The following is a 54,323-nucleotide window of genomic DNA, read 5'->3' as shown; positions in this document are numbered from 1 at the left end:
CGTCCCGACGACGACCGGCAGGTCGACCACATTGACGGCATGGACGAGTTCCTGTCCGATGCCGGGCAGGCCGAAGAGCGTCTCGGTGAGCACCGCGCCGCCCACCGCCGAGCCGACGTTGTTGGCGTTGAGCGCGATGACCGGCGCGAGCGCCCCGCGCAGCGCGTGCCGGCCGATGACCGACCGTTCGCCGACGCCGTACGCACGGAAGGTACGGATGTGGTCGTCGGCGAGCGTCTCCAGCATCGACGCCCTGGTCAGCCGGGCGAACGCGGCGGCCTCGATGAGGGCGAGCGAGAGCCAGGGCAGCAAGAGGTTCCAGGCCCACTGTTCGGGGTCGTCGGTGAGGCCGACGTACTGCGGGAAGGGCAGCAGTTGCAGCTGGCCGCAGACGACGATCATCAGCACGAGGCCGATCACGAAGACGGGCGTGGCCACGCCCGCGAGCGTGATGCCGGTCAGCACCCGCTCGGTGAACCGGCCGCGCCGCCAGGCGGAGAGGACGCCGGTGCCGACGCCGAGGACAAGCCAAAGCACCATCGCGCCGAACACCAGGGACAGGCTGACCGGCAGCTTCGCCAGGATCAGCTGGGTGACCTGGGTGTCCCCCTGGTACGACAGGCCGAGGCAGGGCGCCGAGCAGTGCTCCACCGACGTGCCCGTCGAGTAGTCCTGGCCGACGAGGATGCCCTGCAGGAAGTGCCAGTAGCGCACATACAGCGGGTCGTCGAGCCTCAACTGCTGGGCGACCTGGTGCACTTGTTCCGGCGAGCAGCGTGAGCCGCAGGTGATCTGGGCGACGTTGCCTGGTGTGGCGTAGAAGACTACGTAGATGATCACCGAGATGGCGAACAAGGTGATGACGGTGCCGACGGCGCGGCGCAGGACGAAACCTCCGAAGCCGTTCATGCCTTGGCCTCCTTGTCGGTACTCGCGCCCTTGGCGCTCGCGTCCGCCCTGGCCTCCCGCTTGCGGCCCGTGCCGACGCGCAGGCGTGAGGCCGCGCGCGGGTCGAGGGCCGTGCGGACGCCGTCGCCCAGGACGGTCAGCGCCAGTACGGTCACGAAGAGCGCGCCAGCGGGCAGCAGCAGGTACTGCGGGGCCGCCTGGTACCAGACATCGGCGGCAGTGAGCATCTGTCCCCAGGAGGGTGTCGGCGGCTTCACTCCGACGCCGAGGAAGGACAGCGCGGCCTCGGCGCTGATGTTCATCGGGACGAGGAGCGCGGCGTAGGTGATGACGGGTGCGGCGAGGCCGGGCAGCAGTTCGCGGCGGGCGGTCCGCCAGGTGCCCCAGCCGCTGAGCCTGGCGGCCGCGACGTAGTCGAGCTCCTTGAGGGTCAGCGTCTGGGCGCGGACGATCTTCGCGATGGTGCCCCAGGCGATCAGACCGATGACCAGCGCGACCAGCAGCGGTCGCGGAAAGCTGCTCGGCACGATCGCGAGCAGCGCCAACGACATGATCATCAACGGCATCGCAACGATGATGTCGGTGATCCGGCTCAACAGTTGATCAACCCATCGGCTTCCGAGCGCCGCCGCGACGCCCACGACGACACCGATGAGGACCTGTACGACGGTCGCCGCCAGCGCGACACCCAGGGAGACCCGGGCGCCGTACACGAGACGTGCGAACAGATCGCGTCCGGTCTGCGGTTCGACGCCGAGCCAGTGGTCGCCGCCAATGCCCCCGAAGGAGCCGATCGGCACGCCCCCGCGCGCGGAGTCGACGAGCGACGGGTGGTAGGTGAACGGGTCCTGGCCCTCGATCGCCGTGAGCAGTGGCGCGGCGAGCGCGACCAGGACCAGCAGCGCGACGACGGCCGCCGCGACGAGGGCGGCGCGCTGCGCCCGCAGCCGCCGCCAGAACTGACGAGCCCCCGAGGGCCCCGGGACGGCGGTGTCCGTCCCGGGGCCCTGGGAGGCGACAAGTGCCTCGCTCATCGCTTTACTTGACCGCGACCTGCGAGATGTCCAGAACACCGGTCCAGTCACTGATCACGATGTTCTTGACGTCCTTGCCGTACAGCCGCTTGTAGACGGGGTGGAACAGCGGCACGGTCAACGCCTGCTCGCCGATCTTCTTGTCCAGCGCACCCCACCGCTTGGCGGCAGCGTCAAGATCGGTCAACTTGTTGATCGCGTCAATCTCGTCATTGACCGAATCATCATTGAGCAGACCCGTGTTGAAGTTCGCTCCATCCTTGACGATCTGTCGACCATCGAAGATCGGAGCCAGGAAGGGACCGCCGGAGGGCCAGTCGGCACCCCAGTGGGCGAGGAAGAAGCCCGGCTCGGTCTTCACGGTGTGGATCTTGTCGGAGTAGTCGTTGTCCTCAAGACCCTGCAGCTTGACGGTGATGCCGGCCTTCTTGAGCGCGTCCTGGATGGCGGTCGCGATCTCGGGGCTGGTCTCGAAGTCCTTGGCGTTGGAATGGGTCAGCGTGACCGTGAGGCCATTGGGGTAACCGGCCTCCTTCAGCAGTTCCTTGGCCTTGGCTGCATTGCCGGTCTCGCCCGCCGGGAAGAGGTCGTACGGCTCGTAGCCGAAGGACTTCTGGTTCGGCAGGAAGGTGGTCGCGGCCTCGGCGAGCGCGGAACCGCCCGCGGCGTTGATCACGGACGACCGGTCGATGGCGTACGAGATCGCCTGCCGCACCTTGACGTTGTTGAACGGCTTGACCGTCGGGTTGAACGCTATGTAGTTGGTGTAGCCGAAGTGCCCTGTGCCGACACGCGATGCCAGCTCCTTGTCGCCGCTCACCTTGGCGAGTTCGGCCGGACCGAGGTTGGTGTCCGTGGTGACGGCGGCCGCGTCCGCCCCCTGGGACGAGGACAGCCGCTGGTTGATCACGGACGAGTCGAGCCCGGACCGTACGTCGATCTTGTCCGGGTACGCCTTGCGCTCGGCGTCCGTCGAGGCGGACCAGTACTTGTTGCGCTCCAGGACGAGGTGCTCACCGTCGTTCTCGTTGGTGACGACCTTGTACGGGCCGGACGAGATCGGGTGCTCCTCGTACTTCGTGCCGGTGTCCCCCGAACGAGTGAACTACCCCTGCGGACCAGGGCCTTGAGCGGCTTGCGGACTGCTACGGTGCAGGTCCCAGTGCGTGAGCCCGTGAAGGCACAAGTCCGGCGTGTGCCGGTGGACCCGGTTTCCATGCGGGCGGCGATCGCTCTCGGTGCGGGGTGCAGTCAGCCACCTCCGCCGTCCCGACGGACGGCTGGACGCGTACGGCGTATCACAGCCAGTGATGCTCGTAGCGCAAGCTCGCCGCCTACGTCGGCGGGCAGTTGACGGTGTACGTCCACACAGTGGCGTCTCAGCCCGGCCCGCCGGTCACGCGGCGAGGCCGGGCGCCGCGTGGGCACCGTCCTCGCGGTTGCGCGTGGTGAGCGTACGGAAGACCAGGGAGGGCACGTTGCCGCCGCCGGAGGTGTACAGCCGGGCCGGGTCGAAGTCCTGCTGCGGGTTGGAGTTCAGGACCGTCAGGGTGCCGCCCTTGTGCGGCGTGGAGTCGCCACTGGAGCCCTTGGCATCGTTGTCCTCAGGGCCGCAGGCGGCGGCGCCCGCTGCCAGAACCAGGCCTACGGATGCCGCGGCCACACGGCGCGCTATGAGGGACGGTTGACGCATCGGAATGACGACCTCTCGATTGCTTCTCGAATGGCGAGACGGATGGACGAGGAGTGAGACGAAAATGAACAGACGTCTGCCCCTGCGTCGGGTCGTCGAAAAAGCCGTGACCTTGTCATGGGATCTGTCACGGGAGTGGTGAAGGTCGCGACGCGTACGCCAGGGGCGAGCGTCAGCGACAGTGGATGTCGGCCACGCAGAGCGCGGTCACGCCGATGAGCGCCAGCTCGATGGCGGCGCGCTCGGCAGCTTGACTAGACCACATGCCCAAAAATATGAACGAACTCTCTGCGCATGTCAACGTGACCCGAGCGACACCCGTCAACTCCCGGGATACGGCCAGGGGTTGGCCCTGCAGTGGATTCCGCCGTAGTCGAGGAACTTGGTCTGCTGCTGCATGACCGGGGCGAGTTCGCCGTCCTTGTCGCAGGTCACATGGTGGTAGCCGAGGCGGTGGCCGACCTCGTGATTGATCAGCATCTGCCGGTAGGCATGGATTTTGTCCCCGTAGGTCGCCGACCCCTGTGCCCACCGATAGGCATTGATCATCACGCGCTCGGTGGCGGCCGAGTCGCACGACACGTTGTCCTCGGTGGTGTCCAGGCCGGACTTGGCGCACCAGTCGGCGGTGGTGCCGGGGCTGGCGAGCGTGATCACGAAGTCGGCCTTGCCGGAGTAGATCCGCTCGAAGGTGCGGGCGCCGTTGTGGGCCCAGCTCCGCTTGTCGTTCAGCGTCGTCTGCACGGCCTGCGCGAAGAGGGCGCCGTCGAGACCGAGCCCCTCCTCCACGTCCACGCGATAGGTGTACTTCTGCCCCGAGCCCGGCGCCTTGTCGACGCCGGTGACCGCGTCGAACTTCCCCGAACCGTCGAGCGTGGCGCTGAGGGCGTACGTCTTGTCCATCTTCTGCTCGTACGTCAGCGTCGCCACGCTGGGAGACGCGGAGGGCGTCGCTGACGCGCCGGCGTCCTGGGCGGGGCGAGCCTGGCCGGTGGCCGACTGCGACCGCGCGGTGTCGGTGCCGGTGTCACGCCCGTCGGCGACCTGCCCGGCCACGACGACGGCCAGCACGGTGGTGACGGCGGCGGCCGCGATCCCGGTGAACGCCCGCCCCTTGGTGCCCTTGGCGATCGCGGGCTCACCCGTAGGGGGCGCGTCTTCGTCGTCGGGGGCGTCGACCCGGGTATCGATACCGGTACTGGAGCTTGAAGTGGTGCCGGTGTCCCAGTCGGTGACGGAGGCGTACGGGTCCGAGGCGGCGCCGCCACGGGGCGCGAAAACGTCGTAGTCCTCACCCTCGTCCGCACCGAAGGCGTCGACGTAGTCCCTCCGCGGACCGGCCGGGGGCGCCTGCCGCTGGCCGGGAATGCTCACACCCGGCCGCGTCGCCGTACCCGCCGTTCCCTGAGCTGCCCCGGCCGCCACTCCGTACCCCACTCCGGCCCGTCCGCCGAACTCCCCCCAGCCGCCCCCGGATTCACGCTGCTCGGGGTGACCACTAGGGGCCATGGGGGTGCCGTGCGCCGGGGTGCCATCCGGAAATCGCGGCACACCGTGCGCAGGAGTGCCATCGGCAAACCTCGGGACACCATGCGCGGGCGTCCCGTCATGAAACCTCGGAACGCCGTGCGCAGGCGTCCCGTCGGAAAGACGCGGCACGCCGCGTGCCGGAGTTCCGTCAGTCGGGCGGGGCCCGCCTTGGACAGGAGGCCCTCCCTGGAAGCGCGGCATTCCGTGCGCCGGTGTGCCATCCGCCATGCGCGGCATCCCGTGCGAAGGGGTGCCGTCCGCCATCCGAGGCACTCCGTACGCCGGAGACCCGCCCTGCATGCCCGATCCGCCTCGCCTGCCCGGGCCCCCCGGGCCCCCCGGACCGGCCTGCGGAGGCTGCGTCTGCTGCCCCTGTGGCGGAACGTTTCCTGTACGAGGACCCTGAGGCCCGGGAGAGCCCTGCGGCTCCTGAGGACCGCGCGAGCCCCGAGGGTCCCGGGAATCCCGAGCTCCCTGCGTCCCCCGAGCCCCCCGCCCTGCCTCTATGTCCGCGGTGTCGCCCTTGGCGGGCCCACGGCGGCTGTGACGTCCCACGTCGCCCCTCAGCCCCCCGTGACCTTGCCTGTGGCCGTATCCGCGCCCGTGCCGGAAGCAGGAGCTCCTGTCCCGCCTCCACCCAGCCTCGGCTCACCCGCCGCAACCGTCAACTCCCCGTTGTCCACGAGCAGTTCACGAAAGGCCGTGGCCACCGTCTCCGGGTACTCCATCATCGCCACGTGCCCGGCGTCCGGAAGGGACAGCAGGCGGGAGTCGCGGAAGGTGCGGGCGGCCTTCTGGGCCATGCGGTAGCCGACGAGCTGGTCCCGGCCGCCGTAGATGAGGAGCGTCGGCGCGAGGACCCGCTCGGCCTGGCGCCACAGCGCGTGCTGGCCGCCCAGCGTGTACGCGTTCACGAGCCCGCGCGCGGAGCGGGTCATCACGTCCCAGAAGTACGGCAGTTGCAGCCGACGGTCCAACTCCTCCACCGCGTTGTGGAACGCCTCGGGCGTGACCCGCCGGGGATCCCCGTAACAGAGCGCCAGGACCCCGCGGACCCGCTGCTCGGCCGTCCACTCCCTGGTGACCCGGGTGAAGAGGGCCGCCGCTCCGGGCACCCCCAACAGGGCCGTCGGCAGGGCGGTGCGCTGCACGCGGACCTCCGGCAGCGCCGGCGAGACGAGCGTGAGCGTCCGTACGAGATCGGGCCGCACCGCGGCCACGCGCGTGGAGACGGCGCCGCCCAGTGAGTTGCCGAAGAGGTGCACGGGACCGCGCGCGGCGGCGTCGAGGTAGCGGATGACCGCACGCGCGTGCCCCGTGACGGAGTAGTTGCCGTCGTCCGGGGGCGGGGAGTCGCCGAAGCCAGGCAGATCGAGCGCTTCGCAGTCGACGGTCCCTTCGAGCTGCCGCATCAGCGCCGACCAGTTCTGCGAGGAACCGCCGAGTCCATGGACGTACAACGCGGGCGCAAGTCCTTCACGCACCGGCGGTCTCGACCGCACCGTCAGCGTGATTCCCGGGAGCCCGACCGACCTGAGCCGCTCGCCCTCGGCGACCCTGACGGGCGCCACCTTTGGGAGCACACTGGCGGCAGACACAGACGGCAGCTCGGTCGAAGACATGCGGCAATGTTACGAGACGATCACGCAGTGGTTCATGTGTTCGCCACCACAATGCCCCGGCGAGCCCCTCCGGACCCCGCCTGACATCCGGACGCACATCGCATAGCGCCCGAATCGGGTGTCTCCTAGGCTCGTAGAGAGGGCACCCGTATGTGACCCCTGCCTTCTTCAGGGACGTTCGTAGGAAGGGAGCCCACCATGACCGTCGACCCCAGCGATCCCGAGACATTCGAGGAGTTCGAGGAGGGCGGTACCGCGGAGATCGGTGTGGAGGCTCCGGAGGGGGACGCCGCCGAGCAGTACGCCGACCTCGCGCCGGACCGCGACGACCCGCTGACCGGGGTGAATCCGGACCGCGCCAACGAGGCCGACCTCATCGAACAGGCCCGTGTCGTCTCCCAGGACGAGGACGACTATCGCTGACATTCGGCGGGAGCGGAGTGCGGCAATGCCCGGTCTGAACCCGCTGGAATACTTCTGTGTGGTTTTCGTCGGCGTCCGGTCCGTGAAATTCTGCGCTCGCACCGCGCACACCACGGTTACCGAAAAGTACGATGGCGGCGCGGCGCATACCGCATGTGGACGACATTGGGAGGCGGCGTGACAGCCATCGAGCAGACAGAGGCGGCGCGCCCGCGGGGCACACGCCTGCCGCGCCGTGCCCGACGGAACCAGCTGCTGGGCGCCGCCCAGGAAGTATTCGTGGCGCAGGGCTATCACGCGGCGGCGATGGACGACATCGCGGAGCGCGCCGGCGTCAGCAAGCCGGTGCTCTACCAGCACTTCCCCGGCAAGCTCGACCTCTACCTGGCGCTGCTTGACCAGCACTGCGAGGCATTGATCCAGTCCGTACGGGTCGCGCTGGCGTCAACGTCGGACAACAAGCAGCGCGTCCGGGCGACGATGGACGCGTACTTCGCGTATGTCGAGGACGACGGCGGCGCCTTCCGCCTGGTCTTCGAGTCCGACCTGACGAACGAACCGGCCGTGCGCGAGCGCGTCGACAAGGTCACCAACGAGTGCGCCGAGGCGATCTGCGACGTCATCGCCGAGGACACCGGCCTGTCGCGGGCCGAGTCCATGCTGCTGGCCTCCGGTCTGGGCGGTCTCGCCCAGGTGGTGGCCCGCTCCTGGCTGCACAGCGACCGCAGTGTCCCGCGCGACCAGGCGGTGCAGTTGCTGGCCTCGCTGGCCTGGCGCGGCATCGCCGGTTTCCCGCTGCACGGCACCGACCACCACTGACACGCGCGCGTGCCCCGCGTTTGTTCCCGCCTGCTGTTCGCTCCTGGCGTTTCCGGGCGCAGCGTGTACGTCCCTTCACCGGGCTAATGTGTGCGGGGTACGGCGCGGAAGGTCGCGCACTTCACTGACCGTCGGAGGGACATAGCCGTGGAGGTCAAGATCGGCGTGCTGCACACGCCCCGCGAGATCGTTCTGGAGAGCGGTCAGAGCGCCGAGGAGGTCGAGAGGGCGGTGGCCGACGCGCTGGCCGGGAAGTCGCAGCTGCTGAGCCTCGTGGACGAGCACGGCCGCAAGGTCCTCGTTCCGGCCGAGCGTCTCGCGTACGTCGAGCTCGGCGAGCCGGCCCCGCGCAAGGTGGGCTTCGGCGCGCTGTAGTAACACGCAGCAGTCACAGGCAACGTGAGGGGCCCGGCGGTTGGATCCGCCGGGCCCCTCACGCTTTTTCTCGTTCACAGGTGGAACACACAACAAGCACAGAGGAGGATTGCATTCCGCAGGTCACGGGTATGACCGGCTACGACCAATGGTGCTCAGGCCGGCCGTGTGGGAGGGACCCCATCATGTTCTTGGAAGCGCTCGGCTCCGCTGTGCTCGGCCTCGTCCTGTCATGGGCGGCGGCGCGCCGCTTCTCCGACCGCCTGCCCACCCGCGCCCTGGTCCTGCCGACCGGCATCGCCGGCGCCCTGTTCGGCGCCTTCATCACACACACGGCACTGGACGCCGGCAACGTACTGGTGATCCTGATCGGCGCGGCAGTGGTCTCGGCGGCTTCCCTGTCCCTGCTGCTCCGCCCGACCGGGAGATTCCGCCGCCACTCAGCACCGGCGTAAGTAGACCCACCCAGGGGCGCGGGGAACTGCGCGACCGGCCCCCACCGGGCCGCAGCCGCGCAACACCCCCCCCCCACGGAGCGCTACGCAGCCAACCCCAACGCAGCCATCCGCTTCGTGTGCGCCTCAGTGATCCGCGAGAACATCCGCCCGACCTCGGCCAGATCGAACCCGTCCGCCACACCACCCACAAGCATCGTCGACAGCGCGTCCCGGTCGGCAACCACCCGCTGGGACTGCGACAGGGCCTCCCCCATCAACCGCCGCGCCCACAACGCGAGCCGCCCGCCCACGCGAGGATCCGCGTCGATCGCCGCCCGCACCTTCTCGATGGCGAATCCGGCATGCCCGGTGTCGTCGAGGACGCCGAGCACGAGCGAGCGCGTGTCCCCGTCGAGGCGGGCCGCGACCTCCCGGTAGAAGTCACTGGCGATCGAGTCGCCGACGTACGCCTTGACGAGCCCCTCCAGCCAGTCCGAGGGCGCCGTCTGCCGGTGGAAACCGTCGAGCGCGGCGACGAACGGCTCCATCGCCTGCGTCGGCTCCTCGCCGATCTCCGTGAGCCGGTCGCGCAGCCGCTCGAAGTGGTGGAACTCGGCCGACGCCATCTTCGCGAGCTCCGCCTTGTCCGCCAGCGTCGGCGCCAGCTTGGCGTCCTCCGCGAGCCGCTCGAACGCGGCCAGCTCCCCGTAGGCGAGCGCGCCGAGCAGATCGACGACCGCGGCGCGGTACTGCGGTTCGGCGGAGGCCTTCGCCCAGTCCTGGGCGGCGACCCCGGTGTGTGCTGTGTTTTCGACGGGTTCGACGGGTTCGGCGGCGGCGCCGGAGGTCTCCGAGGCGTTGTCAGGCTTGTCAGAGGTCGTCATGAAGCGCACAATAGCCCGCTCCCCGCACGACGGAAGTCCCTGGTCAAAGAGTGTGACGACGACTACGTGACCAAATCGGCCATCGCATGTGCGAGTTTCCGGGGTATGGTGGTAATGCGCTCGCTGAGGTCTTTGACGTAACTCGGCGGGCCGCACGAATGAGGATGCCCGGTCGGTGGCCCGATCGGCTCCGCCCCGACCGCCCTCCTGGGCCGTACGGCACTGTGCGTACGGCGATCGGAGGGACCCTCAGCGGTTCGAGCGCTAGAGCGTCGGCAGTGGTCCCGTGTCTTACGGCTTGCCCCCACGGCTGGCTCGTACGGCAGCCGACGTCCCCGGCACGGTCATGAGACGACCCCCGCGCTCGCCTCGCGCCGCGTACACAGAAGAGGCAGCACCCTGACTACTTTCAGAGATCTCGGGATCCTTCCCGAGACCGCCGAGGCCCTTGAGGCCGTCGGCATCATCAGCCCTTTCCCCATCCAGGAGATGACGCTCCCGGTCGCTCTCTCGGGCACCGACGTCATCGGCCAGGCCAAGACCGGCACCGGTAAGACGCTCGGCTTCGGCCTCCCGCTCGTCGAGCGCGTGACCGTCCCCGCCGACGTCGAGGCCGGCCGCGCCAAGCCCGAGGACCTCACCGACGCCCCGCAGGCCCTCGTCGTCGTCCCGACGCGCGAGCTGTGCACCCAGGTCACCAACGACCTGCTGACCGCGGGCAAGGTGCGCAACGTGCGCGTCCTCGCCATCTACGGCGGCCGGGCCTACGAGCCTCAGGTCGAGGCCCTCAAGAAGGGCGTCGACGTCATCGTCGGCACCCCGGGCCGGCTCCTGGACCTCGCGGGCCAGAAGAAGCTCAACCTCAAGCACATCAAGGCACTTGTCCTCGACGAGGCCGACGAGATGCTCGACCTGGGCTTCCTGCCCGACGTCGAGAAGATCATGAACATGCTGCCGGCCCGCCGTCAGACGATGCTGTTCTCGGCGACCATGCCGGGCGCGGTCATCGGCCTCGCGCGCCGCTACATGTCGCAGCCCACGCACATCCGCGCCACCTCGCCGGACGACGAGGGCGCGACGGTCGCGAACACCGCGCAGTTCGTCTACCGCGCGCACAACATGGACAAGCCCGAGCTCGTCGCGCGCATACTGCAGGCCGACGGCCGGGGACTGGCCATGGTCTTCTGCCGTACGAAGCGCACCGCCGCCGACCTCGCCGACCAGCTCCAGCAGCGCGGCTTCGCCTCCGGCGCGGTCCACGGCGACCTCGGCCAGGGCGCCCGCGAGCAGGCGCTGCGCGCCTTCCGTAACGGCAAGGTGGACGTCCTCGTCTGCACCGACGTCGCCGCGCGCGGCATCGACGTCGAGGGTGTCACCCACGTCGTCAACTACCAGTCCCCCGAGGACGAGAAGACGTACCTGCACCGCATCGGCCGTACGGGCCGCGCGGGCGCCAAGGGCATCGCGATCACCCTCGTCGACTGGGACGACATCCCGCGCTGGCAGCTCATCAACAAGGCGCTGGACCTCAAGTTCAACGACCCGCCGGAGACGTACTCCACGTCCCCGCACTTCTTCGAGGAACTGAACATCCCCGCGGGCACCAAGGGTGTCCTGCCGCGATCGGAGCGCACCCGCGCCGGGCTCGCGGCGGAGGAAGTGGAAGACCTCGGCGAGACCGGCGGCCGTGGCGGTCCGCGCGGTCGTGGTGGTCGCGGTGACCGGGTCGAGGCCCGCCCCGCCGTCGACCGCGAGCGTCCGGCCCGTACGCCGCGCAGCCGTCGCCGCACCCGCAACGGCACGCCGTTGAACGGGACGCCGGAGACGGCCGGAGCGGTCGCGCCCAGCGAGGGCGTCGCGTCCGAGGACGCCGCCTCTCCCCGCACCCCGCGTCGGCGTCGCCGTACCCGCGCCGGTTCGGGCTCGGAGGCGGTCACGGCCGCGACGTCGGTCGAGCCGACCGCCGCGGAGGCCGCTGTGGCCACCGCGGAGGGCGCCGCAACCGAGGTCGACGAGGCCCCGGCCAGGTCGCGCCGTCGCCGGACGCGCAAGCCCGCCGAGGCTGCCGTCGCGCCGGTCGAGAGTGTCGTGAGCACGGAGAGCACGCAGACCGTTTCGGCCCCCGAGGCCGACACGGCCGAGCCCGTCACCAAGCCGCGCCGCCGTACCCGTAAGGCCGCGGAAGCCGTGGTCGACAAGGTCGAGGCCGCGCCGGAGACGGTGGTCGAGGCCGTGGTGACCAAGCCGCGCCGCGCCACCCGCAAGGCCGCCGAGGCCGTGGTCGACACGGTCGAGGCCACCGAGGCCACGCCGCGTCGCCGTACCCGCAAGACCGCCGAGCCCGCGGAAGCGGCAGTGGTGGTCGAGGTTCCGGCCCAGGAGGCGCAGGCCAAGCCGCGCCGCACCCGCAAGGCCACGGCTGCCGCCGAGGCGGCTGTCGACACGGCCGAGGGCATCGAGGCCACGCCGCGTCGCCGTACGCGCAAGGCCGTCGAGGTCGTCGCGGAGGCGCCGGTCGAGGCCGCCGAGCCGAAGCCGCGCCGCACGCGTAAGGCAGCGGTTGCCGTCGAGTCGGCGGAAGCCGTCGAGGCCAAGCCCCGCCGCACCCGCAAGGCCGCCGCATCCGCCGAGGTGGCCACCACCGGGATCCCGGCGCAGGCCGCCGGGGAGCCGGAGGCCAAGCCCCGCCGTCGTACCCGCAAGACCGCCGAGGCCCCGGTGGCCGCGTCGGAGACTGCGGAGTCGGCCGAGGCGAAGCCGAGGGTGCGCCGCGCCCGGAAGGCCGCGGCCACCGTGGAGTCCACGGAGAGCTGACGCCCCGCCCGTAGCAACGCCGACGGCCCGGCCCACCTCACGTGGGCCGGGCCGTCGGCGTTCTTCCGGCCGTGTCCACCCTGCTCCCGCCCGTTCACCGACCTCTCGCCATACGCGCCCTCCCGGCCCGATAACCTCAGCGCATGAGCAGGCCTGCCAGCTTCCTTCCGCCCCCCGGCGCCCGCGCGTACCCCTTGCGTACCGCGCGCGGTGACTTCGCCGTAGTCGATTCGCCGGTGGCCGCCGGTGTCGAACCGAGGGGCATCGCGCTGCTGGTGCCCGGGTTCACGGGGAGCAAGGAGGACTACAACCCGATGCACGAGCCGCTCGCGGCACGCGGGTACCGGACCGTCGCCGTGGACGGGCGGGGACAGTTCGAGTCCGACGGCCCCGTGGACGACGAATCGGCTTACGCCCAGCAGGAGTTGGCTCAGGACGTGCTCGCGCAGGCCGAGGCGCTCGACGCTCCCCTGCACCTGGTCGGACACTCGCTCGGCGGGCAGATCTCGCGGGCCGCCGTCCTCACGGACCACTCCCCGTTCGTGTCGCTCACCCTCATCGCGTCGGGCCCCGCGCAGATCTCCGTCTCCCAGGCGCAGCGCGTCAAGCTGCTGCGGGACGCGCTCGCCGTGATGACCATGGACGAGGTGTGGGACGCCATCCAGGCCATGGGCCCGCCCGAGGAGGTCGGCGGCCCCGCCCGCGGCCCCGGCAGCCAGGAGGAGCTGCGCCGCCGCTGGCTGACCACCAAGCCCGCCCAACTCCTCGCCACGGGCCGCCAGTTGTCCACCGAGCCGGACCGCGTCGACGAACTCGCCGCCCTCCCGCTGCCGTTCCACGTCCTGTCGGGGTCCCGCGACGACACCTGGCCGGTGACACTCCTCGACGACATGGCCGTACGACTGAACGCGCGCCGCACGGTCGTGGAGGGAGCCGAACACTCCCCCAACACGGACAACCCCTTGCCGACGGCCCGAGCGGTGGCCGACTTCTGGGACGCCACGAGCAACAACGCAAGCGGCAAAAAGGCCTAGCCAAGAGGCCTAGTACTGCGCTTGCAAGTGCTCCCAGAACCCGTCCCGCAGCGCGCGCCGCAGGTCCGCCTGGCCGCGCAGCGAGTACTGGAGCAACCCCTCCGCCTCCACCAGCAGATCCTGGTCGACGGAACCGGGGAGATAGGGATGTCCGGGCAGCAGGTCCACCAGGGCTTCCCGCCCCCGCGCCGCCAGCCACTTCGCCGCGACCTGGGCGCCCACGAAGCGCACGTCCTCGCGGGTGGGCCGGTTCGCGGTGGACTCGTAGGCGGGCGCCGTGCGCCGGGCGACGTAGGGCTTGAAGAAGTCGAGGTCGAAGGTGCGCTGGCTGTCGACCTCCCAGAGCAGGGGTTCGGCCTGGTTGCGGCCTTCGGGGGCCTCGATGCCCCACAGGTGCACGCGCGCCCCGTATCCCTGTGCCGCCTCCACCGCCGACACCAGGTCCTCGTCGCCGCCGATGAGGGCCGCGTCGCTGATGGCGCGGTGCCGGGCGAGTGACTCGAGGTCGGAGCGGATCAGTGAATCGACGCCCTTTTGCTGGTTGTTGGCGTTGAGGTTGCCGAGGCGGACCTTCACGTCCGGGAGTTCGGCGATCGACTGCTGCTCGGCGGTGTGGATGCGGCGCCGGGCACCGTCGTACCAGTAGACCCGCAGCAGCCGGCTGTCCGCGAAGATGGTGCGCGCCTTGTCGATGAGCGCCTCGATGAGCCCTTCGGCGTCGACGTCGAAGGCCCGCCGGTCCTCGGTGCCGGCGACGAGCCGTCCCGCGGCCGCGTACAGATAACCCGCGTCGACGAAGATCGCATGGGTCGAGGGCGTCTTCGCCACCTCGGCGAGCATGCGCTGGAGCAGCTCGTTCGTGCGGTCGATGCGGGCGCCTAGCGCCGCGTGGTCGTCGTTCATCGCCTCCATTGTCCCGGCGGTCACGCTGCGAACACAACCGGTCCCGCTCGGTCTTCACACAGCCTCTTACCGGTTAGTAATTAGCCGTTCGAAAAATTTCTTTAGCGTAGGGAATGTTTGTAACACGCAACCCGTTGAATACGAGTGGAACAGGGGGCACCGAAGCCTCGTGGGCCATCCCACCCAGTAGTTCTCCTCAGGAGGATGACCAGACGAAGGGAGAAGCCATGCGCTTCGAGATTCTGCGACTCGACGATGTCGACGGCACGCCCGTGGACAGCACCGTCGTGGACGCCGCCTCCGTCAACCGGATCGTTCAGCAAGCAGCGGCCATAGGCCAGCGGCTCTGGATCCGTCCGGCCGACAACTCGGCCTCATAACGGATCCCGACTAGGTTCTCGGGGCCCCGTACGGCAACCATGCCGTACGGGGCCCTGTGCGTTGTCCGGAGGCCCGCGCCTCAGCTCGCCTGGACCACCTGAGTGACCCCGTTGATGATCTGCTGCACGGCGATCGCCGACAGCATCATCCCCGCGAGCCGGGTGACCAGGACGACCCCGCCGTCCTTGATGACCCGGATGATCAGCAGCGAGTACCGCATCACCAGCCACAGCACGACATGGATGGCGAGGATCGCCACCCACACCGACACCTGCATGGCGACGCCGTCGGCCTTCTGCACGGCGAGGATGACGGACACGATCGCACCGGGCCCGGCCAGCAGCGGCATGCCCAGCGGTACGAGCGCGACGTTGACGTCCTTGGTCTGCTTCGGCTCGTCCGTCTTGCCGGTGAGCAGGTCGAGCGCGATCAGCAGGAGCAGCAGCCCGCCCGCGATCATCAGGGCGGGCACGGAGACGTGCAGGTAGTTCAGGATCTGATGCCCGAGCAGCCCGAAGACGGTGATCACACCGCCCGCCACACAGACGGCCTGGAAGGCCATCCGCTTCTGCACCTTCGCCGGACGACCGGCGGTCAGCGCGAGGAAGATCGGGGTGATCCCAGGGGGATCCATGATGACAAAAAGGGTCAGAAACAGAGAGCCGAAGACGGCGACGTCGAACATGATGCCTTGCAGAGAGAATAGGGAGAGAGGGGCGTGAGGGAGTCAGACCTCAGGCTCCGCCGGCCCCCGGCACCGGAAACGCCCCGGTCGCCCGCCGCGTGATCTCCCCGTACACCTCGGGGTCCGTCGTGTACTCGCCCAGCAGGACGGTCTTCCGGCTGCCGTGGTAGTCGCTGGAGCCGGTCGTCAGCAGACCCAGCTCCTTCCCGAGCCCCCGCAGCCGCTCACGCGCGTCCGGGTCGTGGTCCATGTGGTCGACCTCGATGCCGTCGAGGCCCGCCGCGGCCATCTCCGCGATCGCGGACTCGGGCACGGTCCGCCCCCGCTTGCTGGCGGCCGGGTGCGCGAAGACGGCGGCGCCGCCCGCGCCCTTGATCAGCCGGATCGCCTCGAAGGGGTCGGTCTCGTGCTTCTCCACGAAGGCCCGCCCACCGTCGGCCAGCCACTCCTGCGTGAACGCATCATTCACGGTCGGTACGACACCAAGCTCGACGAGCGCCGAAGCGACATGCGGCCGCCCCACGGACCCGTCCCCGGCGATGCGCTTGACCAGCTCCCACGTCACCGGCACGCCCAGCTCGTTCAGCTTGGCGATCATCCCCTTGGCCCGCGGCACCCGGTCGTCCCGCACCAACTCCCGCTCGGCGAACAACGCCGGCTCCTCGGGATCGAACAGATAGGCCAACATGTGCATGCTCACCCCGTCGATACGACAGGACAGCTCGGCCCCGGTGACCAACGTGAGCCCCTCAGGCAGCGCGCCAATCGCCTCGGCATACCCACGGGTCGTGTCGTGATCGGTGAGCGCCACAACGTCCAGCCCGGCCGCGGCAGCATTACGCACCAACTCGGCCGGCGTGTCCGTACCGTCGGAAGCGGTGGAGTGAGTGTGCAGGTCGATGCGCACGCGCGGGCTCCAGAGAAGACGGGGGACGGGGACACTCAAGGGTAACGGCCCCGATCACCCCTTACGAACGCCCCCTGAACCCACCTAAGGGGCGCGGGGCTGTATCAATATGCGGCTCCGCCGCGTGGGCGCGATCAGCCCCCACCGACCCGCACCCGACCACCGCCCCCAGACACCCCAGGCCCCTACGGCTCAAGCAGTCGCGGCGACAAGGCGCCACACGGCACCAGATCCACCTCGGCCCCCGCATCCCGCAAATCCGTAAGCACCAGCTCGTCATACATCAGCAACCCACTCTGCTCAGGCCAGACAACAGCCCAAAGCCACAACCCCCGCGCCTCCCCCGCGAACACGGCCCGGTCATCAGGCGAGTCGGCGACATGCCACAACGGCGTAGGCCGCCCCGCGGCAAGCACCTTCGCCTGAGGCGGCTTCTCCACATTCATGTACGGCCCAGGATCCGGCCCATCGACCCCGGCATACCGCGCACCAAGCCCGACCCCGAGCTCCTCGGCAACAAGGATCAGCTCCCCTATCCCGCCCAACGGCCCGGGGCCCGAGCACGCCACAGCGGTCGCGCGACCGCCACTGCGATCGTCACCCGCGCAGACCACGCCCGTGAACAGCCAGCCGACCGGCAGGGGCCACGGCATCCACACCGGCACCTGCGTGCGATGCACGACGACGCCGAGGGCCTCGACGCTGGGCGGGATCACAGGCTGCAGCGGGTGCACCGTGCCGTGGACATCGCACTGCCAGGAATCGGCGAAGAGTCCGGGAGCCCTGACCCGGCCACCGCACTTCGGGCAACTGGGTTCGCCCCTCATAGGGCCCCACGGTCCTACCCCATCTCCCCCACGTCAAGGACGATCACCCGTCCGGAGTGAGCCCCTCACCAGGCGAAACTAGATGTAGCTTGCATTAATTAACATGGCTAACTTATTATATGCATAAGCCAACCATCCCCATGCTGAGATTGGACGAAGACATGGACACCTTCGACGCGGGAGCGGGCAGCCTCCTGCGGCAGCCGAAGGCCGTGTGGGCCACCGCCGGCGCCTCGGTCGTCGCCTTCATGGGCATCGGACTCGTCGACCCCATCCTGCCGTCGATCGCCAAGGGCCTGGACGCCACGACCGGCCAGGTCTCCCTGCTCTTCACCTCGTACTTCCTGATCACGGCCGTCGCGATGCTGGTCACCGGCTTCGTCTCCAGCCGTATCGGCGGCCGCAAGACCCTGCTGCTCGGCCTTGCGCTCGTCGTGGTCTTCGCGGGCCTGGCCGGCACCTCGGACTCGGTCGCAGAACTCGTCGGCTTCCGGGCCGGCTGGGGCCTGGGCAACGCGCTCTTCGTCTCGACGGCCCTCGCGGTCATCGTCGGCGCGGCGGCCGGCGGCAGCGCGGCCGCGATCCTGCTGTACGAGTCCGCCCTCGGCCTGGGCATGGCGTGCGGCCCCCTGCTGGGCGCACTGCTCGGTGACGCCAGCTGGCGCTACCCCTTCTTCGGTACCGCGTTCCTGATGGCGATCGGCTTCCTCTGCATCACGGTGTTCCTGAAGGAGCAACCGAAGCCGGCCCGGAAGACCTCACTTCTGGACCCGATCAAGGCGCTCGGCCACGGCGGCCTGGCCTCGGCAGCCGTCTCGTCCTTCTTCTACAACTACACGTTCTTCACCGTGCTGGCCTTCACCCCGTTCGTGCTCGACATGACCCCGTACAAGTCGGGTGCCGTGTTCTTCGCCTGGGGTGTGCTGCTCGCCGTCTTCTCGGTGCTGGTGGCCCCGCGTCTCCAGGCGCGGTTCGGCTCGCTGAAGGTGCTGGGCGGCTCGCTGGTGCTGCTCGCCGTCGACGTGCTCGTCCTCGGTTACGGCAGCCACACCACGGCGATCGTCTGCACGATCCTCTCCGGCGCCTTCATCGGCGTGAACAACACCGTCTACACCGAGCTGGCCCTAGGGGTCTCGGACGCGCCGCGTCCGGTGGCGAGCGCGGGCTACAACTTCGTGCGCTGGTTCGCGGCGGCGGCCGCGCCCTTCTTCGCGCCGAGGATCGAGGAGTGGAGCGACATCCACATCCCGTTCGTGGTGGCGGCGGTCACCGCCGTCGTCGGCGCCGCGGTGGTCGTCGTACGGCGGAAGGCGCTCACGCACGACGCTGAGGAGTTGGCACCGAGGCACGCCACGGAAGACAGTGTCACCGTGTTCGCCAACTGACCGATTCCGGCCAGCGGTTGGTGAGATCGGTCACTCCGTCAGGTCACTCAAGCGGAACGGACCTGCGGGACGGATCCCGCAGGTCCGTTCCGTTGGTCAGCCAGCGCTCCTGGAGGGCCTGGGCTCCGTGCACCCGCTTCCAGGCGGCCTCGTTCGGGGTCATGGGGAGCAGCGGCAGGAAACGTACGGGGTCGAGCGGCTCGTCCAGCTCCAGGTCCTCGACCAGGCCGCCCGGCTCGGCGACCAGGACCGAGGTGAACGCGGCGCCGGGCCACAGGGGTTCGCCGACGTCGAGGGAGGCGCCGGGGGCCACGACCACGCCTTCGACCTGCGGAGACGCGGCGAGGACGGCGAGCGGGCGGAGCACCTTGTCGGTGTCGGCGAGGCCGCCGCGGACCGAGAGGACCAGCTCCGCGCGGGGTCCCTTGACGGGGTCGGCGAGGACGGCCGTGGGGTCGCTCATCGGCTGGGCGGACATGCCCAGCGTGGCGTAGCGGACGATGTCGCCCTCGGAAAAACGGAGCACCTCGACGCGGTCCGTGCCCAGGAAAGTGACCGCCGCGCGGGCGTCCGGTTCGCCCAGCGCGGAGCGCAACCGGGCCTCGACCAGAGGAAGAACATCAGCCATGTCGCGAGCATAGAACTCGTCAGTACCGGGCAAAGCAGCGCCTTGACACTTCGGTCGGCTGTTAGTCTTGCCCGGTGGTTCGGGGCAGCACGCATCGGCGTCGCTGACAAACCCCGACGCCGAATGGGACTCCCTTACGAGGGACCGGCCGGAGGAGGTGGGGCTGCAATGGATCGAAGTCGACCGTGCAGTAGCACCCGCTCTTCCCGCCGCTGATGTCGCTGCCCTGCTGCTAGCCGGCCGCCACCTCTCGCATGTACTTCACCGCGGAAGAGCCTCCGTCTTCGTTTTGCCTGATCTGTCTGTCCCACAGCAGTAGCTGAATCAGTAGCGAAGCTCGCCACCGCGATGGTGCGGTGCTCCCCGCTTTGTGGACGTGCCAAACATCCGTAGTCAGGACGTCCCCATTCCGGGTAGTTCCACCCGTTGTTGGAGCCTTTCGCTGCCTGCCGCGAAGGAGCCTGCCATGTCGATGATCCGCGACCTGCGTGCCGCCGTCCGCCCGTCCCGTCCCTCCCTCCGCAAGGACGGCGGCGCCTACGACACCACCCGCGACCCCTCGACCCCCTCCGCCGTCGTCGACTGCGCCATCTACCGCGACGGCGCCCGGGTCGAGACCCCGAAGCCGCTGACCCCGCACGAGGCGATGCGCCAGGTGCGGCGCGACGGGGGCTTCGTGTGGATCGGCCTGCACGAGCCGACCGAGGCCGAATTCTCCGGTATCGCGGGCGAGTTCGGGCTGCACCCGCTGGCCGTCGAGGACGCCGTCCAGGCCCACCAGCGGCCCAAGCTGGAGCGCTACGACGACTCGCTCTTCACCGTGTTCAAGACCATCCACTACGTCGAGCACGACGAACTCACCGCCAACAGCGAGGTCGTCGAGACCGGCGAGGTCATGTGCTTCACCGGACGGGACTTCTTCATCACCGTCCGGCACGGCGGCCAGGGTTCGCTGCGGGCGCTGCGCCACCGCCTCCAGGACGACCCCGAGCTGCTCGCCACGGGCCCCTCGGCGGTGCTGCACGCCATCGCCGACCACGTCGTCGACGGCTATGTCGCGGTCGCCGACGCCGTGCAGGACGACATCGACGAGGTCGAGACCGAGGTGTTCTCGCCGGGTCGCAAGGGCGGGGCCTCGCGGGGCGTCGACTCGGCGCGGATCTACCAGCTCAAGCGCGAGGTGCTGGAGTTCAAGCGCGCGGTCTCCCCGCTGCTGCGTCCCATGCAGCTGCTGAGCGAGCGCCCGATGCGGCTGGTCGACCCCGACATCCAGAAGTACTTCCGGGACGTCGCCGACCATCTCGCCCGCGTCCAGGAGCAGGTCATCGGCTTCGACGAGCTCCTCAACTCCATCCTCCAGGCCAACCTCGCCCAGGCGTCCGTCGCGCAGAACGAGGACATGCGGAAGATCACCTCGTGGGCCGCGATCATCGCCGTACCGACGATGGTCTGTGGCGTGTACGGCATGAACTTCGACTACATGCCGGAGCTGCGCTGGAAGTTCGGCTACCCGCTGGTCGTCGGCGTCACGGTGGCCCTCTGCCTCGGCATCCACCGCACGCTGAAGCGCAACGGCTGGCTGTGAGCGGCCTCGTTAGTCTTCTCCCATGACTAGCGAGCTGCTCGACCAGGCCCTCGTCGAGGAGGCCACGAAGAAGTCCGACCTCATCTGGGTCAGGGGTCCCGGCTTTCCGGCCCGCGCCCTCTGGCATGTCTGGCACGAGGGCGCGGCCTGTCTGATCGGCGACGGGCCCGGCGAGCAGCCGCTGCCGGGGCTGACCGACGGCGCCGAGGCCGAGGTCACGGTCCGCAGCAAGGACAAGGGCGGTCGGCTGGTCTCCTGGACGGCGAAGGTCGTGGAGCTCACGCCGGGCTCCGAGCCCTGGCAGGCCACAGTCGCCGAGCTCAAGGGCAAGCGCCTCAACGCCCCCGACGGCGAGGCCATGCCGGAGCGCTGGGCCCACGAGTGCCGGGTGCTGCGCTTGGAACCGACGGGGACGACGGCCCCCCTGCCCGACAGCGCCCTGGCCGAGGCACCGCTGCCGACCCCGGCGACGACCCGCGAGCCGATCCCGGCGGGCCTGCCGCGGCTGCTGGCGAGGAAGAAGCGCAAGCGGGCCTGACGGGGGTACTGCTACGACGTCGGCAGCTGCTTGCCGTAGTCCACCGTGTCGCTCTTCTCCGGCTCTTTCAGGGCGATGTCCTTGTCCCAGCCCGAGAAGGTCAGCGTGCCCGCGCCGGCCGCGCGTTCCAGGCGGAGCGGGTACGGCTTGCCCTTCAGGGAGACGTCCAGGGTGCCGCCGGAGCCCTCGTCGCCGGTGATGCGGATGGTGGGGGTGCCGGCCTGGTCGTGGTAGCCGTCGGTCGCGAGCGTGCCGTGCAGGGTCAGGAGGCCCGAGAGGAGGACGTCCTTGTCGGTGAAGCCGCTGAAGCGCTTGTACGAGGGGTCGCCCTGCGGCACCTTCACGTACTTGCCGTCGAGCTTGCCGGCGGCCGCCGCGTCCCCGTCGCCGCCGACCGCGTGGGTCCAGAAGTCCGAGTCGGCCTTCAGATACAGCTCCTCGCCGATCCGCAGCAGCCCGAAGGTCGCCTCCTTGGAGGTGACCGAGCCGGTGCCGCCGTCGGACGTGAGGCGCATGTCGAGCTTGTAGGTGGCCCCGTTGGTGACCACGGTTCCGGCCAGGCGCACCGTGTCGGCGGACTCGGCCGCCGTGCGGGTCCTCGACTGGATCTTCGCCGCCGGCAGCTTGCCGACCCCGTTCGTGCCCTCGTCCGGGTCCGAACTGCATCCCGTCAGCCCCGTTCCCGTCACGACCAGTGCGCACATCGCGCTCACCAGTGCGGTCCGGCGGGTACGGCCCTGGGGAATCGCAGTCACAGGTGGGGCTGCCTTTCTGACGGTGTGCGGCGCGGCGTACGGCAGCGTACCGGGGCCGTCGGGCAAGAGCGGAGCCCGCTCGTCCGGACCGCTCACCAGGGCGTATCCGATCGGGACGGGCTAGCCTGAAGCCCACCCAGGAGGACAAACCGGCGCATACACGGGCTACCAGCGCTAGAACGCGAAGGAGGCGCGGCCATGGCGGCGGGCACCACCCGGATCTTCGTCTCGCACCTCTCCGACGTCCCCGTCTTCGATCCGAACGGCGACCAGGTGGGCCGCGTGCGCGATGTGGTCGTCATCCTGCGCGTCGGCCGGCGGCCCCCGCGCGTGCTCGGGCTGGTCGTCGAACTCTCCACCCGGCGCCGCATCTTCCTGCCCATGACCCGGATCACCGGCATCGAGTCCGGCCAGGTCATCACCACGGGCGTGCTCAACGTCCGCCGCTTCGAACAGCGCCCCACCGAACGCCTCGTCTTCGGCGAGCTACTGGACCGGCGCGTCACGCTGGAGGAGACCGGCGAGGAGGTCACCGTCCTCGACCTGTCGGTGCAGCAGCTGCCGGCCCGCCGCGACTGGGAGGTCGGCCGCGTCTTCGTCCGCAAGGGCCGCAAGAGCAGCGCCTTCAGACGGGCCAAGGGCGAGACGCTGACCGTGGAGTGGTCCGCCGTCACCGGGTTCTCCCTGGAGGAGCACGGACAGGGCGCGGAGAGCCTCCTGGCCACCTTCGAGCAGCTGCGCCCCGCCGACCTCGCCAACGTCCTGCACCACCTCTCCCCCAAACGCCGCGCGGAGGTGGCCGCGGCCCTCGACGACGACCGCCTCGCCGACGTACTCGAAGAGCTGCCGGAGGACGACCAGATCGAGATCCTCGGCAAGCTGCAGGAGGAGCGCGCCGCGGACGTCCTGGAGGCCATGGACCCGGACGACGCGGCCGACCTGCTCTCCGAGCTCCCGGAGGACGACAAGGAGCGGCTGCTGAACCTGATGGAGCCCGCCGACGCCGCCGACATGCGCCGGCTGATGGCGTACGAGGAGCACACGGCCGGCGGTCTGATGACCACCGAGCCGATCGTGCTGCGCCCCGACGCCACCGTCGCCGACGCGCTCGCCCGCGTCCGCAACCCCGACCTCTCCCCCGCCCTCGCCGCCCAGGTCTACGTCTGCCGCCCGCCCGACGAGACGCCGACCGGCAAGTACCTCGGCACGGTCCACTTCCAGCGCCTGCTGCGCGACCCGCCGTACACCCTGGTCAGCTCGATCCTCGACGACGACCTGCAACCCCTCGAACCGGAGGCGGCCCTGCCGCTGGTCGCCGGGTTCTTCGCGACGTACGACATGGTCGCGGCGCCCGTCGTCGACGAGGCGGGGTCGCTCCTTGGCGCGGTGACCGTGGACGACGTACTGGACCACATGCTGCCCGAGGACTGGCGGGAGACGGAGTTCCATCTGGAGGAAGACGAAGACGAAGGGGCGGCGCCCCATGGCACCTGAGCGCGAACCCGGCGCCTCCGCCCGCGAGCGGACCCCGGCGGGCGCCACGGCCGCCACCCGCCCTCGCACCCTCCGTCTCGACCAGCCCCGCCCGCCCCGGCGTCGGCTCCTGCCCGAGTGGGACCCGGAGGCGTTCGGGCAGTTGTCGGAGCGCATCGCGCGGTTCCTGGGCACCGGGCGGTTCATCGTCTGGATGACGGTCGTCGTCATCGTGTGGGTGGGCTGGAACGTCTTCGCGCCCCGGGGCCTGCAGTTCGACGAGTTCCCGTTCATCTTCCTGACCCTGATGCTGTCCCTCCAGGCCTCCTACGCCGCCCCGCTGATCCTCCTCGCGCAGAACCGGCAGGACGACCGCGACCGGGTCAACCTCGAACAGGACCGCAAGTCGAACGAGCGGTCGATCGCCGACACCGAGTACCTCACCCGCGAGATCGCCGCCCTGCGCATGGGCCTCGGGGAGGTCGCCACCCGCGACTGGATCCGCTCCGAACTCCAGGACATGATCAAGGAACCGGACGAGCGGCACGACGGCCGCGTCGTATTCCCGGCAGAACGCCCGCGCCGGCGTGATGTAGACGACCGCTGACGGGGCTTTCCGGTGGCCCTGTGCGGCGCCGTACCATCGACCCTATGGCTACGGAAGACGCGGTGCGTGAAGCACTGTCGACGGTGAACGACCCCGAGATCAACCGACCCATCACCGAACTGGGGATGGTCAAGTCGGTGGAGATCGGTGCGGACGGAGCGGTCGCGGTCACCGTGTACCTGACGGTCTCCGGCTGCCCGATGCGCGAGACGATCACGCAGCGCGTGACGGAGGCGGTCTCGCGCGTCGAGGGCGTCACCGGCGTCGATGTGACCCTGGACGTGATGAGCGACGAGCAGCGCAAGGAACTCGCGACCGCCCTGCGCGGTGGCCAGACCGAGCGCGAGGTCCCCTTCGCCAAGCCCGGCTCCCTCACGCGCGTGTACGCGGTCGCGTCCGGCAAGGGCGGCGTCGGCAAGTCGTCGGTGACGGTGAACCTGGCGGCGGCGATGGCCGCGGACGGCCTCAAGGTGGGCGTCGTCGACGCAGACATCTACGGCCACTCCGTGCCCCGCATGCTGGGCGCCGACGGACGTCCCACCCAGGTCGAGAACATGATCATGCCGCCGTCCGCGCACGGCGTGAAGGTCATCTCCATCGGCATGTTCACCCCCGGCAACGCCCCGGTCGTCTGGCGCGGCCCGATGCTCCACCGCGCCCTGCAGCAGTTCCTGGCGGACGTCTACTGGGGCGACCTGGACGTCCTCCTCCTCGACCTCCCGCCCGGCACCGGCGACATCGCCATCTCGGTGGCCCAGCTGGTCCCGAACGCCGAGATCCTGGTCGTCACGACCCCGCAGCAGGCGGCGGCCGAGGTGGCCGAGCGCGCGGGCTCCATCGCCGTACAGACCCACCAGAAGATCGTCGGCGTCGTCGAGAACATGTCCGGCCTCCCCTGCCCCCACTGCGGCGAGATGGTCGACGTCTTCGGCACCGGCGGCGGCCAGTCGGTCGCGGACGGCCTGACCCGCACGACAGGCGCGTCGGTCCCGGTCCTGGGCTCGATCCCGATCGACGTCCGCCTACGAGAGGGCGGCGACGAGGGCAAGCCGGTGGTCCTGACGGACCCGGATTCTCCGGCGGGCGCGGCGCTGCGAGCGATCGCGGGGAAGCTCGGGGGGCGGCAAAGGGGCCTTTCGGGACTGTCGCTGGGGATCACCCCGAAAAACAAGTTCTAGTGCAGCTCACCTAGGGGCGCGGGGAACTGCGCGACCAGCCACAAACGGCCGCCAGTTCCCCACCCACCGCAACGCACCACTACGCGTACGCGGCAACGTCCTTGATCACAGCGAACCCCAGCCCATAAGCACTCATGCCTCGCCCGTAAGCCCCCACGTGCACACCCTCCGGCGTGGACCCGGCAAGCACCCACCCGAACTCGGACTCGCGGTAGTGGAAGGACGTAGGCACGCCATCCACGGGAAGCGACAGCGCGGACCAGTCGGCCCCCTCAAGGTCATCGGCCAGCACCCACGCGGTCTCCGTCTGCTGATCCAGCCAGTCGTCCCGCAGCGAGTGATCCATCTGCCCCGGCCAGGTGAAGGACAACAGCCCCACCCCGGCAAGCCAGGCCGCCGAGGAAACGGACGTGGCTTCCAACAGCCCTGTCCCGTCCGCACTACGCCGGACAGGATTCTCGGCAACGGTCACGACGACCGCGAACCGCTCCCGATCCGCAGAGGACTCGTTACGTACGGACGGCTCGTCGCCGTGCCCGATCGAACCGTGCTCGACGGCGCCGTCGGCCGCCATACCCACCTGCATCAACCAGCGCGGACCCGTGAACGCCTCGTCGAGGCCGTACCACGGGAAGGGCGCCAGCAGGTAGCCATCGACCGTGCGCCGGGCGGAGGGGACCTGTTGTCCGCCCTCCGCGGCCGGCGCCTGCGCGCCTACCCGACTTGTCGTCTCCATGTGCCCGGACGCCTCCTTGCTCTCGTCGGACCGGAGCAGCCCGCCCCCCCCTTCGGGCGGCGTTACTTCTCGGAGCTCGGTCCGCACAACAACTCGGCAGCATATCCACACCGCCGAGAGCAGCCGGGAAACCACCCGGCGAGTGAGACGCGGGAGACGCGTGAGGGAGAGGCCTTGAGGCCGTACGGCTCAGGTGGCGTCCGCGTCGTACGGCGGGCGCTCGTCGGGAGTCTCGGGCTTCTTCGTCATGTCGATGCGACCGTCGGAGGAGGACGAAGAGGAAGCGGCACCGGAGGAAGACGAGGAGGAGGTGTCGGTGTCGCGGCTGTGGACCGCGTCCGTGACCTCGGCCATCTCCTTCTTCAGGTCGAAGCCGTTGCGGATCTCCTTGATCCCCAGCTCGTCGTTGTCCAGCTGCTTGCGGATGAACGTCTTGGGGTTGAGATCCTCGAACTCGAAGTCCTTGAACTCCGGTCCCAGTTCCTCGCGGATGTCCGCCTTGGCGCTCTCCGAGAACTCACGGATCTTACGGACGGTACGCATCACGTCCTGGATGACCTTCGGGAGCTTGTCCGGACCGAAAACGAGCACGGCGAGGACAACGAGCGTGATCAGCTCGAGTGGTCCTATGTCATTGAACACCTGAAGCTCCTTGCGATTCCGGGCCGGATCCAAGGTACCCGGCGATCCTGCCCGACCGGTACTGCCCTGTGACCCCCGAGTGCGTGTACGCGACCGGCTTTCCGGGTTGTTTGCCTTGTGGGGCGGGGTGCGGCGCCCGATCTGTGAGGTTTCTGTCAATCTCCGGTCAGTCTCCGTCGGAGGAGCCCAGGACCAGCGCGATCGTCATTTCCCTGCCGTCACGCTCCACGGTCAGCTCCAGTCGGTCGCCGGGCCGGTGGGCGCGGGTCTTGACGATGAGTTCCTCGCCGGAGTGGATGCGCTGCCCGTCGACCTCGGTGATGACGTCGCCCGCCTTGATGCCGGCCCGGTCCCCGGGGCCGCCCGCGTTGACCGAGGCCCCGCCGTCGCTGCCCTCCGTGTCGACGCGGGCGCCGTCGCCCGTGTACGCCATGTCGAGGGTGACGCCGATGACCGGGTGGGTCGCGTGGCCGGTGTTGATCAGCTCCTCGGCGACGCGCTTGGCCTGGTTGATCGGTATGGCGAAGCCGAGCCCTATGGAACCGGCCTGGGCGCCCTCCGTCTCGGAGCCGCTGTCGGCGGAGCGGATGGCGGAGTTGATGCCGATGACGCGGGCCTGCGAGTCGAGGAGGGGTCCGCCGGAGTTGCCGGGGTTGATGGGCGCGTCGGTCTGCAGGGCGTCGACGTAGGACACGTCGCTCCCGTCGCTCTCGCCGCCGGCCGTGATGGGCCGTTCCTTGGCGCTGATGATGCCGGAGGTCACGGTGTTGGCGAGGTCGAAGGGGGCGCCGATGGCGACGACCGGGTCGCCCACCCGCACGTTGTCGGAGTTGCCGAGGGCCATGGGCTTGAGCCCGCTGACATCGGAGACCCGGACGACGGCGAGGTCGTACCCGCTGTCGCGTCCGACGACCTCCGCCTTCGCGGTCTCGCCGCCGCTGAACGTCACCGATATCTCGCCGTCGGTTCCGGCGGGCTCCACGACGTGGTTGTTGGTGAGGATGTGGCCGCGCGTGTCGAGCACGAATCCGGTGCCGGTGCCGGACTCCTCGGTCCCGGTCACATGCAGGGTGACGACACTGGGCAGCGCCCGCGCGGCGATCCCGGCCACACTGTCCGGAGCCCGCCCGGCGGCCTCCTCCCCGGCCTGCGGCAGCTCTACGTCCCCCACACCCCCATTGCGCTCCAGATACGCCCCTACGGCCCCTCCGACGCCCCCTGACACCAAGGCGAGCAGTACGGCCGCACCGACGAGAGCCTTCCTGACCCGCCGACGCCGCTGCTCCTGGCTCGGGACAGCGGCCCCGTTCTGCTGGAGGGGGGCGGCGGGGAGGGGGGCGGGGGCCCAGGGGTCGTAGTTCTGCCAGGGGGTGGTCGGGGGCGGGGTTTCCGCGAAGGAGGGGGTGGGCGGGGCGGGGGCCCAGGGGCCGGGTCCGCTGTGGGGCGGGGCGCTGTACGGGTCGGGTTCGGGCAGGGGCTTGGGACGCTCGACGTCGGATGTGGCCGCCTGGGCGGGGCCTTCCTGCGGCTTGGGCGCGGGCGCGGCCAGCTCGAAGTCGCCGTCGTGAGGCGGCTGTTCCGGTGCTGATGCCCGTATCGGTTCCGGTATCGGATGCTCGGCCGGCTGGGCGGCGCCGGTGACCGGCGCGTCACCGGGTTCCTCACCGGCCACGTCCTCCGGGCGTCTCAGCTCGAAGTCGCCGTTGTCATCGGTGTCCCCGGCCGGGCTCGTCGCCCCGCCCGTCATCGCCTCGTCCGGCATCGGCGAAGCCCCCTCCGCTGCCCCTCGTTCATGCTCTCCCCCGGTCCCGCGGCACAGCCCCTTGGCGGTGGCCACGGCTTGTCGGGCCACGGCTCCGTGTCCGGAAGTCCGTCACGGGCGCGGCCCACCCTGGAATTCAACCAGGTTCATGGGCCGTCGCGCAGTGACCGGGGTCAGGGGAGGTGGTGGGAGGTGGCGGTGGGGGAGGAAGTCGCGTCGGGGACGGTTGCGGCGAGCAGGCCCGGGGACATGAGGTCCGCGTCCGTGGACAGCGCGGTGAGCGTGATCGGCGCGGTCGTGGTGAGCGGGCGTATGAGCGGGGACATCACGGCGGCACCGGCGACCACGGGTGTCGTCAGCGTGTGCATGGCGATGGCCTGCTGGGCCTGGTCGGCGGCCGGGGACGGCACCCCCGGCAGCAGCGGCGCGGACACCTCGGTCGGCGCCACCGGGGTCTCGCCCGTCGACTGGCCCTGTGCGAGCAGCGGCCCGACGGAGCGGCGGCGCTGGGTGTCGGGGGCCATGGCCCCGGTGCCCTGGGTGCGCATCGGCGTCGCGTTGCTGCCCGCCCCGGTGCCGCGCGCCTCCGCGGTGTCGCCCGGGGCGCCGGTGGTGACGCCGCCCAGTGCGATCGCGGCCAGCGAGACCGCGCCGGCGGCGACGAAGGCGAACCGCATGCCGCGCGACGCCGACCGGTCGGCGTCGTGACGGCTCACGTCATGGATACGGAAGCCGCGCCCAGGGGCTGGTCCGGAGGGCAGCGCGGAGCCGTGCGGGCGCACGGGGGCATAGTCGAACTCGAAGGCCTCGTCCGGCTTCATGCCGAAGACTCCGCCGGTGGTTCCGAACTTGCCGGAGAGTCCCCCGGCAAATCCTCCCCCGCCCAGGGGCGAACCACCGTCGTCGGTGTCGTCACCTCCCCCGGGCAGCCCCTGGAGTCGAGCCAGGAAACTCTCGGAGGGGGCCGGCGGGGCCACCTCGGCGAAGACACTCTTCAGTCGGCGCTGTGCGTCGGCCTCGGCCTTGCACCTCGCGCAGGTGACGAGGTGAGCGAGGACGCGGTCGCGCGACTCATGACCGAGTTCTCCGTCCACCAGGGCGGAGAGGCGGTCTCCCAGATGCTGCTCGGCCAAGCATCGCTCGGCGGGGTTGGGTCGGGTTCCACTCACGCGGTCGCGCCCCCTCCCCCCAGTGCGGCCACGCGCGGCACGAAGGAGCGGCGGTCGGCGCGCGCCTCCGGCGAGCGGTGCGCGAGGGCCTTGCGGAGCTGCGAGCGGCCGCGGTGGATCCGGGAGCGGACCGTGCCGAGCTTGACTCCGAGGGTCGCGGCGATCTCCTCGTACGACAGTCCTTCGATGTCGCACAGGACGACCGCGGCGCGGAACTCGGGCGCGAGGGTGTCGAGGGCCTGCTGGACGTCCGCGTCGAAGTGCGCGTCGTTGAAGACCTGCTGCGGGGACGGCTCGCGGCTCGGCAGGCGCTCGGCCGCGTCCTCCCCCAGCGCGTCGAAACGGATGCGCTGCTTGCGGCGGACCATGTCCAGGAAGAGGTTGGTGGTGATGCGGTGCAGCCAGCCCTCGAAGGTGCCGGGCGTGTAGGTCGACAACGAGCGGAAGACGCGGACGAAGACTTCCTGGGTGAGGTCCTCGGCGTCGTGCTGGTTGCCCGTCAGTCGGTAGGCGAGCCGGTAGACGCGGCCGCTGTGCGTGCTGACGATGTCCTCCCACGTGGGCGGAGTCCACGCCTGCCCGTCCGCGTCGGTGGAAAAGGTCGCGGTCTGGGCGTAGTCAGCGGCGTGGCTGTGGTCAGCAGCGGTGTCGTTCACGGATTTCGGCCTGCCCGCCGATCCGAGAAAGCGCCTCAGCGCTCCTCCCCGATCCGCAGGCGCAGCCGCACCTCCCCTGTCGGCTCTGGTGGTGTCCAGTGGAGCCCCTACCATAGCCACCTCGCCCGTTAGCTCCGGATAAGCGGTTTTACGAGAATTTGATCTGGGCTGATGCGGCTCATACGGCTGCGTCAGCACTTGCTCGTCATCGTGATCCATCTGTGTCCCCCCGCGTCGTCTCGCACCCCTATAAACGCCCGGTCCCATCAGCAGGTTCCCGCCAGCAACGGATACAGTCACGCCCAGGCACACACGGGGACAGGAGAGGGTCATTACCGGCAACCGGCAGACGAGCTGGGCGTTCGCCGACGCCTTTGTCGCCGAGGACGACGCGATGCGCTGGGCCCGTGACCGGGCCCGCGAGGCAGGGCTGCGCTCGGTGTCGCCCGGCACGGGCGCCGCGCTGCGGTTGCTCGCCGCCTCCGTGGACGCGAAGGCGGTCGCGGAGATCGGGACCGGGACCGGCGTCTCCGGCATCCATCTGCTGCGCGGAATGCGGGCGGACGGTGTCCTGACCACGGTCGACCCCGAGCCGGAGCACCAGCAGTTCGCCCGCCAGGCCTTCCGCGCCTCCGGCTTCGCCAGCAACCGGGCCCGTTTCATCCCGGGCCGCGCCCTGGACGTACTGCCCCGGCTCGCGGACGCCGGCTACGACCTCGTCTTCTGCGACGGCGACCGCCTGGAGTTCCTGGACTACCTCGCTGAATCGTTGCGCCTGTTGCGCCCCGGGGGCGTGGTGGTCTTCGAGGGCGTCTTCGCGAACGGCCGGACGGTGGACTCGGGTCCGCAGCCCACGGAGGTCCTGCGGCTGCGCGAGCTGCTGCGCGCGGTGCGCGAGAGCCAGGAACTGGTGCCGTCACTGTTGCCTGTGGGTGACGGGCTGCTCTGCGCGGTCAAGCGATAGCCGCGATACACCCCCGGAAAAAGCACCACCCCGGCATCATGGCGATGCCGGGGCAGCTGAAAGGGTATGGGCGCTTCCGCGTCAGCCGACGACCTTCTTGAGAGCGTCGCCGAGCGCGTCGGCCTCGTCAGGGGTCAGCTCGACGACGAGCCGACCGCCGCCTTCGAGCGGAACGCGCATGACGATGCCCCGCCCCTCCTTGGTCACCTCGAGCGGGCCATCACCCGTTCGCGGCTTCATGGCCGCCATGCTCGTTCCCCTTCCTGAAACCAGCTCACCTCGCCGACGGCCCCTTGGAGGGCACGCGCGACCCCCGTGGGACACGCGTCACCGGCATCGAACACATTGCTTCCAAGCCATTATCCCGCATCTCACGACCCGATGACCAACATCAGTCGGCATCGCTTGGGCAACGCGCGCGAGCAAAACCACCCAATTCGGCGATGTGACTGCGATACTGCGCCGCCGCGCCGACTTCCGCCGACCGGAAACGGACAAGAATTCTTTGACGCAGGTCACACGTCCGGTCCGGTGCGTGGACGGCGATCTCCGCCATGCTGTCCTTCGGAGACAGAACGTACTGACCAGTACGTCCGAGCCGCGACACCGGAGGGGATCCACCATGGCCGACACCGTGCTCTACGAGGTGAGCGACGGACTCGCGACGATCACGCTGAACCGCCCCGAGGCGATGAACGCGCTGAATGTCGCGACGAAGGTCGTTCTCCGAGAGGCGGTCGAGTCCGCGGCGGCCGACGACGCCGTACGGGCCCTGCTGCTGACCGCCGCCGGGGAGCGGGCGTTCTGTGTGGGGCAGGACCTCAAGGAGCACATCGGGCTGCTGGCCAAGGGCTCGGAGCACGTCATGAGCACGGTCAAGGAGCACTACAACCCCATCGTGCGAGCGCTGACGGGCATGGCCAAGCCCGTGGTGGCCGGGGTGAACGGCGTCGCGGCCGGTGCGGGTCTCGGTTTCGCGCTCGCCGCCGACTACCGGGTCGTCGCGGACACCGCGGCCTTCAACACGTCCTTCGCCGGGGTGGCGCTGACCGCCGACTCCGGGGTCTCCTGGACGCTGCCTCGGGTCGTGGGCCCCGGTCGGGCCGCCGACCTGCTCCTCTTCCCGCGGAGCATCACAGCCCAGGACGCGTACGAACTCGGCATCGCCAACCGGGTCGTGCCGTCGGCCGAGCTGCACGTGGAGGCTGAGAAGGTGGCCCGTGCGCTGGCCGCGGGGCCGACGGTGGCCTACGCCGCGCTCAAGGAAGCCGTCGCCTATGGGTTGACCCACTCCCTGGACGAGACCCTCGACAAGGAGGACGAGCTTCAGGCTCGGGCGGGGGCCTCGGAGGATCACGCGATCGCGGTGCAGGCGTTCGTCAACAAGGAGAAGCCCAAGTATTTGGGGCGGTGAGCGCCGTCGGGGACTGCGGGTCCGACGTGGCGGGTCGCGCCCACGCGGCGGAGCCGCAAATCGATACAGTCCCGCGCCCCTAACCGGCGTTTCTCGACGCGCATGTTTTCAAGTGGTCGTTCACCAGGCCACATGCCTGCATCAGCGCGTACGCCGTTGTCGGGCCCACGAAGCGCAAGCCCCGCTTCTTCAGAGCCTTCGACAAGGCCGTTGACTCCTCCGTTACCGCCGGGACGTCCCCCAGTGTCTTCGGGGCCGGGCCCGGGGTCGGGGCGTGGGACCAGATCAGGGTGTCCAGGTCGCCCGGCGTCCAGTCGGCCAGTACGCGCGCGTTGGCCAGCGTCGCGTCGATCTTGGCTCGATTGCGGATGATGCCGGCGTCGAGGAGCAGGCGTTCGCGGTCCGTGTCCGTGAAGGCCGCGACCTTGGTGATCTCGAAGTCGGCGAAGGCGGCGCGGAAGCCGGGGCGGCGGCGCAGGATCGTGATCCAGGACAGGCCCGACTGGAAGGCCTCCAGGGAGAGCCGCTCGAAGAGGGCGTCGTCGCCGTGGACCGGACGGCCCCACTCCTCGTCGTGGTACGTCACGTAGTCCGCCGTGGACAGGGCCCAGGGGCAGCGCAGGGCCCCGTCGGGTCCCGCCAGCGCCGTGCCCTCGTCGCTCACGTCTGGTCCCCGTCCACCGGCTTGTCCATGGAGACGCGGGCGGCCTGGGCGCCGGCCAGCGCGGACTCCAGGTCGGCGATGCGGGCATCGCGCTCGGCGAGCTCGGCGCCGAGGCGGCCCAGTGCGTCGTCCACGTCGCCCATGCGGTAGCCGCGGGCGGCGAGCGGGAAGCGGAGCGTCTCCACGTCCGTGCGGGTGACCGGACGGTCGATCGGCAGCGGGTCGGAGAGCCGCTCGGGCGCCACCTCCGGCAGGGGCGCGCCGTCACCGCCGCCCACCACGGCGAGGGTCACCGCGGCGACCACGACGGCGAGTGCGACGACCAGGAACAAGAACATAACCATCGCTGAGGTCCCCACGGGCTCGGTGGTGTCGGGATTCGGGTGTGCCGAATCCGAATGTGTCAGGGTCCGATCGTGCCATGCGACGCTGACAGTTAAGGTCGCAGGCGGCCGAATACCGGTACGTACTAGGAGAGGTCACAGGGGATGCTCAGGCTGGGCAGGCGGGAATTCGCACCGCACGAGCCGGTGATCATGGCGATCGTGAACCGGACCCCGGACTCCTTCTACGACCAGGGGGCCACGTTCCGCGACGAACCAGCCCTCGCGCGCGTGGAGCAGGCCGTGGCGGAGGGTGCCGCCATCATCGACATCGGCGGGGTCAAGGCCGGGCCGGGCGAAGAGGTGACGGCTGCGGAGGAGGCTCGGCGGACCGTCGGCTTCGTGGCGGAGGTGCGGCGTCGGTTTCCCGACGTGATCATCAGTGTGGACACCTGGCGGCATGACGTCGGTGAGGCCGTGTGCGAGGCCGGGGCGGACCTGCTGAACGACGCGTGGGGCGGTGTCGATCCGCGGCTCGCGGAGGTTGCCGGGCGGTATGGGGTGGGGCTGGTGTGTACGCATGCCGGGGGTGCGGAGCCGCGTACTCGGCCGCATCGGGTGGCGTACGACGATGTCATGGCCGACATTCTTCGGGTGACCGTGGGGCTTGCCGAGCGGGCGGTCTCACTGGGGGTGCCTCGGGAGTCGATCATGATCGATCCTGGGCATGACTTCGGGAAGTCGACTCGGCACAGTCTGGAGGCGACTCGGCGGCTGGGCGAGATGGTGGCCACGGGGTGGTCTGTGCTGGTGTCGTTGTCCAACAAGGACTTTGTGGGGGAGACGTTGGACAAGCCCGTGAAGGAGCGGGTGGTGGGGACGTTGGCTACGACGGCGGTTTCCGCGTGGTTGGGGGCGCAGGTGTATCGGGTGCACGAGGTGGCTGAGACGCGGCAGGTGTTGGACATGGTGGCGTCCATTGCCGGGCATCGTCCTCCCGCTGTCGCCCGGCGGGGGCTGGCGTAGGGCCTTCCTCGCCCCCGCCGCCCCTACCCGTCCCATCCCTGGGGCTCCGCCCCAGACCCCGCTCCTCAAACGCCGGAGGGGCTGAATTTTTGCGGACCAGGGCTGGATTTAAGGGCCTGATTTACCGCCCCGCCTCCTTCGACACCAACGCCACCGCCTCGTCCACGTCATCCGTCACGTGGAACAGCAGCAGGTCCTTCTCCGATGCCTTGCCCTGGGCGATCAGAGTGTTCTTCAGCCAGTCGATCAGGCCGCCCCAGTAGTCGCTGCCGAAGAGGACGATCGGGAAGCGGGTGACCTTCTGGGTCTGGACCAGGGTGAGGGCCTCGAAGAGTTCATCGAGGGTGCCGAGGCCGCCTGGGAGGACCACGAATCCTTGCGCGTACTTCACAAACATCATTTTTCTGACGAAGAAGTAGCGGAAGTTCAGGCCGATGTCGACGTAGGGGTTGAGGCCCTGTTCGAAGGGGAGCTCGATGCCCAGGCCGACCGAGACGCCCTTCGCCTCGCACGCGCCCTTGTTGGCCGCCTCCATCGCGCCGGGGCCGCCGCCCGTGATCACGGCCCAGCCGGCCTCGACCAGGGCACGGCCCAGCCGCACGCCTGCCTCGTAGTCCGGGGAGTCCGCCTTGGTCCGGGCCGAGCCGAACACGCTGATCGCGGGCGGGAGTTCGGCGAGGGTGCCGAAGCCTTCGATGAACTCCGACTGGATGCGCAGGACGCGCCAGGGGTCGGTGTGGACCCAGTCCGAGGGGCCGCCCGCGTCGAGCAGACGCTGGTCGGTCGTGCTCGCCGTCACCTGGCCGCGCCTGCGGAGGACCGGTCCCAGGCGCTGCTCCTCCGGTGGCTGCTTCTTGCCCTCGGGGTTGCCTGTAGCCATGTGCGCTCCCTCCGCTTGCGGGTCTTGCGGGTTTTGCTGGTCTTTCCACCTCAGCGTAGATCTACGCGGGTTACGGACGAGGGACGCGCGCGTGTCCGCTACGCGGTCAGCCAGTTCCGCAGTCGCTCCTCGCCGGCAAGGATCTTCGCCGTTTCGACCCGTTCGTCCCGCTTGTGCGCCAAGTGCGGATTGCCGGGGCCGTAGTTGACCGCCGGGACGCCCAGCGCGCTGAAGCGGGAGACGTCCGTCCAGCCGTACTTGGGCATCGGGGTGCCGCCGACCACCTCGATGAAGGCCACGGCGGCCGGGTGGGAGAGGCCGGGCAGGGCTCCGGGGCTGTGGTCGTCGATCACGAACTCCTCCACGCCGCAGTCCTCGAAGACCTCGCGCACGTGGGCGATGGCATCCGCCTCCGTACGGTCGGGCGCGTAGCGGAAGTTGACCGTCACTACGCACTCGTCGGGGATCACGTTCCCGGCGACTCCGCCCTCGATGCGGACCGCGTTCAGGCCCTCGCGGTACTCCAGGCCGTCGATGACCGGATAGCGCGGCTCGTAGGCCGCGAGCTTCGCCAAGATCGGGGACGCGGCGTGGATCGCGTTCGAGCCCATCCAGCTGCGCGCGGAGTGGGACCGCTCGCCCTTCGTCTTCAGCAGGACGCGCAGGGTGCCCTGGCAGCCGCCCTCGACCTGGCCGTCGGAGGGTTCGAGGAGGACCGCGAAGTCGCCCTCCAGCCACTCCGGGTGGACCTCGGACACGTGCTTGAGGCCGTTCAGTTCGGCGGCGACCTCTTCGTTGTCGTAGAAGACGAAGGTCAGGTCGCGGTTGGGGGCGGGCACCATCGCCGCGATGCGGAGCTGGACCGCTACGCCGGACTTCATGTCGCAGGTGCCGCAGCCCCACAGGACGCCGTCCTCGTCGAGGCGCGAGGGGACGTTGCCGGCGATCGGGACCGTGTCGATGTGGCCGGCCAGGATGACGCGCTCGGAGCGCCCGAGGTTCGTACGCGCGACGACGTTGTTGCCGTACCGGTCGACCGTCAGGTGCGGCAGGGCGCGCAGGGCGGTCTCGATGGCGTCGGCGAGGGGCTTCTCACTGCCGCTCTCCGAGGCGAAGTCGACGAGCCAGGCGGTGACCTCGGCCGCGTCCAGCGCGAGGTCGAGCGGTGTTTCGGTCATGCCGTCGACCCTAACGCGCCCGCCGTTCGTGGACTGTCCACACCCTGTGCGGGGCCACAGAACCTCGCAGTAACTTGTACGGATGCATGCGTCGTCCACCTCCCCCAAGCGCCGCGGTTGCTTCTTCCGTTTCGCCGCCGGCTTCGTGGTCCTGCTCGCGCTCGCGGGCTACCTCGTGGTGCAGTACGTCAGCGGCGGCGCGGGCGCTCCGGGCTGCGAGGTCGTCTCGGCCGACGGGGACGGGACGACGTACGAGTTCACTCCCGAGCAGGCCGTGAACGCGGCGACGATCGCGGCCGTCGGCACCGGGCGCGGGCTGCCCGAGCGGGCCGTGACGATCGCGCTGGCGACCGCCATCCAGGAGTCGGGGCTGCGCAACATCCAGCACGGCGACCGGGATTCGCTGGGCCTGTTCCAGCAGCGTTCCTCGCAGGGCTGGGGCACCACGGATGAGATCCTCGATCCGACCTACGCGGCGGGCAAGTTCTACGAGCATCTCGTCAAGGTGTCCGGCTACACGAAGCTCCCGCTGACCGTCGCCGCCCAGAAGGTGCAGCGCAGCGGCTATCCGCAGGCGTACGCCAAGCACGAGCCGGACGCCACGCTGCTCGCCGCCGCCCTCACCGGACGCGCCGCGGCCACGCTGACCTGCCAGGGCCGCCCGGACGCCACAGTCGCTGCCACCGCCACCGGTCCGGCCGCGGTGCGCTCCGCGCTGGTACGGGACTTCGGGCGCGACGCGATCGAGGAAACCGCCGCCGAGGTGGGCGCCAAGGCCACGCCGACGCCCACCCCGAGCGTGACGGCGAAGGCCGGCGGGCGGACCGTGACGGTGCCCGTACCCGCCGACGACAAGAGCACCGGCACCAAGCGCACCGCCCGCGAGCGCGGCTGGCAACTCGCGCACTGGGCGGTGGCCAACGCCTCCGCGCTGCATATAGAGCGCGTCTCCTACGCCGGCCGGGAGTGGACCGCCGGGAGCAGCGACAGCCAGTGGCGGACGACCGGCGAGAAGGCCGCGGGGGCCGTCCGCATGGTGACCGGTCAGTGACCGGTCAGAAGTACGGGGGGTCACCCTTAGGGGTTACGCAGGCCAGCCGCGAGCGACGGTGTGCGCAGGTTTTCGTGCGCTCACCCTCGTAGGGGCTGAATCCCTTGCGATCACAGGGGCCGTAAGGATTCGGCAGACTTTCGCACCGGGCGCTTTTTGCCCGTTTTTATCCGCAACCGATAATGCGACGCATTACCAACTCTTTACGTTGGGCGTCCGCAACCTTCGTGGGCTTCGAGCGGTAGTCACGGCGTCCGAGACAACGTTCCCTCCCGTCAAAGGAGCATCATGTCCCTCCCCCTGACCCGCCGGATCGCCCGTGCAGCACTGCTCGTCGCAGCGGGAGCGGCAGCCGGGGTCGGTGCGGCCGGCTCCGCCAGCGCGGCCCCCGAAGTGCCCGCCACCCCGAACCTCGGCGGGCTGACCGCCCTGGACGGCGCGAGTGTCGGCAACACCGTCGACGGCGCGGCACAGAACGTCACCGGGCTCGCCGGTGAGACCGGCGGCAAGGCTGTCCAGAAGGCGGTCCCCGCCGCGGGCAAGACCGGCGGCAAGGCCGTGAAGAAGGCGACCCCCGCGGCCCAGAAGACCGCGGGCGAGGCGGCCGGTTCCGCCGGGGACGTCCTCGGTGACACGGCGTCCACGGCGACGAAGGGCGACCTGCCGACGGACTCCCTCACCAAGGGCAACACCCTTCCGACGGAGTCCCTGCCGCTGAAGGGCCTGCCGATCGGCAGCTGACCACCGGCCAGAGGTGATGGCGGCGGGGTCCGGGGAGAGCTCCCCCGGACCCCGCCGTTTTGGCTTGCGCGCGGCCGTTTTGGCTTGCGCGCGCTACGCCAGGCGTTCCACTGCCGCCCGCACCCGCTCGTCCGTCGCCGTCAGAGCCACGCGTACGAACTTCTCGCCCGCCTCGCCGTAGAAGTCGCCCGGTGCCACCAGGATGCCCTTCCCGGCCAGGTGGGCCACGGTGTCCCAGCAGGACTCGTCCCGCGTGGCCCAGAGGTAGAGGCTGGCCTCGCTGTGCTCGATGCGGAAGCCGTGGGCCAGCAGCGCCTCGCGCAGGACCGTGCGGCGGGCCGCGTAGCGCTCGCGCTGGACGCGGACGTGCTCCTCGTCGCCGAGGGCCGCCACCACCGCCGCCTGCGTCGGCGCCGACGTCATCATGCCGCCGTGCTTGCGGATCTCCAGGAGGGGGCCCAGAACGGCCGGGTCGCCGGCCAGGAAGGCGGCGCGGTAGCCCGCGAGGTTGGAGCGCTTGGAGAGGGAGTGGACCGAGACGATGCCCTCGTACGAGCCGCCGTTCACGTCCGGGTGCATGACCGAGACCGGGTCGGCCTCCCAGCCCAGCTCGATGTAGCACTCGTCGGAGAACAGCAGCACGCCGTGCTCCCGGGCCCAGGCCACGATCCGGGTCAGCTCGTCCTTGCCCAGCACCCTGCCCGTCGGGTTCGAGGGCGAGTTGAGCCAGAGGAGCTTCAGGTTGGTCGGGTCCAGGTCGGTCGGATCGTCGTAGACCTCGTAGTCCGCGCGCGCGAGACGGGCGCCGACCTCGTACGTCGGGTACGCAAGGCGCGGGTAGGCGACCCGGTCGCCGGGGCCGAGGCCCAGCTGGGTGGGGAGCCAGGCGACCAGTTCCTTGGAGCCGACGATCGGCAGGACGTGCTTGTGGGTCACCCCGCGGGCGCCGAGGCGGCGCTCCACCCAGCCGGTGAGCGCGTCGCGCAGTTCGGGCGTCCCCCAGACCGTCGGATAGCCCGGGGAGTCGGCCGCGGCGACCAGCGCTTTCTGGATCAGCTCGGGGACCGGGTCGACCGGGGTGCCGACCGACAAGTCGACAATGCCGTCCTGGTGGGCGGCCGCCGTCTTCTTGTACGGCTCCAGCTTGTCCCAGGGGAAGGCGGGCAGGCGGTCGGAGACTGCGGACACGGGATCTGGCTCACTTTCTCGTACGTGCGTACGCGCCGCTCTTACGGCAAACGCCTCGGCCCCGTACGGCGATCGAAGATGATCAGGCCGTACGGGACCGAGGCGGCGCGGATGCTGCGGGCCGGCCGCTCTCAGCCGTTCTGCGGCGGCAGGGCGGCGATGAACGGGTGGTCCCGCTCGATCAGGCCGAGCTTGCTGGCGCCGCCCGGGGAGCCGAGCTCGTCGAAGAACTCGACGTTCGCCTTGTAGTAGTCCTTCCACTCCTCCGGAGTGTCGTCTTCGTAGAAGATCGCCTCGACCGGGCACACCGGCTCACAGGCTCCGCAGTCGACGCATTCGTCCGGGTGGATGTACAAGGACCGGGAGCCCTCGTAGATGCAGTCGACCGGGCACTCCTCGATGCACGCCTTGTCCTTGACGTCGACACAAGGCTGCGCGATGACGTAGGTCACGCTGTCGTTCCTCCTCGATAGGGCGCTGGCGGGCCTTTGCAGGCTCCGCCGCCTGGCGCGCGGGAGCGCGGCTCGTCGATGCCCACACCTAGTATCTCCGTTCCGGGGCGTGATCCATACAGGAGGGGTGCACAGACCTGTGGAAATCTCTGCGGCTGGACGTCTTGAGGTCCGTATCACCGCTGCTGACGTGGGCAAACGTGTCTCCGTACGGCGCCTGAGCGACCCGTCGGTGACGGAGGAGAAATTCACCGACACGGTGGGTGTTCTCACATCATGGGACGACGGTGTGCTGGTGATCACTCGGAGGGACGGCGAGTCCGTCCGCATTCCGGAATCCCTGCTGGTCGCGGGCAAGGTCGTGCCCGCCGCACCGGCCCGTCGGCGGGGACCCGCCGCCTCCTACGAGGAGCTGGCGCGTGTCGCCTCGCGCGCGTGGCGGCCGGTTGAGAGCGAGCGGCTCGGTGAGTGGGAGCTGCGGGCCGCGTCCGGCTTCACGCGACGGGCCAACTCCGTGCTGCCGCTCGGCGACCCCGGGCTGCCCCTCGACGAGGCCCTCGACTTCGTACGGCGGTGGTACGGCGAACGCGGCCTGCCCGCCTACGTCCAGACCGCTACCGGCGCCGAGGGCACGCAGGAGCTGCTGTGCGCGGAGCTGGAACGGCGCGGGTGGACTCGGGAGGTGACGGCCGAGCTGTGGATCGGAGGGCTTGCGCCGGTCGCCGACCGGGCCGAGGGGGCCGGGGTCGTGTTGGCGCGGGAGGCCGACGAGGCGTGGCTGGCGCGGTATCAGCGCAAGGGGGTGAGCGAGGTGGCGCTGAAGGTTCTCGGGAGCGGGCCGTCGGTGTGGTTCGCGACGGTGCCTGGCGCGGAGGCGGGGGCGGCGCCCGCCGCCATCGGGCGGTGTGTCGTCGACGGGCGGTGGGCCGGGTTCGCCGCCGTCGAGGTCGACCCCGGGCAGCGTCGGCGGGGGCTGGCCACCGAGGTGATGGCCGCGCTCGCCCGGCAGGCCCTCGACGAGGGGGCGTCGGCTGCGTGGCTGCAGGTCGAGGCGGACAATGTGGGGGCGCGGGCGCTGTACGCCGGGATGGGCTTCGGCGCGCATCACGCGTACCACCACTACCGCGGACCCGAAATGACCGACCCCAGCAGGTACCGATCGCCGTGAGAGGGCACGAGCCAGCTATGCGTCCCCCCTATCCCCCAGGTCCGGAGCGTTCCGCCGAGCTACGGCAGCGGTTCGCCGAAGAGGCGCGGTCCGAACGGCCCGACCTGTCCATGCTGTGCCTGCTGGTGGGTGCGGAGGCGGACGGGACGCTCGACGAGGCCGGTCTCGACGCCGCACAGATGGAACTCGACCGGCTGGCCGGGCTGCTGCCGTTCCGGCCCGGGGGGCCGCGGTCGTGGGCCGTGGCGGTGAGGGAACTCCTCGGCGACCGATGCGGGTTTCGCGGCTCCGCCGCGGACTATCAGCGGCTTGAGTCGTCGTTGCTGCATCAAGTGCTGTTGCGGCGGAGGGGGTTGCCGATTCTGCTGTCGGTGGTGTGGATGGAGGTGGCTCGGCGGGCTGGGGCGCCGGTCTACGGGGTTGCGTTGCCGGGCCATTTTGTTGTGGGGTTCGGGCCTCCTGAGCGGCAGGTGCTGGCCGATCCGTTCGATGGGGGGCGGGTTTTGTCGGGGGCGGATGCGGAGTTGCTGGTGGCGGGGGCTACGGGGGCCTCGTTGGAGCCGTCGATGCTTGTGCCTGCGGCGCCCGTGGAGGTGGTGTCGCGCATCCTCAACAACATCCGAGCGTGGGCTGCGGCTCGGCCTGAGCGGTCTGATGTGTCGCTGTGGGCTGTTGAGTTGTCGCTGCTTTTGCCTTCTCATCCGGCTCGGTTGCGGTATGAGCGGGCTCAGTTGCTGGTGCGGCGTGGGGAGTTTCTTGCGGGGGCTGTGGAGTTGGATGCGTATGCGGAGGTGGTGGGGGCTGTGGATGAGGCTGGGGCTGAGCGGGTGCGGGGGCAGGCGCGGTCTGCTCGTGCGATGTTGAACTGAGTTGGCGAGTGCGGGTTGTTTGTGGCTGGTCGCGCCCACGCGGCGGAGCCGCAAATCGAAGCAGCCCCGCGCCCCTGGGTGAGCTGGCCCCGGCCGGCGCTTTACAGCCAGGCGCATGCGAAAAGTGGTGGCATGAACACGCTGGGTAGGTTGGCTTGATCGCCGCTCGGCCTGACCCGCCGGGCACAACCACCACAAGGGGGAAAGCCGTGATGCGTAAATTCCTTGCCGGCGCGGCCACCGCCATGGTCGCCGTCGCCAGCTTCGCCTTCGCCGCCCCTGCACAGGCGGCCTCGTCGGACACGGTCTCGGTCCAGGCGATCAACTGCCACGCCTTGGAGAGCGTACGGATCCGGGAGTCGAAGTCGACCAGCTCGACCGCCCTCGGGCTCTTCCCCAAGGGCGCGGGGGCGGAGTGCGGCGGATCCACTGAGGGGGGAACCTACACCGCCTGCGGCCACACCAACGGATACTTCTGGATCGCGATCAACTACCAGGGCATCAAGGGCTACGTGGCCTTGTACTGCATCACGCGTCCGTGACCGCGTGAAGCCCGTGAAGGCCCGTCCTCCTGGGACGGGCCTTCACGGGTTCGCGGAATCACGCAGACGACGGGGTGCCGCCCGTGACCTCAGCTCGGGGTGGTGTCGATTACTCCGGTGCGCTCCGCCGTCGTCGTGCCGCGCAGAGCCTTGCGCAGCGCGGTGACGACGTCCTGCGGCAGAACGTCACGCTTCCCGCTCGCGCCCTCGATCTGCACACCGTCGAAGGTGCTGCCGTACGCCTCCTTGAGCGCCTTGAGGTCATACGTCTCCACGAGCTTGTTACCGACGGCCTTGACGCCGAGGATCTTCGGCAGTGACTGGGCACCGAACGGGATGCTGTGCACCGCGTCGGTCTGAATGATGACGTTGGCCGACATCGCGGGCTTCGCGAACTCCTTCATCATCCGGTCGACCTCGGCGTTCGTGATCTTCGGGTTCTGGGTGGTCGTGGCCACCTTCACCGGTCCGGCCACGCCCGTCTCGACCTGGGTGCGGTACGCCTCCTCGACCGTCTGCATCGACTGGGCGACGTTGATGCCCTTGCCCGCCTCGCCGTACACGGCGACGGCCTTGCCGGACTGGAACTTGATCGTGCCCTCGGTGACCGAGCCGGAGCCGCCCGCGGCCTGCTCCAGGGCGACCCTCAGCTTCTCCTCGTCGACCGGCATGACCGGTTCGACGACGCGCTTCTGGCCGAAGAGCGAGCCGATCACGGAGACCGGGTTGTAGTCGCTCCCGGCGGCGTTCGCGACGGTCTGCTGGATGTCGAACTGGAGGCCCGCCTGGTCGGCCCTGAGGGTGGCGGTCTTGTCGTCGACGGTCAGCTTGAGCTTCGCGTTCAGGGACCGGGTGCCGAAGGCGTCGTCGAGCTTCTGCGCGGCCTCGTCGCGGGTGCCGCTGATGTCGACGCCGAGCACGGTGGTGCCCTTGGGCACGTCGGAGTGGTTCATCAGCAGCCCGGCACCGTAGACGCCGGCGCCGATGACGACCAGGCCACCGACGAGCAGGGCGGGCTTGTTGCGCTTCTTCTTCTTTTTCTTCGAAGCGGCGGGGGACGCGCTCTGCGACCCCGAGTCGGGCAGCTTCGGGGGCGTGTGCGGCGTCGCCCCTTCGGTGAAGTCGCCGCCCGGTGCGAACGGCGACTTCGCGGCGCCGGGCGGGACGACCGGGATGCCGCTGGTCACGGTGTGGCCGGAGACGTTGTCCGGGTTGCCGTAGCCGTGCGGGCCGGGTTCGGGGGCCGGCTTCTGCGGGGTGAGGATCGCGGTGTCGTCACTCAGACCGCCGCCGGGGCCGCGACCGAGGGTTCCGGTTCCCGGCCCTGAGGCGATGCCCGGGACGCCCATGCCGCCGGGGCCGTTGCCGATGGGGCCATTGCCGATGGGCGGCACGATCGGCCCGTCGCCGGTGATCGGACCGCCGGTCGGGCCCGCGGGGCCCTGGGGGCCGCCCGGCCTGCCGGGACCGCCCGGGCCGCCGTTGGGCCCGTTGAAGCCGTTGGGGCCGCCGGGACCACCCGGGCCCGCCTGAATGCCGTAGGGCGATTCGCCGTAGGGAGACTGGCCGCCGGGCCCGCTCTGACCGTTCTGCGCGCTCTGGCCGTTCTGAGCGTGCCGGCCGCCGCTTCCGTCGTCCGCGAAGTCGGAGAAGTACGGCAGTTCGTCGCGACGCGGCTCGGGGCCGCTGCCGCCCTGGCCCGGACGGGACCCGTTGCCGCTGCCGAGCGGTCCGGCCCCCAGGGCCTCGGTCACGTCGAAGGAGCCGGTGCCGCCGCCGTGCCCGGGTGCCACGGGGCCGCCCGTGGCACCGCTGGGGAGCCCGGAGACGTTCGTGCCGCCGGGGCGGGAGCCGCCGGGCACGCTCATGGAGCCGACCACGCCACCGGGACGCGGGCCGGACGGAGCGCCGGCGCCCGGACCGTACGGACCGGACCTGGGCCGAGGACCCGCGCCGGGCGCACCGGGTCCCGCCGGGGGCGCGGCCGAACCGCCGGGGATACCGGCCCCGTTGGTGGAACCGCCGCCCGGACCGCCCTTGGGCGCGCCGGACTTGCGGGGCGCGAACCACTCGCTGGTCTTCTCCCCGGCCGGGGCCGGAGGTTCGGCGGCGGGCTCGCCACCGCCCGTGGGCGCGGCGGGGCCAGGCGCCGGTGCGGTCTCGGTGACCGCTTCGTCGGCGGCGCCCTCGGTGTCCGCGACGGGCGTCCGTACGACGACCGGCGGAATGGGCCGGGACCCGGGGATGTTGATCCGGATCCGGGTGGTCAGCGTGGTCTCGGTCTTGCGTTCCTCCGGCTGCGTGGCCGAACGGACCGCATCCGTACCGTCTTCGGAAACCATGGGGGTCCCGTACGGCGGCGTGCCCGAAGGGTATGCGGCTCCGCCGCGCCCTTGGGGCCCGTTGGACGGAGTGTCAGTTTCACGACTCAAGGCAGGTTCTCCCGGTTGGCTCCGCCGCCCGCACAACCTCACGGGCGGCTCGGCGGCGCGCACCACCATACTGGCCACTTCTGGCGCGTATCCCACGACCGCTGAGGAAACCCACACCGGACTCGCACGTGCGCGATACCGCGAAGTGGTACGTCACTTGGCAAGTCGGGCGCCACCGCCGTCCGGTTGCCGCCCCGGGCCAAGGGTGGCGCAGATCACAGCCAGGGCCATTCCGCCGAGCAGAAAGAGATAGGAACCGCCTCCCGCGGCGAACACGAAGTCCCCTTCCGGGCGGCTGGCCGTGAGCAGGATGACGGAGATCATCCAGCCGGCGGCCGGCGCGACGGCCCCGCCCCGGCTGTCGGCGGCCCGCGCCCCGCCCAGGAACAGCCCGGCCGCCCCCGCGAGCGCGAGCAGCAGCCCGCCCGGGAACCAGCCTGCCTGCACCAGCGAGCCGGCCACGCCGACGGCGACGCCGAGGAGAAAGAGGCCCAGATAGGCCGCGATCCGTCCGGCGGAGGGGCGCTGCAGGGGCTGGGCGAGCAGCGAGCCACGGTCCGCTGGATTCATGACGCTTCCTCGGTTCCGGTGGCTTCGGCGATTCCGGCGACTCCGGCGAAGAGGTCGGTCTCCCGTTCCCCGGCGGGCCCGCCACGCTCTCCTCGCTCTCCTCGCACCAACTCGTAGTACTCGGTGGTGAATACGGGCTGCGCGAGCTCATTCGACAACGCGAAGTACGGCTCGGCCACATCGATGTCGATCTGCGTGGCGTGGGCGTGCATCGCGGCGGCCTTGGCGGCGGCGTACGCGGTGCCGTCGATCTCGGCGGTGATCAGGTCCTCGTCCACCACACCCGGTACGTCGTCGATGACGCCGGCCTTGGCGAAGGGCAGGCCGGGCAGCGCGTCCCGGAGCCGGGCGAAGGCGGCCTCGGCGACGGGGCGCGGCACGCGGTTCCAGTAGACCTTGGGGATCGGGTGTCCGGCCTCGGCGGCCAGCTCGGCGGCGCGCATGGCGACGCGGTGGGCCTGGATGTGGTCGGGGTGGCCGTAGCCGCCGTCCGGGTCGTAGGTGACGAGCACCTGGGGACGTACCTCGCGGATGACCTCGACGAGGTGTCCGGCGGCCTCGTCGAGGTCGGCCTGCCAGAAGCAGGCGGGGTCGTCGTTGTCGGGGAGGCCCATCATCCCCGAGTCGCGGTAGCGCCCCGTGCCGCCGAGGAGACGGAAGTCCTCGACGCCGAGTTCGCGCATCGCGGCCGTGAGCTCACCCAGGCGGTGTTCGCCGAGCGCGGCGCCGGTCAGATGGCGCAGCTCGGGCGGGATGACCTCGCCGCCCTCACCGAGCGTGCAGGTGACCAGGGTCACGCGGGCGCCTTCGGCCGCGTACCGGGCCATGGTCGCGCCGTTGTTGATCGACTCGTCGTCCGGGTGCGCGTGCACCAGCAGCAGACGCCTGGAGGGTGGTTCCGTCATGGAGCCACCCTACGAGGCGCCCGGCGGGTTCAGAACTTGATGCTGCCGATCATCCCCGCGATGCTCGTCGTCAATTGGCTGATGGTGGGAGCGATCGTCGAAGTGGCCAGGTAGAAGCCGAGCAGCATGCACACGACCGCGTGGCCGGCCTTCAAGCCTGACTTCTTGACCAACAGGAAGACGACGATCGCCAGCAGCACTACCGCCGAAATCGAGAGTGCCACGGCGGCTCACCTCCAAAGATCCCAGGGACGTGGGGAGACAGAGTCGGGAACGGAGTCGGGAACAGAGTCGGGGAACAGCGTCGGAGAACTTGTAAATCCATGCGTCAGCCAGCAGGTTCATACCCACGCAGCGCTAGTGATCATAACTATCCGTACCTGCGCATCCGTCGGCGCACTGCCGCACAAGGGGGCGCATGGCCAATATGGTCGGGGCATGACGACCGAGGCTGACTCCTTCCCCCGCCGGCACGCCCGCACCCAGCGCTTCACGCTCGGCGCGCCGCGCTCGTTCAGCGTGGCGCCCGACGGTTCCCGTGTCGCTTTCCTGCGCTCCAACTCCGGCACAGACCGGGCGAATTCGCTCTGGGTTCTCGACCTGGCCGAGGGCGGGGAGCGCGTGGCGGCCGACCCGCGCGCCCTCCTCGGGGGCACCTCCGAGAGCCTGTCCCCTCAGGAACGGGCCCGTCGCGAACGTACCCGCGAGGGCGGTGCCGGAATCGTCGCCTACGCCACCGATGCGGCCGTCGAGTTGGCCTCTTTCGCCCTGTCAGGGCGGCTTTTCGCGGCGGAGCTGCGCGCCGGCACGGCACGGGAACTCCCCGTCCCCGGACCGGTGATCGACCCCCGCCCCTCCCCCGACGGACGACACATCGCGTACGTCGCCCAGGGCGCCCTGCGAGTCGTCGGCGCCGAGGGTGACGGCGACCGTGCGCTCGCCGAGCCGGAGACCCCGGAGGCGGGGGCGGGGGCGGCGGAAGTCTCCTACGGGCTCGCCGAGTTCATCGCCGCCGAGGAGATGGGGCGCTACCGGGGCTACTGGTGGGGGCCGGAGTCCGACCGGCTGCTCGTCGCCCGCGTGGACGACACGCCGGTGTCACGCTGGTGGATCTCCGACCCCGCCCATCCGGAACGTGATCCTCAACACGTCCCGTATCCGGCGGCCGGCACCGCCAACGCGGACGTCCGGCTGTTCGTGACCGACCTCGGCGGAAGCGCCCGTACGGAGGTCGTCTGGGACCGCGCCCGCTACCCCTATCTCGCGCATGTGCACTGGTCAGAGGCGGGTGCGCCTCTCCTCCTCGTCCAGGCTCGCGACCAGCGAAGCCAGCTCTTCCTCGCCGTGGATCCGGACACCGGGACGACCCGGATGGTGCACGCGGATGAAGATCAACAATGGCTTGATCTTTTTCCTGGCGTGCCGTGCTGGAGCCCTTCCGGGCAGCTCGTCCGCATCGCCGACGAGGGCGGGGCGCGGGTACTCACGGTCGGCGAACGCCCGCTGACCGGACCCCAGTTGCACATCCGCGCGGTGCTCGACGTCTCCGACGACGACGTGCTCGTCTCGGCGTCGGCCGGGGAGGCCGCGCCCGCCCCGGAGACCGGCGAAGTGCACGTCTATCGCGTCAACGAGCTCGGCCTTGAGCGCCTCTCGCAGGAGCCCGGCGTGCACTCGGCCGTGCGCGCCGGGGGCGTGACCGTGCTGGCGTCGGCGACACCCGACCGGCCGGGCGCCCGGGTGCAGGTGCTGCGGGATGGAAAGCGGCCGGCGACTGTCACGTCGTACGCCGAAGATCCCGGTATGTCCCCGCGCATGATCCTCACCGAGGGGGGCGCACGGCGAATCCCGTGCGCCCTGCTTATGCCTACGGACTACCACGGGGACAACCCGCTCCCCGTCCTCCTCGACCCTTACGGCGGTCCGCACTCCGCCCGCGTCGTCGCCGCGCACAACGCGCACCTCACCTCGCAGTGGTTCGCCGACCAGGGTTTCGCGGTGCTCGTCGCCGACGGTCGCGGCACCCCCGGACGCTCCCCCGCCTGGGAGAAGGCCGTCCACCGGGACTTCACCGCCTCCCTCGACGACCAGATCGAGGCCCTCCAGGACCTCGCCAAGAACCATCCGCTCGACCTCTCCCGCGTGGCCATCCGCGGCTGGTCGTACGGGGGTTGGCTGGCCGGGCTCGCGGTGCTGCGCCGCCCCGACGTCTTCCACGCGGGCATCGCCGGCGCCCCGGTCACGGACTGGCGGCTGTACGACACCCACTACACGGAGCGGTACCTGGGCGACCCCGCCACGGCCCCGGAGTCGTACGCGAACAGCTCGCTGGTGACGGACGAGGGCCTGTCCTCCCCCGCCGAACCCCAGCGCCCGCTGATGATCGTCCACGGCACGGCCGACGACAACGTCGTCTTCGCACACGCCCTACGCCTGTCCTCGGCCCTGCTCTCCGCCGGCCGCCCGCACGAACTGCTGCCCCTGTCGGGCGTGACCCACATGACCCCGCAGGAGCAGGTCGCCGAGAATCTGCTGCTGCTTCAGGTGGACTTCCTGAAGCGCTCGCTCGGCGTCGAAGGCTAGGTACGGCAACGAGCCGGGGCGACATGGCGCGCCCCGGCTCGTTTACGGCACCCGCACGGCCGTACGTTGTTCAGAGTGACGCGTCCGTATATCGAGATCGGGTCGCCTAAGTTGCCTGCGTGTTAACGCGATTGATGCCTGTTTGTGGGTTTATTCCCCGCCCCCTGCAAGATCGTCCGGTGGTTCCGAAGGGGGCTCTTCCGGCGGAACCACCTGCTTCTCCTCCGCGAAGTGGCACGCCGAGTCATGGGCCGCCGGGCCGGTCGCGAACCTGAACTCCGCCGGTACCGCGAGCAGCGGCACCTCCAGTGCGCAGCGTTCCTGCGCCTTCCAGCAGCGGGTGCGGAAGCGGCACCCGGAGGGGATGTTCGTCGGGGACGGGACGTCGCCCGAGAGGATGATCCGCTCGCGGTGCTCCCTGGCCTCGGGGTCGGGGACCGGGACGGCCGACAGCAGCGCCTGGGTGTAGGGGTGCGTGGGGTGGTCGTAGATCTCCTCGTCCTTGCCGATCTCCACGATCCGCCCGAGGTACATCACCCCGACCCGGTCCGAGATGTGCCGGACGATCGACAGGTCGTGGGCGATGAAGATGTACGACAGGTCGAAGTCGTCCTGGAGCCGGTCGAGGAGGTTGATCACCTGCGCCTGGACCGACACGTCGAGGGCGGAGACCGGCTCGTCCGCGACGATGACCTCCGGGCGCAGCGCCAATCCCCTCGCGATGCCGATGCGTTGGCGCTGGCCGCCGGAGAACTGGTGGGGGTAGCGGTTGATGTACTCCGGGTTGAGGCCCACCACGTCCAGCAGGTCCTGGACCTTCCGGCGCCGGTCGCCCTTCGGGGCCACCTCGGGGTGGATCTCGTACGGCTCACCGATGATGTCGCCCACCGTCATACGGGGGTTGAGCGAGGTGTACGGGTCCTGGAACACCATCTGGATGTTGCGGCGGGCGGCCTTCAGCGCACGCGCCGACAGCTTGGTGATGTCCTCGCCCTTGAACCTGATCGAACCCGACGTCGGTTTCTCCAGGTTGACCAGCATCTTGGCGACCGTCGACTTGCCGCAGCCCGACTCGCCCACGATGCCCAGGGTTTCGCCCCGGGCGAGGGTGAAGTCCACGCCGTCCACGGCCTTCACCGCGCCGACCTGCTTCTTGAAGAGGATGCCCTGGGTCAGCGGGTAGTGCTTGACCAGCCCCCTGACCTCCAGAATCGGCTCGGCGGTCGGCTCAGGCGTCGTTGCCATGCAGGCACTCCCTCCAGAAGTGGCAGGCGCTGACGCGGTCTTCGTCCACCTCGTACAGGGGCGGTACGTCGGTCCGGCACACGTCCTGGGCCATCGGGCAGCGGGGGTTGAAGGCGCAGCCGGGCGGGATGTTCATGAGGTTCGGGGGCAGGCCCTTGATGGCGTAGAGCTCCTGGCCCTTCTGGTCCAGGCGCGGGATCGACTCCAGCAGGCCCCTGGTGTACGGGTGCGCAGGGGCCTTGTAGATGTCGTGGACCGGGGCCTGCTCGACGATCCGGCCCGCGTACATCACGGCGATCCGGTCGGCGACGTCGGCGACCACGCCCAGGTCGTGGGTGATGAGGATGAGGCCCATGTTCAGCTCACGCTGCAACTCGGCCAGCAGGTCCATGACTTGGGCCTGGACCGTCACATCCAGGGCCGTGGTCGGCTCGTCGGCGATGATCAGCGCCGGTTCCAGGGCCAGCGCCATGGCGATCATGATGCGCTGGCGCATACCGCCGGAGAACTGGTGCGGATAGTCGCGCACGCGCTGTGCCGCGCCCGGGATGCGGACGCGGTCCATCAGCTCGATCGCCTTCGCCCGCGCGTCCTTTCGCGACATTCCCCGGTGGACCACGAACATCTCGCCGAGCTGGTCGCCGACGCTCAGCACCGGGTTGAGTGACGACAGCGCGTCCTGGAAGATCATCGCCATCTCGGCGCCGCGGATCCTCCGCCGCTCCTCCTCCTTCAGGGTCAGCAAGTCCTTGCCCTGGAAGAGGATTTCGCCGCCGGCGATCCGGCCCGGCGGCATGTCGAGGATCCCCATCACGGCCTGGGCCGTCACCGACTTGCCGGATCCGGACTCGCCGAGCACCGCGAGCGTCTCGCCCGCGTCCACGCCGTAGTTGACCCCGTTGACGGCCTTGGCGACCCCGTCCCGGGTCCGGAACTCCACATACAGGTCACGCACTTCGAGCAGCATCGCGACGGCTCACCTCAGCTTCGGGTCGAGGGCGTCGCGTACCAGGTCCTCGCGGACAGCGAACGCCGATACCGTGACCGGCCGACCGGCGGTACGGCCCGGACGGCCGGGGAAAACCCCGGCGCGGACCGGGAGTTCGCCACCGGCCATCGCGCACACTTCCCGCGTCATGACGGCGTCACCTCAGCTTCGGGTCGAGGGCGTCGCGTACCGCGTCGCCGAGCATGATGAACGCGAGCACGGTGACCGCGAGCGCTCCGGCCGGCCAGAGGAGCATGTGCGGGGCGTTGCGGATGTAGGCGGAGGCGGCGGAGATGTCGATGCCCCAGCTGACCGTGGGCGGCTTCAGGCCGACGCCGAGGTACGACAGGGTCGCCTCCAGCGAGATGTAGGTGCCGAGCGCGATGGTCGCCACGACGATCACCGGTGCCACGGCGTTGGGTGTGATGTGCCTCAGCAGCAGCCGGGAGTTGGAGGCGCCCAACGCCCTCGCGGCCTGGACGTAGTCGTTCTGTTTGGCGGTGATGACCGAGCCGCGTGCGATGCGGGAGATCTGCGGCCAGCCGAGCAGCACCATGAACCCGATCACCGGCCAGACCGTCGCGCTGGTCACCACGGAGAGGAGGACCAGGCCGCCGAGGACGACCGGGATCGCGAAGAAGATGTCGGTCATCCGGGACAGGATCGAGTCCCAGAAGCCGCCGAAGAAGCCCGCCAGTCCGCCCAGCACGCTGCCCAGGATCGCGACGCCCAGCGTGGCGCAGACGCCGACCGTGACGGACGTACGGGCGCCGTAGACCGTGCGTGTGTAGACGTCGCAGCCCTGGCCGTCGTAGCCGAAGGGGTGGCCGGGCTGGGAGCCCTCCTGGGCCTTGGCGAGGTCGCACTTGAGGGGGTTGCCGGAGGCGATCAGGGACGGCCAGAGGGAGATGACGACGAGGAAGACGATGACCAGGCCCGAGATGATGAAGACGGGGTTGCGGCGCAGGTCCCGCCAGGCGTCGGACCAGAGGGAGCGGGGCTTGTTCTGGGGGCCCGTGCCCTCCGGGCCTCCCGGGGTCTTCTCCAGGGTCTCGCCTTCGCTCGTCGCGAGGTCCATCGTGCCGTCCATGCCGGTCGGCGCGATCGCTCCCTCGGGCTCAAGAGGCTGCTCAGGCATAGCGGATCCTCGGGTCGAGTACGGCGTACAGGAGGTCTACGAGGAGGTTCGCGACCAGGAAGACGAGGACCAGGACCGTCACGAAGCCGACGACCGTCTGGGTGTTCTGGCGGAGGATGCCCTGGTAGAGCTGGTAGCCGACGCCGTGGATGTTGAAGATGCGCTCGGTGACGATCGCGCCGCCCATCAGGGCGCCGATGTCCGTGCCGATGAAGGTGACCACCGGGATCAGGGAGTTGCGCAGCAGGTGCCGGGTGATGACCCGGCGGCGCGGCAGGCCCTTGGCGACCGCTGTACGGACGTAGTCGGAGCGTCTGTTCTCCGCGATGGAGGTGCGGGTCAGGCGGGTGACGTAGGCGAGGGAGACCGAGGCCAGGACCAGGCCCGGGACGATCAGCTCGCCGAACGTGGCGTCCGAGGACACCGACGGTTTGATCCAGCCCCACTCGACGCCGAGGAGGAGCTGGAGCACCAGGCCGGTGACGAAGACGGGGACGGAGATGACGACGAGGGTCAGGAGCAGGACCGACGTGTCGACCGGGCTGCCGCGGCGCAGGCCCGTGACCACGCCCAGCGTGATGCCGATGACGATCTCGAAGAGGATCGCCACGATGGTCAGCCGGATCGTCACGGGGAACGCCGTCGCCATCAGCTCGGTGACTTCCTGACCGTTGAACGCGGTGCCGAAGTCGCCGGTGAAGACGTTCCCCATGTAGGTCAGGTACTGCTGCCAGACCGGTTTATCGAGGCCGAACTCCTTCTTCAGCTGGGCGGCCGTGGCGGGGTCGCACTGTCTGTCGCCGCACAGGCCCGCGACGGGGTCGCCCATCACGTTCACCATCAGGAAGATCAGCAGAGTGGCGCCGATGAAGACCGGGATCATCTGGAGCAGACGCCGGACGACGTACCGTCCCATGGGGGCTCAGCTGACCTTGATCTCGTTGTAGACGGGGACGCTGAAGGGATTGAGGGCCACGTCCGAGAGGCGTTCGGAGTAGCCGGCGCTGCCGTTCTGGTACCAGAGCGGGATCGCGCCCATGTCGTCCCGCAGGACTTCCTCGGCGTCCTGGAAGAGGCCGACCGCCTTGCTGGTGTCGCTCTCGGCGTTGGCCTCGTCCACGAGCTTGTCGAAGTCCTTGTTGGACCACTTGCCGTCGTTGGAGGAGGCGTTGGTGTAGTAGAGCGGCTGGAGGAAGTTCTGGATGAGGGGGTAGTCCATCTGCCAGCCGGCGCGGAAGGGGCCCGACATCTTCTGGTCGGTGATCTGGGTGCGGAAGTCGGCGAAGGTGCCGACCGGGTTGCCGACGCAGGCCTTGTCGTTGTCGAGCGCGTTGTTGATGGAGTTGCAGACCGCGTCGACCCACTGCTTGTGGGAGCCGGTGTCGGCGTTGTACGTGATCTTGATCTGTCCGCCGGGAAGGCCGCCGCCCTCCTCGACCAGCTTCTTCGCCGCGTCCGGGTCGTACTCGCAGGCGTCCCCGCACAGGCCTTCCTTGAAGCCGCCCGCCTCGCCGAGGACCGGTGAGGTCCAGTCGGAGGCCGGGGTGCGGGTCTTGTTGAAGATGGTCTCGGTGATCTGCTCGCGGTCGATCGCCCGGGACAGACCGGTGC

57 protein-coding genes and 2 pseudogenes (2 of these 59 cut by a window edge) are annotated in these 54,323 nt (G+C 70.0%); 22 read left to right on the top strand and 37 right to left on the bottom strand.

Annotation, left to right across the window (positions count from 1 at the left end; all coding sequences use genetic code 11):
* The 7 genes and pseudogenes from AC5DRG_RS34965 to AC5DRG_RS34935 form a co-directional block, all read right to left on the bottom strand.
* Positions 1–909: the 5' portion of an ABC transporter permease gene (locus AC5DRG_RS34965; protein WP_491803568.1), read on the bottom strand. 90 nt of this gene lie to the left of the window's left edge; 909 of the gene's 999 nt are visible here — the first part of the coding sequence; it begins with the start codon at positions 907–909; the stop codon falls past the left edge of the window.
* A complete protein-coding gene (locus AC5DRG_RS34960) occupies positions 906–1,943 on the bottom strand; it encodes an ABC transporter permease (RefSeq protein WP_491803567.1) in 1,038 nt (345 codons plus the stop codon). The genes AC5DRG_RS34965 and AC5DRG_RS34960 overlap by 4 nt, the downstream gene beginning before the upstream one ends.
* Before the next feature lie 4 nt (positions 1,944–1,947).
* Positions 1,948–3,033: pseudogene (locus AC5DRG_RS34955) on the bottom strand (ABC transporter substrate-binding protein); the annotation flags it as partial.
* A gap of 206 nt (positions 3,034–3,239) precedes the next feature.
* Positions 3,240–3,636: pseudogene (locus AC5DRG_RS34950) on the bottom strand (ABC transporter substrate-binding protein); the annotation flags it as partial.
* Between the two features lie 172 nt (positions 3,637–3,808).
* Entirely contained in the window at positions 3,809–3,901 is a 93-nt protein-coding gene (locus tag AC5DRG_RS34945) for an Ms4533A family Cys-rich leader peptide (RefSeq protein WP_491803566.1), read from the bottom strand.
* A gap of 56 nt (positions 3,902–3,957) precedes the next feature.
* Positions 3,958–5,403 (bottom strand): DUF3152 domain-containing protein, encoded by a 1,446-nt coding sequence (locus tag AC5DRG_RS34940; protein WP_491813243.1) that lies wholly within the window; start codon positions 5,401–5,403, stop codon positions 3,958–3,960.
* A 326-nt stretch (positions 5,404–5,729) separates the two neighbouring features.
* Entirely contained in the window at positions 5,730–6,788 is a 1,059-nt protein-coding gene (locus AC5DRG_RS34935; RefSeq protein WP_491803565.1) for an alpha/beta fold hydrolase, read from the bottom strand.
* Positions 6,789–6,986: 198 nt separating this feature from the next.
* Here AC5DRG_RS34935 and AC5DRG_RS34930 point away from each other — a divergent pair, with 198 nt between their 5' ends.
* The 4 genes from AC5DRG_RS34930 to AC5DRG_RS34915 all read left to right on the top strand — a co-directional run bounded on the left by AC5DRG_RS34930 (position 6,987) and on the right by AC5DRG_RS34915 (position 8,860).
* Positions 6,987–7,211 carry an Rv3202a family protein gene (locus AC5DRG_RS34930; protein WP_491803564.1) on the top strand — a complete coding sequence of 75 codons (225 nt, stop codon included), beginning with the start codon at positions 6,987–6,989 and terminating at the stop codon, positions 7,209–7,211.
* 177 nt (positions 7,212–7,388) lie between these two features.
* Positions 7,389–8,030 carry a TetR/AcrR family transcriptional regulator gene (locus AC5DRG_RS34925; protein WP_491803562.1) on the top strand — a complete coding sequence of 214 codons (642 nt, stop codon included), beginning with the start codon at positions 7,389–7,391 and terminating at the stop codon, positions 8,028–8,030.
* Positions 8,031–8,177: 147 nt separating this feature from the next.
* Complete coding sequence (locus tag AC5DRG_RS34920) at positions 8,178–8,405, top strand: DUF3107 domain-containing protein (protein ID WP_491803560.1); 228 nt, start codon at positions 8,178–8,180, stop codon at positions 8,403–8,405.
* Between the two features lie 185 nt (positions 8,406–8,590).
* Entirely contained in the window at positions 8,591–8,860 is a 270-nt protein-coding gene (locus AC5DRG_RS34915; RefSeq protein ID WP_491803559.1) for a hypothetical protein, read from the top strand.
* Between the two features lie 83 nt (positions 8,861–8,943).
* Here the strand turns inward: AC5DRG_RS34915 and AC5DRG_RS34910 are convergent, their stop codons facing one another.
* On the bottom strand, positions 8,944–9,735 hold the full coding sequence (locus AC5DRG_RS34910; protein ID WP_491803558.1) for a ferritin-like fold-containing protein: 792 nt from the start codon (positions 9,733–9,735) through the stop codon (positions 8,944–8,946).
* Between the two features lie 480 nt (positions 9,736–10,215).
* Here AC5DRG_RS34910 and AC5DRG_RS34905 point away from each other — a divergent pair, with 480 nt between their 5' ends.
* Both AC5DRG_RS34905 and AC5DRG_RS34900 read left to right on the top strand, forming a co-directional pair.
* Positions 10,216–12,540 (top strand): DEAD/DEAH box helicase, encoded by a 2,325-nt coding sequence (locus tag AC5DRG_RS34905; protein WP_491803557.1) that lies wholly within the window; start codon positions 10,216–10,218, stop codon positions 12,538–12,540.
* A 143-nt stretch (positions 12,541–12,683) separates the two neighbouring features.
* Entirely contained in the window at positions 12,684–13,574 is an 891-nt protein-coding gene (locus AC5DRG_RS34900) for an alpha/beta fold hydrolase (protein WP_491803556.1), read from the top strand.
* Between the two features lie 9 nt (positions 13,575–13,583).
* Here the strand turns inward: AC5DRG_RS34900 and AC5DRG_RS34895 are convergent, their stop codons facing one another.
* A complete protein-coding gene (locus tag AC5DRG_RS34895) occupies positions 13,584–14,477 on the bottom strand; it encodes an NYN domain-containing protein (protein ID WP_491803555.1) in 894 nt (297 codons plus the stop codon).
* Between the two features lie 227 nt (positions 14,478–14,704).
* Between AC5DRG_RS34895 and AC5DRG_RS34890 the strand changes: the two genes are divergently transcribed.
* Positions 14,705–14,857: a DUF8834 family protein gene (locus AC5DRG_RS34890; protein WP_491803554.1), complete on the top strand. Its 153-nt coding sequence runs from the start codon at positions 14,705–14,707 to the stop codon at positions 14,855–14,857.
* An 80-nt stretch (positions 14,858–14,937) separates the two neighbouring features.
* Here the strand turns inward: AC5DRG_RS34890 and AC5DRG_RS34885 are convergent, their stop codons facing one another.
* The 3 genes from AC5DRG_RS34885 to AC5DRG_RS34875 all read right to left on the bottom strand — a co-directional run bounded on the left by AC5DRG_RS34885 (position 14,938) and on the right by AC5DRG_RS34875 (position 17,277).
* The gene (locus AC5DRG_RS34885; RefSeq protein ID WP_491803553.1) at positions 14,938–15,543 is read right to left on the bottom strand and encodes a MarC family protein; all 606 of its coding nucleotides are present in this window, start codon (positions 15,541–15,543) and stop codon (positions 14,938–14,940) included.
* Positions 15,544–15,592: 49 nt separating this feature from the next.
* Positions 15,593–16,450: a PHP domain-containing protein gene (locus AC5DRG_RS34880; protein ID WP_491803552.1), complete on the bottom strand. Its 858-nt coding sequence runs from the start codon at positions 16,448–16,450 to the stop codon at positions 15,593–15,595.
* A gap of 185 nt (positions 16,451–16,635) precedes the next feature.
* A complete protein-coding gene (locus AC5DRG_RS34875) occupies positions 16,636–17,277 on the bottom strand; it encodes a DUF6758 family protein (protein WP_491803551.1) in 642 nt (213 codons plus the stop codon).
* A 161-nt stretch (positions 17,278–17,438) separates the two neighbouring features.
* Here AC5DRG_RS34875 and AC5DRG_RS34870 point away from each other — a divergent pair, with 161 nt between their 5' ends.
* Entirely contained in the window at positions 17,439–18,662 is a 1,224-nt protein-coding gene (locus AC5DRG_RS34870; protein WP_491813242.1) for an MFS transporter, read from the top strand.
* 43 nt (positions 18,663–18,705) lie between these two features.
* Here the strand turns inward: AC5DRG_RS34870 and AC5DRG_RS34865 are convergent, their stop codons facing one another.
* Positions 18,706–19,290, bottom strand: a complete 585-nt coding sequence (locus tag AC5DRG_RS34865; RefSeq protein ID WP_491803550.1) for a suppressor of fused domain protein — start codon at positions 19,288–19,290, stop codon at positions 18,706–18,708.
* A gap of 466 nt (positions 19,291–19,756) precedes the next feature.
* Here AC5DRG_RS34865 and AC5DRG_RS34860 point away from each other — a divergent pair, with 466 nt between their 5' ends.
* Positions 19,757–20,875, top strand: a complete 1,119-nt coding sequence (locus tag AC5DRG_RS34860; RefSeq protein WP_491803549.1) for a magnesium and cobalt transport protein CorA — start codon at positions 19,757–19,759, stop codon at positions 20,873–20,875.
* Positions 20,876–20,897: 22 nt separating this feature from the next.
* Entirely contained in the window at positions 20,898–21,413 is a 516-nt protein-coding gene (locus tag AC5DRG_RS34855) for a hypothetical protein (protein WP_491803547.1), read from the top strand.
* A gap of 11 nt (positions 21,414–21,424) precedes the next feature.
* On the opposite strand, the gene AC5DRG_RS34850 is transcribed toward AC5DRG_RS34855, so the two are convergent.
* On the bottom strand, positions 21,425–22,168 hold the full coding sequence (locus AC5DRG_RS34850) for a hypothetical protein (protein ID WP_491803546.1): 744 nt from the start codon (positions 22,166–22,168) through the stop codon (positions 21,425–21,427).
* Between the two features lie 198 nt (positions 22,169–22,366).
* On the opposite strand from AC5DRG_RS34850, the gene AC5DRG_RS34845 reads away from it, so the two are divergent.
* The 3 genes from AC5DRG_RS34845 to AC5DRG_RS34835 are packed head-to-tail and all read left to right on the top strand — an operon-like array spanning position 22,367 to position 25,426.
* Positions 22,367–23,662, top strand: a complete 1,296-nt coding sequence (locus tag AC5DRG_RS34845) for a magnesium transporter MgtE N-terminal domain-containing protein (RefSeq protein WP_491803544.1) — start codon at positions 22,367–22,369, stop codon at positions 23,660–23,662.
* A complete protein-coding gene (locus tag AC5DRG_RS34840; protein WP_491803543.1) occupies positions 23,652–24,248 on the top strand; it encodes a DUF1003 domain-containing protein in 597 nt (198 codons plus the stop codon). The genes AC5DRG_RS34845 and AC5DRG_RS34840 overlap by 11 nt, the downstream gene beginning before the upstream one ends.
* A gap of 44 nt (positions 24,249–24,292) precedes the next feature.
* Positions 24,293–25,426 carry an Mrp/NBP35 family ATP-binding protein gene (locus AC5DRG_RS34835; protein WP_491803542.1) on the top strand — a complete coding sequence of 378 codons (1,134 nt, stop codon included), beginning with the start codon at positions 24,293–24,295 and terminating at the stop codon, positions 25,424–25,426.
* A 79-nt stretch (positions 25,427–25,505) separates the two neighbouring features.
* Here AC5DRG_RS34835 and AC5DRG_RS34830 read toward each other — a convergent pair whose 3' ends face one another.
* The 5 genes from AC5DRG_RS34830 to sigE form a co-directional block, all read right to left on the bottom strand.
* Positions 25,506–26,162 (bottom strand): hypothetical protein, encoded by a 657-nt coding sequence (locus tag AC5DRG_RS34830; RefSeq protein ID WP_491803541.1) that lies wholly within the window; start codon positions 26,160–26,162, stop codon positions 25,506–25,508.
* 189 nt (positions 26,163–26,351) lie between these two features.
* On the bottom strand, positions 26,352–26,804 hold the full coding sequence (locus AC5DRG_RS34825; RefSeq protein ID WP_491803540.1) for a sec-independent translocase: 453 nt from the start codon (positions 26,802–26,804) through the stop codon (positions 26,352–26,354).
* 166 nt (positions 26,805–26,970) lie between these two features.
* Entirely contained in the window at positions 26,971–28,566 is a 1,596-nt protein-coding gene (locus AC5DRG_RS34820; RefSeq protein WP_491803539.1) for a S1C family serine protease, read from the bottom strand.
* Positions 28,567–28,739: 173 nt separating this feature from the next.
* Complete coding sequence (locus tag AC5DRG_RS34815) at positions 28,740–29,735, bottom strand: anti-sigma factor family protein (protein ID WP_491803537.1); 996 nt, start codon at positions 29,733–29,735, stop codon at positions 28,740–28,742.
* Positions 29,732–30,505: an RNA polymerase sigma factor SigE gene (sigE, locus tag AC5DRG_RS34810; protein ID WP_491803536.1), complete on the bottom strand. Its 774-nt coding sequence runs from the start codon at positions 30,503–30,505 to the stop codon at positions 29,732–29,734. Before sigE ends, AC5DRG_RS34815 begins: the two co-directional genes overlap by 4 nt.
* Positions 30,506–30,785: 280 nt before the next feature.
* Here sigE and AC5DRG_RS34805 point away from each other — a divergent pair, with 280 nt between their 5' ends.
* The gene (locus AC5DRG_RS34805) at positions 30,786–31,355 is read left to right on the top strand and encodes an O-methyltransferase (protein WP_491803534.1); all 570 of its coding nucleotides are present in this window, start codon (positions 30,786–30,788) and stop codon (positions 31,353–31,355) included.
* Positions 31,356–31,436: 81 nt separating this feature from the next.
* Here AC5DRG_RS34805 and AC5DRG_RS34800 read toward each other — a convergent pair whose 3' ends face one another.
* A complete protein-coding gene (locus tag AC5DRG_RS34800) occupies positions 31,437–31,604 on the bottom strand; it encodes a DUF3117 domain-containing protein (RefSeq protein WP_003966491.1) in 168 nt (55 codons plus the stop codon).
* Positions 31,605–31,746: 142 nt separating this feature from the next.
* A complete protein-coding gene (locus AC5DRG_RS34795; protein ID WP_491803533.1) occupies positions 31,747–31,911 on the bottom strand; it encodes a hypothetical protein in 165 nt (54 codons plus the stop codon).
* 66 nt (positions 31,912–31,977) lie between these two features.
* On the opposite strand from AC5DRG_RS34795, the gene chcB reads away from it, so the two are divergent.
* The gene (gene chcB / locus AC5DRG_RS34790; protein WP_491803531.1) at positions 31,978–32,769 is read left to right on the top strand and encodes a 2-cyclohexenylcarbonyl CoA isomerase; all 792 of its coding nucleotides are present in this window, start codon (positions 31,978–31,980) and stop codon (positions 32,767–32,769) included.
* A 79-nt stretch (positions 32,770–32,848) separates the two neighbouring features.
* On the opposite strand, the gene AC5DRG_RS34785 is transcribed toward chcB, so the two are convergent.
* Together AC5DRG_RS34785 and AC5DRG_RS34780 are read right to left on the bottom strand one after the other, a co-directional pair.
* The gene (locus AC5DRG_RS34785) at positions 32,849–33,433 is read right to left on the bottom strand and encodes a DNA-3-methyladenine glycosylase I (RefSeq protein WP_491803530.1); all 585 of its coding nucleotides are present in this window, start codon (positions 33,431–33,433) and stop codon (positions 32,849–32,851) included.
* Positions 33,430–33,777 (bottom strand): DivIVA domain-containing protein, encoded by a 348-nt coding sequence (locus tag AC5DRG_RS34780; protein WP_491803528.1) that lies wholly within the window; start codon positions 33,775–33,777, stop codon positions 33,430–33,432. The genes AC5DRG_RS34785 and AC5DRG_RS34780 overlap by 4 nt, the downstream gene beginning before the upstream one ends.
* A gap of 144 nt (positions 33,778–33,921) precedes the next feature.
* Between AC5DRG_RS34780 and folP the strand changes: the two genes are divergently transcribed.
* Positions 33,922–34,782: a dihydropteroate synthase gene (folP, locus tag AC5DRG_RS34775; protein WP_491803527.1), complete on the top strand. Its 861-nt coding sequence runs from the start codon at positions 33,922–33,924 to the stop codon at positions 34,780–34,782.
* Between the two features lie 121 nt (positions 34,783–34,903).
* Here folP and AC5DRG_RS34770 read toward each other — a convergent pair whose 3' ends face one another.
* Together AC5DRG_RS34770 and dapE are read right to left on the bottom strand one after the other, a co-directional pair.
* Positions 34,904–35,662: an LOG family protein gene (locus AC5DRG_RS34770; RefSeq protein WP_491803526.1), complete on the bottom strand. Its 759-nt coding sequence runs from the start codon at positions 35,660–35,662 to the stop codon at positions 34,904–34,906.
* 98 nt (positions 35,663–35,760) lie between these two features.
* Complete coding sequence (gene dapE / locus AC5DRG_RS34765) at positions 35,761–36,840, bottom strand: succinyl-diaminopimelate desuccinylase (protein WP_491803525.1); 1,080 nt, start codon at positions 36,838–36,840, stop codon at positions 35,761–35,763.
* 82 nt (positions 36,841–36,922) lie between these two features.
* On the opposite strand from dapE, the gene AC5DRG_RS34760 reads away from it, so the two are divergent.
* The gene (locus AC5DRG_RS34760; protein ID WP_491803523.1) at positions 36,923–37,891 is read left to right on the top strand and encodes a VldE C-terminal domain-containing protein; all 969 of its coding nucleotides are present in this window, start codon (positions 36,923–36,925) and stop codon (positions 37,889–37,891) included.
* A gap of 288 nt (positions 37,892–38,179) precedes the next feature.
* Complete coding sequence (locus AC5DRG_RS34755; RefSeq protein ID WP_491803521.1) at positions 38,180–38,632, top strand: ATP-binding protein; 453 nt, start codon at positions 38,180–38,182, stop codon at positions 38,630–38,632.
* Positions 38,633–38,725: 93 nt separating this feature from the next.
* On the opposite strand, the gene AC5DRG_RS34750 is transcribed toward AC5DRG_RS34755, so the two are convergent.
* Positions 38,726–39,820, bottom strand: coding sequence for a bifunctional succinyldiaminopimelate transaminase/glutamate-prephenate aminotransferase (locus tag AC5DRG_RS34750; RefSeq protein WP_491803520.1), 1,095 nt, complete (start codon positions 39,818–39,820; stop codon positions 38,726–38,728).
* 131 nt (positions 39,821–39,951) lie between these two features.
* Positions 39,952–40,272: a ferredoxin gene (gene fdxA / locus AC5DRG_RS34745; protein ID WP_003985062.1), complete on the bottom strand. Its 321-nt coding sequence runs from the start codon at positions 40,270–40,272 to the stop codon at positions 39,952–39,954.
* A 139-nt stretch (positions 40,273–40,411) separates the two neighbouring features.
* Between fdxA and AC5DRG_RS34740 the strand changes: the two genes are divergently transcribed.
* The 3 genes from AC5DRG_RS34740 to AC5DRG_RS34730 all read left to right on the top strand — a co-directional run bounded on the left by AC5DRG_RS34740 (position 40,412) and on the right by AC5DRG_RS34730 (position 42,851).
* Positions 40,412–41,440 (top strand): GNAT family N-acetyltransferase, encoded by a 1,029-nt coding sequence (locus tag AC5DRG_RS34740; protein WP_491803519.1) that lies wholly within the window; start codon positions 40,412–40,414, stop codon positions 41,438–41,440.
* A 17-nt stretch (positions 41,441–41,457) separates the two neighbouring features.
* The gene (locus tag AC5DRG_RS34735) at positions 41,458–42,309 is read left to right on the top strand and encodes a transglutaminase family protein (RefSeq protein ID WP_491803518.1); all 852 of its coding nucleotides are present in this window, start codon (positions 41,458–41,460) and stop codon (positions 42,307–42,309) included.
* A 212-nt stretch (positions 42,310–42,521) separates the two neighbouring features.
* A complete protein-coding gene (locus tag AC5DRG_RS34730; protein ID WP_491803517.1) occupies positions 42,522–42,851 on the top strand; it encodes a hypothetical protein in 330 nt (109 codons plus the stop codon).
* Positions 42,852–42,940: 89 nt separating this feature from the next.
* Here AC5DRG_RS34730 and AC5DRG_RS34725 read toward each other — a convergent pair whose 3' ends face one another.
* The 4 genes from AC5DRG_RS34725 to AC5DRG_RS34710 form a co-directional block, all read right to left on the bottom strand.
* Positions 42,941–45,283, bottom strand: a complete 2,343-nt coding sequence (locus tag AC5DRG_RS34725; RefSeq protein WP_491803516.1) for a hypothetical protein — start codon at positions 45,281–45,283, stop codon at positions 42,941–42,943.
* A 153-nt stretch (positions 45,284–45,436) separates the two neighbouring features.
* Positions 45,437–45,853 carry a DUF6113 family protein gene (locus AC5DRG_RS34720; protein ID WP_491803515.1) on the bottom strand — a complete coding sequence of 139 codons (417 nt, stop codon included), beginning with the start codon at positions 45,851–45,853 and terminating at the stop codon, positions 45,437–45,439.
* Positions 45,850–46,758: an N-acetyl-1-D-myo-inositol-2-amino-2-deoxy-alpha-D-glucopyranoside deacetylase gene (gene mshB / locus AC5DRG_RS34715; protein ID WP_491803514.1), complete on the bottom strand. Its 909-nt coding sequence runs from the start codon at positions 46,756–46,758 to the stop codon at positions 45,850–45,852. Before mshB ends, AC5DRG_RS34720 begins: the two co-directional genes overlap by 4 nt.
* Before the next feature lie 29 nt (positions 46,759–46,787).
* Entirely contained in the window at positions 46,788–46,982 is a 195-nt protein-coding gene (locus tag AC5DRG_RS34710; protein ID WP_491803513.1) for a hypothetical protein, read from the bottom strand.
* Between the two features lie 214 nt (positions 46,983–47,196).
* Between AC5DRG_RS34710 and AC5DRG_RS34705 the strand changes: the two genes are divergently transcribed.
* Complete coding sequence (locus AC5DRG_RS34705; protein ID WP_491803512.1) at positions 47,197–49,341, top strand: S9 family peptidase; 2,145 nt, start codon at positions 47,197–47,199, stop codon at positions 49,339–49,341.
* A gap of 150 nt (positions 49,342–49,491) precedes the next feature.
* Here the strand turns inward: AC5DRG_RS34705 and AC5DRG_RS34700 are convergent, their stop codons facing one another.
* The 6 genes in view from AC5DRG_RS34700 to AC5DRG_RS34675 are tightly spaced (at most 9 nt apart) and all read right to left on the bottom strand, a layout consistent with a single transcriptional unit that may run on beyond the window.
* Entirely contained in the window at positions 49,492–50,586 is a 1,095-nt protein-coding gene (locus tag AC5DRG_RS34700; RefSeq protein WP_491803511.1) for an ABC transporter ATP-binding protein, read from the bottom strand.
* Positions 50,570–51,553, bottom strand: coding sequence for an ABC transporter ATP-binding protein (locus AC5DRG_RS34695; protein ID WP_491803510.1), 984 nt, complete (start codon positions 51,551–51,553; stop codon positions 50,570–50,572). The genes AC5DRG_RS34700 and AC5DRG_RS34695 overlap by 17 nt, the downstream gene beginning before the upstream one ends.
* Before the next feature lie 9 nt (positions 51,554–51,562).
* Positions 51,563–51,724: a hypothetical protein gene (locus AC5DRG_RS34690; RefSeq protein WP_491803509.1), complete on the bottom strand. Its 162-nt coding sequence runs from the start codon at positions 51,722–51,724 to the stop codon at positions 51,563–51,565.
* 7 nt (positions 51,725–51,731) lie between these two features.
* Positions 51,732–52,712, bottom strand: a complete 981-nt coding sequence (locus AC5DRG_RS34685; protein ID WP_491803508.1) for an ABC transporter permease — start codon at positions 52,710–52,712, stop codon at positions 51,732–51,734.
* Positions 52,705–53,628, bottom strand: a complete 924-nt coding sequence (locus tag AC5DRG_RS34680; RefSeq protein ID WP_491803506.1) for an ABC transporter permease — start codon at positions 53,626–53,628, stop codon at positions 52,705–52,707. The genes AC5DRG_RS34685 and AC5DRG_RS34680 overlap by 8 nt, the downstream gene beginning before the upstream one ends.
* Before the next feature lie 6 nt (positions 53,629–53,634).
* Positions 53,635–54,323, bottom strand: the end of a protein-coding gene (locus AC5DRG_RS34675; RefSeq protein WP_491803505.1) for a peptide ABC transporter substrate-binding protein. The gene runs 946 nt beyond the window's last position; only the last 689 of its 1,635 coding nucleotides appear in the window; its start codon lies beyond the right edge, outside the window; its stop codon occupies positions 53,635–53,637.

It is taken from the genome of Streptomyces sp. JLBG701 (genome assembly GCF_058544905.1).
Note: the sequence above shows the minus strand (reverse complement) of the source record. Positions and strands in the feature narration are given on the sequence as shown.

Bases quoted from the DNA above. Each gene is read 5' to 3' on its own strand.
- AC5DRG_RS34960 (WP_491803567.1), bottom strand. From the start codon at position 1,943: ATGAGCGAGGCACTTGTCGCCTCCCAGGGCCCCGGGACGGACACCGCC.
- AC5DRG_RS34945 (WP_491803566.1), bottom strand. From the start codon at position 3,901: ATGTGGTCTAGTCAAGCTGCCGAGCGCGCCGCCATCGAGCTGGCGCTC.
- AC5DRG_RS34940 (WP_491813243.1), bottom strand. From the start codon at position 5,403: ATGCCGCGCATGGCGGATGGCACACCGGCGCACGGAATGCCGCGCTTC.
- AC5DRG_RS34935 (WP_491803565.1), bottom strand. From the start codon at position 6,788: ATGTCTTCGACCGAGCTGCCGTCTGTGTCTGCCGCCAGTGTGCTCCCA.
- AC5DRG_RS34930 (WP_491803564.1), top strand. From the start codon at position 6,987: ATGACCGTCGACCCCAGCGATCCCGAGACATTCGAGGAGTTCGAGGAG.
- AC5DRG_RS34915 (WP_491803559.1), top strand. From the start codon at position 8,591: ATGTTCTTGGAAGCGCTCGGCTCCGCTGTGCTCGGCCTCGTCCTGTCA.
- AC5DRG_RS34905 (WP_491803557.1), top strand. From the start codon at position 10,216: ATGACGCTCCCGGTCGCTCTCTCGGGCACCGACGTCATCGGCCAGGCC.
- AC5DRG_RS34900 (WP_491803556.1), top strand. From the start codon at position 12,684: ATGAGCAGGCCTGCCAGCTTCCTTCCGCCCCCCGGCGCCCGCGCGTAC.
- AC5DRG_RS34895 (WP_491803555.1), bottom strand. From the start codon at position 14,477: ATGAACGACGACCACGCGGCGCTAGGCGCCCGCATCGACCGCACGAAC.
- AC5DRG_RS34890 (WP_491803554.1), top strand. From the start codon at position 14,705: ATGCGCTTCGAGATTCTGCGACTCGACGATGTCGACGGCACGCCCGTG.
- AC5DRG_RS34885 (WP_491803553.1), bottom strand. From the start codon at position 15,543: ATGTTCGACGTCGCCGTCTTCGGCTCTCTGTTTCTGACCCTTTTTGTC.
- AC5DRG_RS34875 (WP_491803551.1), bottom strand. From the start codon at position 17,277: ATGAGGGGCGAACCCAGTTGCCCGAAGTGCGGTGGCCGGGTCAGGGCT.
- AC5DRG_RS34870 (WP_491813242.1), top strand. From the start codon at position 17,439: ATGGACACCTTCGACGCGGGAGCGGGCAGCCTCCTGCGGCAGCCGAAG.
- AC5DRG_RS34865 (WP_491803550.1), bottom strand. From the start codon at position 19,290: ATGGCTGATGTTCTTCCTCTGGTCGAGGCCCGGTTGCGCTCCGCGCTG.
- AC5DRG_RS34860 (WP_491803549.1), top strand. From the start codon at position 19,757: ATGTCGATGATCCGCGACCTGCGTGCCGCCGTCCGCCCGTCCCGTCCC.
- AC5DRG_RS34855 (WP_491803547.1), top strand. From the start codon at position 20,898: ATGACTAGCGAGCTGCTCGACCAGGCCCTCGTCGAGGAGGCCACGAAG.
- AC5DRG_RS34845 (WP_491803544.1), top strand. From the start codon at position 22,367: ATGGCGGCGGGCACCACCCGGATCTTCGTCTCGCACCTCTCCGACGTC.
- AC5DRG_RS34840 (WP_491803543.1), top strand. From the start codon at position 23,652: ATGGCACCTGAGCGCGAACCCGGCGCCTCCGCCCGCGAGCGGACCCCG.
- AC5DRG_RS34835 (WP_491803542.1), top strand. From the start codon at position 24,293: ATGGCTACGGAAGACGCGGTGCGTGAAGCACTGTCGACGGTGAACGAC.
- AC5DRG_RS34830 (WP_491803541.1), bottom strand. From the start codon at position 26,162: ATGGAGACGACAAGTCGGGTAGGCGCGCAGGCGCCGGCCGCGGAGGGC.
- AC5DRG_RS34820 (WP_491803539.1), bottom strand. From the start codon at position 28,566: ATGCCGGACGAGGCGATGACGGGCGGGGCGACGAGCCCGGCCGGGGAC.
- sigE (WP_491803536.1), bottom strand. From the start codon at position 30,505: ATGGTAGGGGCTCCACTGGACACCACCAGAGCCGACAGGGGAGGTGCG.
- AC5DRG_RS34805 (WP_491803534.1), top strand. From the start codon at position 30,786: ATGCGCTGGGCCCGTGACCGGGCCCGCGAGGCAGGGCTGCGCTCGGTG.
- AC5DRG_RS34800 (WP_003966491.1), bottom strand. From the start codon at position 31,604: ATGGCGGCCATGAAGCCGCGAACGGGTGATGGCCCGCTCGAGGTGACC.
- AC5DRG_RS34795 (WP_491803533.1), bottom strand. From the start codon at position 31,911: ATGGCGGAGATCGCCGTCCACGCACCGGACCGGACGTGTGACCTGCGT.
- chcB (WP_491803531.1), top strand. From the start codon at position 31,978: ATGGCCGACACCGTGCTCTACGAGGTGAGCGACGGACTCGCGACGATC.
- AC5DRG_RS34780 (WP_491803528.1), bottom strand. From the start codon at position 33,777: ATGGTTATGTTCTTGTTCCTGGTCGTCGCACTCGCCGTCGTGGTCGCC.
- folP (WP_491803527.1), top strand. From the start codon at position 33,922: ATGCTCAGGCTGGGCAGGCGGGAATTCGCACCGCACGAGCCGGTGATC.
- AC5DRG_RS34770 (WP_491803526.1), bottom strand. From the start codon at position 35,662: ATGGCTACAGGCAACCCCGAGGGCAAGAAGCAGCCACCGGAGGAGCAG.
- dapE (WP_491803525.1), bottom strand. From the start codon at position 36,840: ATGACCGAAACACCGCTCGACCTCGCGCTGGACGCGGCCGAGGTCACC.
- AC5DRG_RS34760 (WP_491803523.1), top strand. From the start codon at position 36,923: ATGCATGCGTCGTCCACCTCCCCCAAGCGCCGCGGTTGCTTCTTCCGT.
- AC5DRG_RS34755 (WP_491803521.1), top strand. From the start codon at position 38,180: ATGTCCCTCCCCCTGACCCGCCGGATCGCCCGTGCAGCACTGCTCGTC.
- AC5DRG_RS34735 (WP_491803518.1), top strand. From the start codon at position 41,458: ATGCGTCCCCCCTATCCCCCAGGTCCGGAGCGTTCCGCCGAGCTACGG.
- AC5DRG_RS34730 (WP_491803517.1), top strand. From the start codon at position 42,522: ATGCGTAAATTCCTTGCCGGCGCGGCCACCGCCATGGTCGCCGTCGCC.
- AC5DRG_RS34720 (WP_491803515.1), bottom strand. From the start codon at position 45,853: ATGAATCCAGCGGACCGTGGCTCGCTGCTCGCCCAGCCCCTGCAGCGC.
- mshB (WP_491803514.1), bottom strand. From the start codon at position 46,758: ATGACGGAACCACCCTCCAGGCGTCTGCTGCTGGTGCACGCGCACCCG.
- AC5DRG_RS34705 (WP_491803512.1), top strand. From the start codon at position 47,197: ATGACGACCGAGGCTGACTCCTTCCCCCGCCGGCACGCCCGCACCCAG.
- AC5DRG_RS34700 (WP_491803511.1), bottom strand. From the start codon at position 50,586: ATGGCAACGACGCCTGAGCCGACCGCCGAGCCGATTCTGGAGGTCAGG.
- AC5DRG_RS34695 (WP_491803510.1), bottom strand. From the start codon at position 51,553: ATGCTGCTCGAAGTGCGTGACCTGTATGTGGAGTTCCGGACCCGGGAC.
- AC5DRG_RS34690 (WP_491803509.1), bottom strand. From the start codon at position 51,724: ATGACGCGGGAAGTGTGCGCGATGGCCGGTGGCGAACTCCCGGTCCGC.
- AC5DRG_RS34685 (WP_491803508.1), bottom strand. From the start codon at position 52,712: ATGCCTGAGCAGCCTCTTGAGCCCGAGGGAGCGATCGCGCCGACCGGC.
- AC5DRG_RS34680 (WP_491803506.1), bottom strand. From the start codon at position 53,628: ATGGGACGGTACGTCGTCCGGCGTCTGCTCCAGATGATCCCGGTCTTC.